Consider the following 56,687-nt stretch of genomic DNA (forward strand, 5'->3'; position numbering starts at 1 on the left):
CGCCCAGGTGGGTCGTGCCGGCCACCGGGCCGCACTCGGGATCAACCCAGTTGGCGCCCGGGCCCGGGTGCGGGATCTGTCCGGTCTCCAGCATGCCCACCCGCTTGCGGGTCTCGGTGTCGACGAACACCATCTTGTTGCTGTAGTTGGCGGCGATCTGGAAGTAGCGCCCGGTCGGGTCGAAGAAGCCGTCGTGCAGGTACTCGGCGGTCTCCATCTGCTCGATGCGCAGGTTCTCGATGTCGCTGTAATCGACCTGCCAGACCTGGCCGGTCTCCTTGACGTTGACCAGGAAGCTCGGCGCGTTGGGGGTGTTGTAGAGCGCCGCGACGCGAGCCTCATGGACGTAGTTGCCCTCGGTGTCGTAGCCGCGGGTGGAGACGACCTTCAGCGGCTCCATGGTCTCGGCGTCGGCGATCACGAAGTGGGGCGGCCAGTAGGCGCCGCCGATGACGTACTTGTCCTTCCACTCGCCGTAGTGGGAGACGGCCACGTCGCGGGCGTCGATGCCGATGAACACCTCGGCGGTCACCTGGGGCGGGTCCATCCACAGGTCGATCTTGGAGAGTCGGCCGTCGCGGCCCTGGACGTACCAGAAACGGCCGTCGGAGCTCTCCTTGGCCACGTGCACGGCATAGCCGGTCTCGGCCTCGGTGACCAGCTCCTTGGTGTCGCCGTCGATGATCCCCATGGCGCCCCGGTCACGCAGGATGGTGACCATGAAGTTTTCCCAGTTGCGGTCATGCTGGGGCTCGGTGGGCCACTCTTCCTGGGGGACGACGATCTTCCAGGTCTCGCGGATGTCGGCCAGGGACATCTCCGGCGGCTCTTCCGGGGTCTGCTGGATGTACTTGGCAATCAGCTCGATCTCGTCCTCGTCGAGGATGCCGTCGAAGTTGTTCATGCCACCTTCGGTGCCGAAGGTGATGATGCTCTCCAGGCGGCGCTGGCCCATGTCGACGGTGGTCTCGGGCAGCAGGTTGGGCCCGGTGGCCCCCTTGCGCAGGGTGCCGTGGCAGCCGGCGCAGCGGGAGAAGTAGATGTCCCCGGCGCGATCCAGCTCCTCGGCCGACATCTCCGGTGCCGCCGCCTGCACGCCGCCCGCCATCATGGCGGCCAGCGGGAAGCTGAAGGCGAAGATCCCCTTGCTCAATGCTCTCTTGTACATAACGTGCCTCGCTTGATTTCCCCTTGGGGTGTGCCTGGCGGGTGCCCGGCATGACCTTTCCAACCCCGGTCGGTCATCACCAGCCGTCACCCTCCACCTGCCGGTAAGTAGTAGCAGCTTTACCTCTTTACTCACTTGACCGCTGTCAATTGATGCACCGGGGAGTTGACTTATGTCATGGGTGGCGCCGAGAAAGTCGCGGCGGCACTCCCGAGGGGCTCCGGCGCGGCCTCGCTCAGCGGGCCATGGGCCGGGACGGCAGGTCGACAGGCAGGTCGCTGCCGTTGAGGCGAGGACAGGCCGGCATCGGCTGCAGCGGGTCGCCGGCGCCGGCCAGGCGCCTCAGGGCCGCGAGGTCGTCGATGCACACGGCGTTGCGCTCGCAGCTGACCCCGAGCCCCTTGAGTCGCGCCATGGCCCGGGAGAAGCTCTCCGGCTTCATGCCCAGGCGGCCGGCGATCAGCATCTTGTCGCAGGGCAGGCAGACCGTGGCGCGGGCGGCGTCGTCCGGGCAGAGCGAGACCAGGAAGGCCGCCAGCCGCTGATGGGTAGACTGGTTGGTGAGCTGGTCGAGCTGCAGCACCATCCCCCTGAGCATCGCGGTGAGGTTGGCCAGCAGGTTGAGCGTCAGACCGTGGTGCTGGCGCAGGGTCTCCAGGAAGTGCTCCGCCGGGAAGACCAGCAGTCGGGCCTCCTCGGCGGTGGCGGCGTTCACCGGGAAGCCCAGCCGGTCGAACATCGCCGCCTCGGCGAAGGACTCGCCGCGGGTGAAGAGCCCCACCAGGCACTCGCTGCCCTGGGGATTGTCGCGGTAGAGCTTCACCCAGCCGTCCAGCACCACGTAGAAGCGATCCGCGGGCTCCCCCTCGCTGAACAGCCGGGTGCCGCGCGGACAGCGGCGCTCGTGGGCGCCGCCGGTGAGCAGCGCCAGGGTGTCATCGCCGAGACCGGCGAACAGCGGCACCTGGCGCACCGTGCGCAGCGTCTCGCGACTCAAGCGAACCGTCATCTTGACCTCCTTGACCCTTGACGCCAGGGCAGCAGCGGAAGCACCGGGCTGGACCGGCGGCACTCACTCCTGGCGAAGCGCCAGCTGTGCCAGGTTGCCGCGGATCACCTCGGCCTCGGCCGAATCCGCGGGCAGCACCCCCAGCAGGCGCTCCCAGTAGCCGCGCGCCTCGTCGAAGGCCTCGGCGCGATAGGCCCGGGTGCCGGCCAGCCACAGCCCCTGGGCATGCTCGGGGTCGATGGCCAGGGCCTGCTCGATCAGCGCCGCCGGTTCGCCCGCCAGTCCCCCCTCGAGTTCCGCCAGCACGTCGGCGTAGCGCACCAGCACGTTCGGGTCACGATCGCCGCCGTGGCGAAGCGCCTCGCCGAAGGCGCGGCCCGCCGCCTCGAACTCGTCGAGGAACACCAGGGTGCGGCCCAGCAGCACCCAGCTCTCCAGATCCTCGGGATCCTGGGCCAGGCGGGCCTGGAGCCCCTCCACCAGCCGCGTGAACTCGCGGGTCATCTCCGCCTCGCTGGGCGCCTCTTGCGAAGGCGGCGGGGCCAGCTGGCCGGCCGGCGCACGGGCGGCGAAGACCTCATCGGCGTGGCCCACCGACAGGTAGATCCCCGCGGCAGCGAAGGGCAGCAGCGCCAGGCTCGCCGCGGCCAGGCCGGTGACCAGCCGACGCTGACCGCGGCGCTCGCCGCCGGTGCCCGCATCGGCCTCCAGAACGCCGCTGTCGAGCAGCTCGCGCTCCAGGTCGGCCAGGGCGCGGGCATGGCGCGCCGCGGTCAGGGTGCCGCTGGCCAGGTCCTGATCGAGCTCGACCACGCGGTCGCGGTGCACCGCCAGCAGTACCTCGCGGCGCCCCGGGGCCTCGACGCCCCGGGGCTCGCGCAGCAGCGGTATCAGCACGAAGGCCAGGGCCAGCACGCACAGGCCCAGGGCCAGCAGCAGGAAGACGCCGTTCATCGCATACCTCCGGGGTCAGTCGCCACGGCGCAGGCGCTCCAGCGCCGCACGCTCCTGGTCGGTGAATTGGGGTTCGTCATCGGGCCGGGCACGCCGGCGCATCACCTGCCACCACACCAGCAGGCCGCCCGCCAGCAGCAGGAAGGGGCTGGCCCAGAGCAGTGCGGTGTTGGCCTGCAGCGGCGGCCGGTAGCGCACGTAGTCGCCGTAGCGGGCCACCATGAAGTCGACGATGGCGTCGGCCTCCTGGCCGTTCAGCGTCATGCGGTAGACCCGCCGGCGCATGTCGGCGGCCAGCTCGGCGTTGGACTCGTGGATCGTCTCGCTCTGGCACACGGTGCAGCGCAGCTCCCGGGTCAGCGTCTCGTACTGCTGGCGCTGGGCCTCGCTGTCGAACGCCAGCGGCTCGCCGATGGCCGTGGCCAGGGCGATGCCGGGAGAAAGCGCCAGCGCCAGCAGCATCAGCAGCCGGGCCGTCCAGCGGTTCATGACGCCCTCCCCGCCGGCTCGGCTCTCAGCTTTTCGATCAGGGGCAGCACCTCGTCGAGCAGCAGCTGGCGGGAGAGCGGGCCGATGCGCTTGTAGCGAATCACCCCCTCGGCGTCGAGCACGTAGGTCTCGGGCGTGGCGTAGACGCCCCAGTCGATGCCGGCATCCCCTGCGGGGTCATAGGCGATGGTGCGGTAGGGGCTCTCGGTCATCGCCAGGTAGCGCAGCGCGGCCTCGCGCTCGTCCCGGTAGTTGAAGGCGTGGATGGGGATGCCGGCCCGGGCCAGCTCCATCAGCAGCGGCTTCTCGGCGCGACAGGTGCTGCACCAGGTGGCCCAGACGTTGACCAGCGCCACCTCGCCGATAAAGTCCTGTTCCGTCAGGATCGTCTGCGGATCCTCCAGGGCCTCCAGGGCGAAGGCCGGGGCGGGCTTGCCCACCAGCGGCGAGGGCAGGTCTCGGGAGTTGAGCCCAAGCCCCAGCAGCAGCAGGCCGAGCAGGGCGGTGACCGCCACCAGCGGAATCAGCAGCTTGAGCTTCATGAGGCGGTCACCTCGCGGTTCAGGCCCGTCGCGGTCGCCGGCTCGCGGTGCCGGGCCAGCCGATAGCGCCGGTCACCGGCCGCCAGCAGACCGCCCAGGGCGAGAAGAATGGCACCGCTCCACATCCAGGCCATGTAGGGCTTGTAGTAGAGCCGGAAACTCCAGGCGTCCCCCACCAGCCGCTCGCCCAGGGAGACGTAGACGTCGCGGGTCGCCGCGCGGTGCAGCGAGGCCTGGTGCATGGGGTTCTGGGGCTGGGTGTCGTAGTAGCGGCGCTGGGGCAGCAGGGTGGCCACCGGGCGGCCCTCGCGAGTCACCGCGACCACCGCCTGGTCGGCGTCGTAGTTGGGGCCGCGCACCTCCTCCATGCGCAGCAGGGTGAACGCGAAGCCCGCCGCCGCGGTGGTCTGGCCGGGCTCCATGCGCACGTCACGCTCCACCTCGTAGGTGTTGACCATGGCGATGGCGACCACCACCGTCGCCAGGCCCACGTGGGCCAGGTGCATGCCCAGGAAGCTCGGGCGCAGCACCCGGCGGACGCGCGTGGCCAGGGGCTGGCGGCCGGCCAGCCGCCGGCGGATATCGAGCGCGGCGGTGAGGACGATCCAGGTCGCCAGCATCAGCGACAGGGCGGTGAGGGGTTGCCAGGCGCCCAGGGTCAGCGGCCAGAGGCCGCCGGCCACGACGCTGGCCAGCAGCACCCAGCGCAGCTGGCGCACCACCTCGGCGGGGTCGGCCTGCTTCCACATCACCGTGGGGCCGAGGCCCATCAGCAGCAACAGCGGCAGCATCAGCGGCGCGAAGACGGTATCGAAGTAGGGGGGGCCCACCGAGATCTTGCCGAGCCCGAAGGCGTCGAGCACCAGCGGGTAGAGGGTGCCGATGAAGACCGCCGCGAAGGCCACGGTGAGCAGCACGTTGTTGGCCAGCAGCAGCGACTCCCGGGAGAGCCAGTGGAAGCCGCCGCCCAGGCCGACCCGCGGCGCCCGCCAGGCGTAGAGGGTCAGCGAGCCCAGCAGGGTCGCCGCCAGCATGGCGAGCAGGAAGACGCCGCGGTCCGGGTCGGTGGCGAAGGCGTGCACCGAGGTGATCACCCCGGAGCGTACGATGAAGGCCCCGAGCACGGTCAGCGCGAAGGTGATGATCGCCAGCATCAGGGTCCATACCTTGAACCCGCCGCGCTTCTCGGTCACCGCCAGGGAGTGCAGCAGGGCGGTGGCGGTGAGCCAGGGCAGGAAGGAGGCGTTCTCCACCGGGTCCCAGAACCACCAGCCGCCCCAGCCCAGCTCGTAGTAGGCCCACCAGGAGCCCATGGCGATCCCCAGCGTCAGGAAGACCCAGGCCACCGTGGTCCAAGGCCGCGACCAGCGCGCCCAGGCGGCGTCCAGCCGACCGCCCATCAGCGCCGCCATGGCCAGGGCGAAGACCACCGCGGTGCCCACATAGCCCATGTAGAGCAGCGGCGGATGCAGGATCATCCCCGGGTCCTGGAGCAGCGGGTTCATGCCGCGGCCGTCGGCGGGGCCGGGCACGATGCGTTCGAAGGGGTTGGAGGTGAAGACCGTGAAGGCGATGAAGGCCACCGAGATCATGCCCATCACCGCCAGCACCCGGGCCAGCATCTCCCGGGGCAGCGCACGGCTGAAGCGCGCCACCGCCACGCCCCAGGCGCCGAGCAGCAGCACCCACAGCAGCAGCGACCCCTCGTGGCCGCCCCACACCGCGGTGACCTTGTACATCGTCGGCTGGGCCAGGCTGGAGTGGCTGGCCACGTAGCGCACGCTGAAGTCGCTGGCCAGGAAGGCCCAGGTGAGCACCCCGTAGGCGATCGCCAGGAAGACGAACTGGCCGCTGGCCAGGAAGCGCCCCGTCCGCATCAGCCTCAGGCTGCCGGTCTTGGCGCCCACCAGCGGCAGCACGCTCTGGAAGAGCGCCAGGCAGAGCGCCAGGATCAGCGCGAAGTTACCGAGTTCCGCCACCATCTGCTGCACCCTCCCGCCGCAGGTGATGCCCGGCCACCCGGCCGGGCCTGGATTCACCGGGTCGACGCGTCGCGGCGACCCTCTGCAGCGAATGGTCGGGGAATCCCCCCATAAGATCCATACTCGATACCTCTTTTCCGCCCTCCCCCGTGACCCATGTCAAACAATGCCGAGCCCGTGGCCGACGGCGGAGCGAAGCGAACGCTGACAGGGAAGCGTCCGGCGCTTATGCTGGGGGCCCATCCTTCGGCCACAAGGTGAAACGCCCCGTGAAACGCCCGCTGATACCCGCCCTGCTGCTCGCCGCCGCCCTGCCCCTGGGCCTCGCCGCCACCACGGCCCAGGCCGAGGAGGCGACGCCCGACGTGATCCTGCACACCAGCCATGGCGCCATCGGCATCGAGCTGTTCCAGGCCGAGGCCCCGGAGAGCGTCAACAACTTCCTCACCTATGTGCAGGAGGGCCACTACGACGGGACGATCTTCCACCGGGTGATCGACGGCTTCATGATCCAGGGCGGCGGCTTCGATGCCGAGATGCGCCAGAAGCCGACCCGCGACCCGATCACCAACGAGGCGGACAACGGCCTGAAGAACCGCCGCGGCACCCTGGCCATGGCCCGCACCGGGGCCCCCCACTCCGCCACCGCCCAGTTCTTTATCAACGTCGACGACAACGGCTTCCTCGACCACGTCAGCCCGCAGTCCGGCCAGACCTGGGGCTATGCGGTGTTCGGCCAGGTGGTGGACGGCATGGAGGTGGTCGACGCCATCAAACGGGTTCCCACCACGCGCCGCGGCCCCTTCCAGGACGTGCCGCAGGAGCCGGTGGTGATCGAACGCGCCGAGCTGCCCTAAGCCGACGCCATGCACAACCGCTACCTGCTGATGCGCCATGGCCACAGCCAGGCTAACGCCCGCGGGCTGATCATCAGCTCGCCCGAACGGGGCCTGGACGACTTCGGCCTCTCCCCCCGGGGCGAGGCCCAGCTCGAGGGGCTGCTGGCCGACTGGACCTGGCCGACGCCGACCCGGCTGCTGCACTCGGACTTCCTGCGCACCACCCAGACCGCCGCCCGGGTGGCGGCACGCTTCGGCCTCGCCCTGGAGGCCGAGACACGGCTGCGCGAGCGCCACTTCGGCGACCTCGAGGGCGGAACGGATGACGGCTATGGCCGGGTCTGGGCTCATGACGCCCACGACCCGGCACATGGCGAGTACGGGGTGGAACCGGTGGCGGCGGTGGCCCGGCGCATGCGCGAGGTGATCGACGCCCTGGAGCACCGCCACGCCGGCGAGACGATCCTGCTGGTCAGCCACGGCGACCCGCTGCAGATCCTGCTGACCGCCCTGGAGGGGCGCGCGCTGACCGGCCACCGGGAGCGCGAACCGCTGGCCCCGGCCAGCATCACCCTGTGGGGTCAGGCGTGACAGACAACTCAGGGAGGTAGACGATGGCAAGGCTGCTGTTCCGGCTGGGCAACGTGCCCGACGCGGAGGCCGAGGAGGTGCGCGAACTGCTCGAGGCCCACGGCTTCGACACCTTCGAGACTCGGGCCGGCTTCTGGGGACTCGGCGTGGCCGCCATCTGGCTCCACGACGAGGCCCGGTTTGATGCGGCCCGGGAGGTCCTGGACGCCTACCAGCAGGGGCTGGCCGAGCGCATGCGCCGGGAACGCGACGACCTGGCCGAGCGCGGCGAGGCCCCGACCCTGTGGACGCGGCTGCGGCACCACCCCGTGCGGATGCTGCTGGTGGCCGCCGCGGTGCTGGCGATCCTCGCCGTCACCCTGCTTCCCTTCGTGGGGCTGGTGGAGTAGCTGAGGAAGGCGCGCGGCACATACAACGACGCCCCCGCAGGCCAGGCCTGCGGGGGCGTCGTTGCGATGGCAGGGGCCCTGGACGCTGAGCCCGGGCCCCGCCGATCAGCTGCGGATCAGGTGGTCGAAGGCGCCGAGTGCCGCCTTGGACCCCTCGCCCATGGCGATGATGATCTGCTTGTAGGGCACGGTGGTCACGTCGCCGGCGGCGAAGATGCCGGGCACGCTGGTGGTGCCGTGGGCGTCGGTGATGATCTCGCCGCGCTCGGACATCTCCACCGGGGAGCCCTTGAGCCACTCGGTGTTGGGCACCAGGCCGATCTGCACGAAGATGCCTTCCAGGTCGAGCTTCCTGGTCTCGCCGCTGGCGCGCTCCTCGAAGGTAAGGCCGTTGACGCGGGTGCCGTCGCCGTTCACCTCGGTGGTGCGGGCGCCGAGGATGATGTCGACGTTGGGCAGGCTCTTCAGCTTCTTCTGCAGCACGGCGTCGGCGCGCATCTCGTCCATGAACTCGATCAGGGTCACATGGCCGACGATGCCGGCCAGGTCGATGGCCGCCTCGACGCCGGAGTTGCCGCCGCCGATCACCGCCACGCGCTTGCCCTTGAACAGCGGGCCGTCGCAGTGGGGGCAGTAGGCCACGCCCTTGTTGCGGTACTCGGCCTCGCCCGGCACGTTCATCTCGCGCCAGCGGGCGCCGGTGGCCAGCACCAGCGTCTTGCTCTTGAGGGTCGCCCCGGACTCGAACTGCACTTCGTGCTCGCCGCCCGGCTGGGCCGCCGGCACCAGCTTGACCGCACGCTGCAGGTTCATGATGTCGACCTCATACTCCTTGACGTGCTCTTCCAGCGCCGCGGCCAGCTTGGGGCCCTCGGTGTGGGAGACGGAGATGAAGTTCTCGATGGCCATGGTGTCGAGCACCTGGCCGCCGAAGCGCTCGGCGGCCACGCCGGTGCGAATGCCCTTGCGGGCGGCGTAGACCGCCGCGGCGGCGCCGGCCGGGCCACCGCCCACCACCAGCACGTCGAAGGGGTCCTTCTCGTTGAGCTTGGCGGCCTCGCGCCTGGCGGCGCCGGTGTCCACCTTGGCGAGGATCTGCTCCAGGCTCATGCGGCCCTGGTCGAAGGGCTCGCCGTTGAGATAGATGCTGGGCACCGACATCACCTGGCGCTCCTCGACCTCGTCCTGGAACAGGGCGCCGTCGATGGCCACGTGGCTGACGCCAGGGTTGAGCAGCGCCATCAGGTTGAGCGCCTGGACCACGTCGGGGCAGTTCTGGCAGGAGAGCGAGTAGTAGGTCTCGAAGTGCAGCTCACCCTCGAGGCCCTTGATCTGCTCGATCACCTCGTCGGAGGCCTTGGGCGGGTGGCCGCCCACCTGCAGCAGCGCCAGGACCAGGGAGGTGAACTCGTGGCCCATGGGGATGCCGGCGAAGACGATGCCGGTCTCCTGGTCGGGGCGGTTCAGCGCGAACGACGGCCGGCGCGCATCCTGGCCGTCGGTGCGCAGGGAAATCTTGTCGCTGAGGGCGGCGATCTCGGTCAGCAGACCGTGCAGCTCCTGCGACTTGGCGCCATCATCGAGGGACGCGACGATCTCGAACGGCTGGGTGACCTTGTCCAGATAGGCTTTAAGCTGGCTTTTCAGAGTGTCGTCCAACATGACAGCGGTTTCCTTCATGTTCGCGAAACGGGGTCACAAGGGGGCCGTGCGAACGCCGACGGCGCCGCTCGAGGCGTGCTTGTGACGGGTTGAAGACACCCGGGCGGAACGCCCGGGTGAGGCGGCGAGGCCCCGGGAGAGGCCTCGCGGCGGGAGCGGGTCGCTTAGATCTTGCCGACCAGGTCCAGGGACGGGGCGAGGGTTTCTTCGCCTTCCTTCCACTTGGCCGGGCACACTTCGTTCGGGTTGGCGCGAACGTACTGGGCCGCCTTGACCTTGCGCAGCAGCTCCTCGGCGTTACGGCCGATGTTGCCGGCGTTCAGCTCGATGATCTGGATCTTGCCATCCGGGTCGACCACGAAGGTGCCACGGTCGGCCAGGCCGGCTTCCTCGATCAGCACCTCGAAGTTGCGGGAGATCTGCAGGGTCGGGTCGGCGATCATCGGGTACTGCAGCTTGCCGATGGTCTCGGAGCTGTCGTGCCAGGCCTTGTGGGTGAAGTGGGTGTCGGTGGAGACGCTGTAGATCTCGACGCCCATCTTCTTGAACTCTTCGTACTTGTCCTGCAGGTCGCCCAGCTCGGTGGGGCAGACGAAGGTGAAGTCGGCCGGGTAGAAGAAGAAGATGCTCCACTGGCCCTTGAGGCTCTCTTCGGTGACGTCAACGAACTCACCGTTGTGGTAGGCGGTGGCCTTGAACGGCTTGACTTCGGTGTTCAGCAGGGACATTCGACAATGCTCCTTTCGACTTTGGTATGAGGGGTGACCGAGATACGGAGCGCATGGTAGCCCGCATCTCCCAATAGCGTAAATTGAATGGTGCCATCGAACTGATAATTCAACCCTATCGAGATGACGATCGGAGGTCAGCCGATGCGCACCGCCTCGCCCTGGCGGTCCAGCGCCAGGAACTGATCGACGTTGCCCATCTTGAGCGACTCCACCATGCGCTCGAGCTGGGCCTCGGCCTGCTCCGCGCTCGGCGCCTCGCCGCCGCGGCCGGAGAGGGCGCCGACGAAGACGATATCCCACTCGATGCCCGTCTCCCTCGACTCCGCCACCAGGGCGGCCATGTCGCTGAGCTCCCCCGGGGCCTTGTCGACGCAGAGTGCCGGGGTCAGCACGCCGCCGACGCCCTGCTCGAAGTGCCGGCGCTGCTCGGCGGTGGGGTTGTCCGGCAGCTCGGCGCGGGTGAAGACGAAGAGCAGGCGCTGGGCGTCAGGCTGCAGGCGAGCCTCGCTGATCAGGTCGGCAAAGTTGGTGATGGACACGGAAGCCTCCAGGGCAAGGGTGGGGAGTGAGCGCCAGCCTGCCCCCTTTCGCGCGGGGGCTCAAGGGGCAGGCGGGCATACCGGCCGAGTCTAGGTGGCGGGGTCAAGGATTGCTCGGGGCTGTTCCGGCGACAAGCCTTCCTTCCCCTCAGCCGTGGCGGGCGCTGAGGATATGGTGCAGGCCGGCGCACTCCACCAGGGGATCGTCGCAGTTGACGACGATGTCCGAGTGGGCCAGCACGAAGGCCTTCCCGGTGATGGTGTTCTCCACCACGGTGTGCGCCCCCTCTTGGCGGGTGCCGGTGAAGGTGCCGATGAAGCCGGTTTCGCGCAGCGAGACGGTCTCCAGCCGATCCCCGGGGCGGATGCGCCCCTCGTGGTTCATCAGTGCCAGACGCGCCGAGGTGCCGGTGCCGGTGGTGCTGCGGCAGATCACCCCCGGGTGCACGTAGGTGGTGGAGCGGGAGCGGTAGAAGTCGTCGGCCACCTGCTCCACCGGCCCCATGAAATGCAGGAAGGGCAGCGGCCCCACGTCGCCCAGGGTGTAGTGGGAGAAGCCCCGTTCCGCCTGGATCGCCTCGACGATGCGATGGGCGCAGTCGGCCAGCGCCCGCTCCTCCTCACGCACCAGCGAGAAGCCCAGCTCGGTGGCGTCCACCAGGGCGTAGAAGCCGCCGCTGTAGGCCACCGAGTAGGTGACCTCGCCGAGGGTGGGCACATGGATCGTCGCCCGGTAGGTGTCGATGTAGCTGGGCAGCCCCTCGCAGGTGATCGCCTCCACCACTCCGTTCTCCACCCGGGCCTCGATCTTCACCCGCCCCGCCGGGGCCTCCAGGGTGAAGTGCTGCACCCCTTCCCGCTTGGGCACGATGCCGGCCTCGAGCACCGCGGTGGCAGTGCAGATGGTGTTGGAGCCGGAGTAGATGGGGTAGCCCATCACCTCCATGATGATGTAGCCCGCGGCGGCTTCCGGGTCGGTGGCCGGTACGATCAGGTCCACCGACATCTCGGGGATGCCGTGGGGTTCGAAGAGCAGCAGCTTGCGCAGGCCGTCGGCGTCGTCACGCAGGTAGTGCATCTGCTCGCGCACCGTGTCGCCGGGCAGCGGGTCGATGCCGCCGAGCACGATGCGGCTGACGTCGCCGCCGGCGTGGGTGTCCATCAGGCGCAGGGTGAGGGCCCCGGGGGCCGGTGACTGGTTCATGACGGGCGCTCCGCTTGGGGAGTGGCAAGGGCGAACGGGGCACCGTGCTCGTCCCACTGGGCATCGGGGACGATGACGATCTTGCCCAGGAAGTTGCTGCCGCGGCTGACGAAGTAGCGCTCGGCGGCGCGCAGCTCGGAAAGCTTGAAGGCGGCGTGGAGCACCGGCTTGAGCTGGCCCCCGCGGATCCACTCGACCAGCTGCTCGGCCTCCTCGCGGGTGCCGTGGGAGACGCCGAAGAGCTGCACCTGGTAGAGGTAGATGCGCGTCCAGAGGATCTCCGAGATATTGCCGCCGCTGGCGCCGGCGATGGAGAGCCGCGGGTAGGTGGTACGGGCCTTCATGTCGTGGATCATGGTGTCGATGAACAGATCGGTCATCTCGCCGCCGACCAGATCCATCACCGCGTCGATGGGCGCGCCGCCGGTGGCCTCCAGCACCCGCTCGACGAAGCTCCCGAGGTCGCCGCGGTCGATCACCGCCTCGGCCCCCAGCGCCTTCAGCGCCGCGGCCTTCTCCGGCTGGCTCACCGCGTAGGGAATGGCCCCGACGATCCGACAGAGCTGGATCAGCGCGGTGCCCACCCCGCCGCTGGCGCCGGAGACCAGCACCCGCTCGCCGGCGCTGACCCGCGCCGAGGTCATCATGTGGTAGGCGGTCTGGTAGGAGCACATGCCCAGGGCGGCCAGCTCGGCATCGGCAAGCTCAGGGTTGGACACCTGGTGGAACTGCTCCGACGGCACGGCAACGTACTCGGCGAAGCCACCGTCGGCGCCATGGCCGTAGTAGTCCGGGGTCAGGTTGATGTCGCGGCGCGCATCGGCATAGAGGTTGAAGTCGAGCAGGCCGCGCTCGCCGATCCGCGCCGGATCGACGCCCTCGCCCACCGCCGCCACGCGACCGGCGATATCGGCGCCCTGGATACGCGGGAAGGTCAGGGTCGGCTCGCCGCCCATGGCAAAGGAGGTCACCTGGCCCTTCTTGACCGGGTAGAGCCCCTCGCGGGCCTTGCGGTCGGTATTGTTCTTGGCGGTAGCGGTGACCCGCACCAGCACCTCGCCCGGCCCGGGCCGGGGAACGGGCACATCGTCACGGTAGACCAGCTGGTCGATGTCGCCATGGCCGGTCAGCAGCATGGCCGACATGGTGGCGGGTAGGGTCGCATCGCGGGGTTCGCTTGCCATCTGCTGCCTCCTCTGTGGAGCCCCGGCACAGGGGCACGGGGCGTGGATTCAGTGAGAGACGATAGCAGACCCTGGGGGCGCGACCCGAGAGCCCCCGGGGCCGATCGGGGCGATTTTATTTTCCGTTTTCGGGCCCTGAGGTTGGGGTTTTTGCTGCCCGGTGACGCGGCGTCATCCAGGGCCGTTGAGACGCCGGACGCATCGCGGCTTGGCATCCCTGTCGGTATCGACGAAGCTGCACCAGATCCCCACCCGACAGGAAGCGCGCTCGATGCCAGGCCGACCTGCCCGTACCGTCACGCCGGTCGCCCCGGCCCCGATCGACCCCGCGGACTGCCTGGCGGCACTGAGCCTTGGAGGCAGCGCCCTGATGGGGGCCGAGCACTGGGCCGACGGGGTCGACCGGCTGCTGGCGGAGATCGGCCCCGCCACCGGGGCGAGCCGCGTCTGGATCTTCCAGCTGCTCGAGGTACAGCCCGACGCGGTGGTCCAGGACTATGTCTTCGAGTGGGCCGCGTCGGCGCGCTATCGACAGCTGGACCAGCGCCGCTTCCGCTTCTTCTCCTCGCCCCTCGAGGATCCGGTCTATCGCCGGCTGGTCGAGGAGCGCCAGGCGGGGAAACGTCACGACCTCTGCGTTCCCGCCATGCCCCCGGGGCCGCTGCGCACCAACCTCGAGAGCCAGGCGATCCGGTCCATGGCCACGGTGCCCATCTTCGTCAACGGCCAGTGGTGGGGCACCCTGGGCATCGACGACTGCGAGCGCGCCGTCGGCTGGCAGGGGCCCGGGCTCGACCTGCTCGAGTCCGCCGGCCAGCTGATTGCGGCCGCCCTCTACCGCTACCAGCTGAACCATCGCTCCCGCCAGATCGAGCTGTTCCACAAGGTGGCCGACTGCGGGGTCTGGGAGGTCAGCCTGCGCAATGGCCGGGTATGGTGCTCGCAGGCACTCAAGGCGACGCTGGGCTACCCGGAGACCTATCCGCGCGTTCCCCTGCGTCGCCTGCTCGCCCGGCTCCATCCGATGGATCGCGCTACCCTCTGGACAGCATTGAGGCGCGTGCGTGGCGGCGCCGGGAGCGCCCAGTTCCGGCTGGATGCCCGGCTGCGGCTCGCCGGCCACGCCTGGGTCTGGCACGAGATCATCGCCGAGTTCCAGCATGACGAGCAGGGACGGCCGGTCGCCATCGCCGGCCTGCTGCTCGACATCAGCCGGCGCAAGCAGCACGAGGAGCAGGCGCTGGCCGCCTCCCAGCTCGACGCCCTGACCGGCGCCCTCAACCGCCGCGGCATGGTGCGGCACCTCGAGGCGGAGGATCAGGCCACGATGGACCGCCACCTCATCCTGCTAGATATCGACCATTTCAAGCAGATCAACGATACCCACGGCCATCCGGTCGGCGACGCCCTGCTGCGCCTGATGGTAAAGCGGCTTCGCCACGAGCTTCGCCCGGATGACTGCCTGGTGCGCCTCGGCGGCGAGGAGTTCGCGGTGCTGATCAGCGGCATGCAGGACGATCAGGCCCTGGCGCTGGCCGAACGACTGCGGCGGCGCGTCGCAGAGGCGCCCTTCCACGTGGACGTGCCAGGGGGCGGAGAGGCCCGCGTCGCGATGTCGATCAGCCTGGGGATCGCCCGCCAGTCCGGCGATGCCCGTGACCCGCTGGGCCAGATGATGGCGCAAGCCGACCGAGCGCTGTACGCCGCCAAGCATGCCGGTCGCAACCGGGTCCTCACGCATGCCGCCGGGCCACTCCCACATGAGCAGCAGCGGGCCTGATCCATGCCACGGCATGACCACGCAAGCCGGTGTCGCTCCGATCACTGCGCGTCTGCCCCGTGCCCCGCACCGACATGCACCCACCGCCTGTCCCGATCCGGCTCCATGACGGGACGCCGGCTACCGGCCGGGGTCCTTGCCACCCTCTTCACCACGCTGCCCACCACGACCAAGCAGGGCGAGGGCAGCGGTTCGGCGGCGAGCCTGGCCGGCATGTCGGCCAGGCTCCCGATCAGCGCGCGCTGGTCGGCCAGGCTGGCATTGGCCACCAGCATCACCGGCCAGTCATCGGGCAGCCCCGCCCCGCGCAACCCCGCGCAGATTGCCGCCACTTTGCCAAGTCCCATGTAGAACACCAGGGTCTCGTCCCGGCGGGCCAGCGAGGCCCAGTCGGGCTCGCCGTCCTCCCGGCAGCGCTGGGCCGTGACGAAACGCAGCTGCTGGGCATGGGCGCGATCGGTGAGGGGAATGCCCATGGCGGCACAGGCCGCCGAGGCGGCGGTGATGCCGGGCACGATCTCGGCCGGCACGCCGGCCTCCTCGAGGGCGGCGAGCTCCTCCCCCAGGCGCCCGAACACGCCGGGATCCCCGCCCTTGAGGCGCACCACCGCCTTGCCCTGGCCGGCCAGCCTGACCATCAGCGCACCGATCTCGGCCTGGGACACGCTGTGGTGCCCGCGGCCCTTGCCCACATCAAAGCGCTCCCGCCCGGCGGGAATCAGCGCCAGCACCTCGTCCCCCACCAGGCGGTCGTAGACCACGGCATCGGCCTGCTGCAGCAGCCGGGCGGCGCGCAGCGTCAACAGGTCGGCCGAGCCGCTGCCGGCGCCCACCAGGTAGACGGTTCCGCCACGACAGTCGCCGTCCAACGGCCCCTCCGCGGGACGCGCAGCGCTGCCGAAGCGCTCAGCGAGCCAGCGGCCTGTCCCCTGGGCGAGACGCGCCAGCGGCATGCAGGCCCTGGTGGCGGACTCAAGCGACATCGATGGCGTCGGATTGCGGCGTGACGCGCGCATGGCTCCCCTCCTCTTCGGCATGTTCCTCGATCAGCGACTTGAGTTCGGGGAGGCAGCTGCCGCACTGGGTGCCGCAGGCGAGCCGCGCGCCCAGCGCCTCGACGCTGGCCTCCCCCTCGCGGATGGCAGCGACGATGCTCCCCTGCCCCACCTGATGGCAGCTGCAGACCACCGGGCCACTGTCGCCGACCCCGTCGTCGCAGCCGGCCAGCAGCCGACGCCGCTGCCCCCTGGACAGCGCCTCGCCGCTCGCCGCCTCGGAAAAGCGCGCCTCGAGCCAGGCCAGGCCGGGCAGTTCGGCGGGCGGCCCCACCATAAGCCACCAGCGCAGACGCCCCGCCTGGAGACCCGCCGCCCGCAGGCGGCCCCGAGCCGGGTCGTCACACCACAGCGACGCCGCCACCCCCAGCCGCCGGGCGGCCCAGTCCAGCCAGTCCGGCGCCTCGCCGCCGGCCAGCTGCCAGCGCTGCGCCCAGGCCAGGGGGATGCGCGCCCAGTAGTCGACCTCGCCGCACCAGGCCGGCTCGACGCCCAGGTCGTCGGCGACCACCAGGGTCGCCTCCCAGGCGCTGGCCAGGGGCGCGAGGGCGACGGCGCCGTGCTTGGACTCCGGCTGCCCCGACAGCGGGTCGGCGTGCCCCGCGAGCAGGGCGCCCATGCGGGCCCGGCCGCTGAACTGGTCGGTCCAGTGGATGGGTACGAAGAGCTCGCCGCGGCGCTGGGCCCGGGAGAGGCGGGCCCGGCCGACGTAGTCGCCGCCGGCGCCAGCGAGCCGCGCCAGCCGCTGGTCCTCGATGCCGTGGGCGGCGGCATCGTCCGGGTGCAGCTCGATGAAGGGCTCGGCGCGATGGTTCATCAGCCGCGGCGCGCGGCCGGTGCGCGTCATGGTGTGCCACTGGTCGCGCACCCGGCCGGTATTGAGGCGCAGCGGGCGCGCCTCGCTGAGCGCCTGCACGGGGCCACGGGGCCGCACCGGCACCAGCCTGGCGCGGCCATCCGGCGTGGCGAAGCGGCCATCCTCGAACAGCCGGGGGGTGCCCTGGGGGGCCTCGGCCGTGACCGGCCACTGGATGGGGGCCAGGGCGTCATAGTCGGCCCGCGCGAGGCCGGCCAGGGCGGAGATATCGAAGAGCCGGCTCCCGTCGTTCTCGAAGCCCGAGAGCCGGGCGTGCTCGTCGAAGATCTCGGCAGGATGGCTATAGAGAAAGGCCGCGCCGAACCCCAGCCGGCGGGCCACCTCGACAAGCATCCACCAGTCGGGGCGGGCCTCCCCCGGCGGGGGCAACAGGCCGCGCTGGCGCGAGATCCGGCGCTCGGAGTTGGTCACGGTGCCATCCTTCTCGGACCAGCCGGCGGCCGGCAGCACGATATCGGCATAGGGCAGCAGGTCGGTGGCGGCCGCACACTCGGAGACGATCACCAGCGGGCAGCGTGCGAGGGCGCGACGCACGCGATTGGCCTCGGGCAGGCTCACCGCCGGGTTGGTGCCCATGATCCACACCGCCTGCACCTCGCCACGCTCGATGGCCTCGAAGAGCGCCAGCGCCTTGTGGCCGGGCCCCGCGGGCAGGCTCGGTACCAGGCCCGGCGTGCTCCAGAAGCGCGTGACCCGCTCGATGGCGCCGGGCGTGTCGTAGTCCATGTGGGCGGCGAGCTGGTTGGCCAGCCCGCCCACCTCGCGGCCCCCCATGGCGTTGGGCTGGCCGGTGATCGAGAAGGGCCCGGCGCCGGGCAGGCCGATCTTGCCGCCCGCCAGGTGGCAGTTGATGATGGCGTTGCCCTTGTCGGTGCCGCTGGAAGACTGGTTGATGCCCTGGGAGAAGAGCGTCACCACATGCAGCTGGGTGCTGAACCAGTAGTAGAAGGTCTCCAGCCGCTCCGGGTCGAGGTCGCAGTCGGCGGCGATCGCCTCCAGCGAGGTGTCTTCCTCCCGGGCCGCGGCCAGCGCCTCCTCGAGGCCGGCGGTATGGCGGTCGAGATAGACCCGGTCGAGCCTGCCGGCGTCGGCCATGTGGGCCAGCAGGCCGGTGAACAGCCGGCCATCGCTGCCCGGCGCCAGGCCCAGGTAGAGGTCGGCGATCTCGCAGCTGTCGGTGACGCGAGGGTCGATCACCACCACCCGCAGCAGCGGGTTGCGGCTCTTGGCGGCCTTGAGGCGCTGGTAGAGCACCGGGTGGTTCCAGGCCAGGTTGGAACCCACCAGCACCACCAGCTCGGCCTCTTCCAGGTCCTCGTAGCAGCACGGCACGGCGTCGGCGCCGAAGGCGCGCTTGTGGGCGGCCACCGCCGAGGCCATGCACAGCCGGGAGTTGGTATCGAGGTGCGGCGTGCCGATGAAGCCCTTGAACAGCTTGTTGGCGACATAGTAGTCCTCGGTGAGCAGCTGCCCGGAGAGGTAGGCGCCGATCGCCGCCGCCCCCTGCGCCTCGCGGATGGCCGCCAGGCGGGTGGCCACGCTGTCCAGCGCGGCGTCCCAGTCGACCTCGGCGCCGTCGACCCGAGGCCGGGTCAGGCGGCCGTGATCCCCCAGCGTCTCGTGCAGTGCCGCGCCCTTGACGCACAGGCGGCCGTAGTTGGCGGGGTGCCGGGCATCGCCCGCCACGCCGATCATCGTCTCGTGGTCCAGCTGGGCCAGAACGCCACAGCCGACGCCACAGTAGGGGCAGGTGGTGCGGGCCTGTTGCATGTCGACCTCCTCGAGGCTAGCCGGGAATGGGCGCGCAAACGACGACGCCCACCGCGTCGTCCCGGGAGGGAAGGCGCAGGTGGGCGTCGTTGCCGTCTGCCGCGGGGATGACCGCCTGGCCATCCCCGGATGTTGTCTATTGAGTAAGCAAACCATGTGCCAGGCGTTGAAAACCGACGTCATCCTGACCGGTTGCCCTGCCCGGCGGGGCGCTCGAGGGGCCTCATGGGGTGTCGCCTGCACCAGTCACGAGGCAGCCGACCCGGCGCCCGCACCACTGCAGTGCAGCATGAGGCGCCCCGGGGATGTCGCTGCACCGCCAGGGCCGCTCACCGCCGACAAAAGGCGAACCTGGAATGCATCTTGCTTGGAGGTGGGGCAGACGCCAAACGATGAGCGATGTCACCATGCCCCCACCCCTGAAGATCCTGCTGGTCGACGACGAACTCGTGCGCGCCGCCATGGTCGAGGAGGCCCTGGCCCAGGAAGGCCACGAAGTGGCCTGTCGGCTGCAAGGCCCGGCCAGCCTCAACGAGATGGTCGCCCGCCACCAGCCCGACGTGGTGATCATCGACATGGAATCCCCCGACCGCGATACCCTCGACAGCATGGCGCTGCTCAACCGCGAGAATCCCCGCCCGGTGGTGTTCTTCGCCGACCAGCACGACCCCGATACCATGCAGGCGGCGCTCCGGTCCGGGGTCAGCGCCTACGTGGTCGACGGCCTGGTGCCCGGCCGGGTCAAGGCGATCATCGAGGTTGCCATCGCCCGCTTCGACGCCTTCCAGTCGATGCGCCAGGAGCTCGACAAGGTGCGCAACCAGCTCACCGACCGCAAGCGCATCGAGCGCGCCAAGGGGCTCCTGATGAAGCACCAGGGCTGCGACGAGGAGCAGGCCTACCGCATGCTGCGCAAGATCGCCATGGACCGCGGCCAGCGCATCGCCAAGGTGGCCGAGAGCGTCATCGATATCCTGGAGCGCCTGGACAAGGGGTCACTGTCATGAGAGACACCATCACGCCGTCTGCCACAACACCGGAACTCGAGCAACTCACGCTCGGCTTCATCCCCCTGGTCGATGCGGTGCTGCTGATCGTGGCCCGGGAACAGGGCTTCTTCGGCGCGCAGGGGCTCGATGTCACGCTGTCACGGGAGAACGCCTGGTCGACGCTGCGCGACAAGGTCGCGGCCGGCCTGCTCGACGGCGCTCATATGCTCGCGCCCCTGCCGCTGGCCATGAGCCTGGGCATGGAGCGAGCCCCCTGCGACACCCTGGCCCCCGCCACCCTCAGCCATGGCGGCAACACCCTGGTGCTCTCCTCGCGGCTGTGTGAACAGAGCGGTGCGACGCTGGGCGACGACCCGGCATGCAGCGCCCGCGCCCTCGCCGAGTGGCGGGTCCGTCATGCCGATGCGGCGCGCCCCCGCCTGGCCATGGTCTACCCCTTCTCCTGCCAGCATTTCCTGCTGCGAGAGTGGCTGGCCCTGGGCGGGCTCGCCGCCGGTCGCGACGTCGAGCTGGTCGCCCTGCCGCCGCCGCGCATGGTTGCCGCCCTGCGCGAGGGGCAGATCGACGGCTTCTGCGTCGGCGAACCCTGGGGCAGCCTCGCCGAGCATGAGGGGGTCGGTCGGCTGGTGGCCAGCGGCGCCCAGCTGTGGCCCGACCACCCCGAGAAGGTGCTGGGCGTGACCCGCTCCTGGGCCAGGCGCTACCCGGCAACGCTCGCCGGCCTGCTGCGCGCGTTGCAGCATGCCAGCGACTGGCTCGCCGAGAGCCCGGCGCACCGTCACCAGGCCCACGACTGGCTGGCGCTGCCGCCCTACCTGGATCGCTCGGTCAGCCATCTCGACAGCCTGCCCGAGGGGCAGGGGCCCATTCGCCAGCGCCTCTACGGTGGCGACCTGCTGCGGCCCGACGTCGAGGCCATGGGTCGCATCGCCGAGGCGCTGCAGGGTCCGCTGCGCGACAGGGGCCGCACCCTCGATATCCGCACCCTGCACGAGTGCCACACCCCCGTGCATTTCGACGCCGCCCTGCACCACTAAGAGGCAGCCAGGGCCCGCGCGAGGCGCTCCCACGCCTCACCAGGCACCTTTCAACAGGTTGAAATAAAAGGAAAAACATCATCAACCCGGCCTCCTGGCCGGGTTCTTGTTTGTGCATGGCAACAACGGCGATCAACGGTGATTGCCCCTCCTGACGAAGACGTCTCAGCGCGCCCCGATGCCGGGGCAGCGCCGAGGCGTCTTCTTTTTTTGTCACACCGGAGGTGCCCGATCATGCACCCAGCCCCGCACGAGACCGAACACCTGGTGATCATCGGCAACGGCATGGCCGGCCACCGATTGGTCGAGGCCCTGCTCGAGCGACCGGACCGCCCGAGGCGAATCACCGTGATCGGTGACGAGCGACACGCCGCCTACAACCGCATCCTGCTCTCGCCCTGGCTGGCCGGCGAGATGGAGCGCGAGGCCCTCACCCTGCGCAAGGCCGAGTGGTACGCCGAGCAGGGCATCGAGCTGCTGCTCGGCGAACGGGTCACGTCCATCGATCGCACGGCGCGCCGGCTGACCACCGATGCCGGCCGAGCCCTCGACTACCACCGCCTGGTGCTGGCCACCGGCTCGCGCCCGGCCCTGCCGGCGGTACCCGGCATCGCGCTGTCGGGCGTCCACGGCTTCCGCGACCTCGACGATGCCGAGGCCCTGGCAGGGGTCGCCGAGCGCGGCGGCCAGGTCGTGGTGGTCGGCGGGGGGCTGCTCGGCCTGGAGGCCGCGGAGGGCCTGCGCAAGCGCGGAGAAGGCTCTCACCCCCAGGGCTCACGCGGCCTGGCGGTCAGCGTGCTGCAGCGCGCCGAGCGCCTCATGAATCGCCAGCTCGATGCCACCGCCGCCACCCTGCTGGAGGCCGAGCTCGGTCGCCGCGGCCTGGCCATCCACACCGGCGTGCAGCTGGCAGCGATCGAGGGCGACCACCATGGCCGGGTAACCGGAGTGCGTCTCACCGACGGCCGGCGCCTGGCCGCCGACGGCGTGGTGGTCGCCGCCGGGATCGCCCCCAACGCCGAGCTGGGCCAGCGCGCCGGACTCGCCGTCGACCGGGCCATCGTCGTCGACGCCACCCTGACCACCTCCGACCCGGCGATCCACGCCCTGGGCGAGTGCTGCCAGTTCGAGGGCATCACCTACGGGCTGGTGGAGCCGATCTGGCGCCAGGTGGCGGTACTTGCCGCGCGCCTGTGCGGCGAGGCCACGCCCCGCTACCGGGAGGCCGCGACCGCCACCAGGCTCAAGATCAGCGGCATCTCGCTGTTTGCCTTCGGCCCCATCGAACCCGACGCCGGCCATGAGGTGCTCGCCTACCACGACCCCGGGCAGGGCGACTACCGCCGCCTGCTGCTGCGCCACGGCCGGCTCGAGGGCGCCATCCTCTATGGCGACACCGCCATGGGTCCCTGGCTGTTCCGCCAGGCCCAGGCGGGCCTCGATCTGGGCCCCTGCCGCCGCGCCCTGCTGCTCGGCACGGCCGAGGCCGATGCCCTGCTCGCTGCCCACCACTTCGACACCGATTCCACCACCGATCTCGACGCCCGGGACCGCCCCGTCAAGGAGGCCGCATGAACACACCCAAGCAACGCCTGATCATCATCGGCAACGGCATGGTCGGCCACCACCTGGTCGAGCAGCTCATCGAGCGCAGTGCCACCTCACACTACGCCATCACCGTCTTCGGCGAAGAGCGTCACCGCGCCTACGACCGGGTCCATCTCTCGGAGTACTTCAGCGGCCGCGATGCCGACGACCTGGCCCTGTGCGATGTCGACTGGTATGCCGCCAACGGCATCGAGCTGCGCCTCTCGGAGAGCGTGACCGCCATCGACCGCAACAAAGGGGAAGTCGTAACCGCTCAGGGCCGCATTCCCTACGATCGCCTGGTGCTGGCCACCGGCTCCTATCCCTTCGTGCCGCCGATTCCCGGCAGCGACCGCCCGGGCTGTCTGGTCTATCGCACCCTGGACGACCTGGATGCCATTCGCGCCGCCGCCAAGCATGCCGCTACCGGCGTGGTGGTGGGCGGTGGCCTGCTGGGGCTGGAGGCGGCCAATGCCCTGCGCGGCCTTAGCCTGGAGACCGCCGTGGTGGAGTTCGCGCCGCGCCTGATGCCCATGCAGGTCGACGGGGAAGGGGGCGAGCTGCTGCGCGAGAAGATCGAGGCCCTCGGCGTGCAGGTCCACACCGACCGTGCCACCCAGCGCATCGAGGACGGCATGGACGCCAGCCACCGCATGGTCTTCCAGGACGGCAAGGTGCTGGAGGCCGACCTGATCGTCTTCTCCGCCGGCATCCGCCCACGGGACGAGCTGGCCCGCGACTGCGCCCTGGAGAGAGGCGAGCGCGGCGGCGTAGTGATCGACGACCGCTGCCTGACCAGCGACCCGGCGATCCTCGCCATCGGCGAGGTGGCGCTCTGGCACAACAGCATCTTCGGCCTGGTCGCCCCCGGCTACCAGATGGCCAAGGTGGCCGCCGACACCCTGCTCGGCGGCGAGGGAGAGGGCTTCCGCGGTGCCGACATGAGCACCAAGCTCAAGCTGCTGGGTGTCGACGTGGGGGCCATCGGCGATGCCCATGGCGACCGGACGCCCGGCGCCCGGGTATTCCGTTACCTCGACCAGCTCAAGCAGCAGTACCGCAAGCTGGTGGTCTCCGGCGACGGCAGGCGCCTGGTCGGCGCCATGCTGGTCGGCGACAACAGCGTCTATGACACCCTGCTGCAGGTCTACAGCAACGGCCTCGACCTCCCCGAGGACCCGGCCTCGCTGATCCTGCCCAGCAGTGAAGGCGCTCCGACGCTGGGGCCGGATGCCCTGCCCGAGACGGCGACCCTCTGTTCGTGCCACAACGTCACCAAGGGCGACATCTGCGCCAGCATCGATGGCGGGGCCGGAGACCTGGGGGCGATCAAGGGCGAGACGAAGGCCAGCACCGGCTGCGGTGGCTGCGCGGCCCTGCTCAAGAGCGTCGTCGAGCACGAACTGGAGAGCCGGGGCGTGGAGGTCGACAAGTCGATCTGCGAGCACTTCGCCCATACCCGCCAGGCGCTCTACGACATCGTGCGGGTGGAGGGCATCAAGACCTTCAGCGAGCTGATGCAGAAGCACGGCAACCCCGAGACCCACAAACTCGGCTGCGATATCTGCAAGCCGGCGGTGGCCTCGATACTCGCCTCCTGCTTCAACGAGCCGATCACCGATGCCGCCCACATCCCGCTGCAGGACACCAACGACACCTTCATGGCCAACATGCAGAAGAACGGCACCTACTCGGTGGTGCCCCGGGTGCCCGGCGGCGAGATCACGCCCGACAAGCTGGTGGTGCTGGGCCAGGTGGCGCAGAAGTACGACCTCTACACCAAGGTCACCGGCGGACAGCGCATCGACCTGTTCGGCGCCCGCCTGGAGGACCTCCCGGAGATCTGGAGCGAACTGCTCGACGCCGGCTTCGAGACCGGCCACGCCTACGCCAAGTCACTGCGTACGGTGAAGTCCTGCGTGGGCAGCACCTGGTGCCGCTATGGCGTGCAGGACAGCGTGGGCATGGCGATCCGCCTGGAGCATCGCTACAAGGGGCTTCGCTCGCCCCACAAGCTCAAGTTCGGCGTCTCCGGCTGCACCCGCGAGTGCGCCGAGGCCCAGGGCAAGGACATCGGCGTGATCGCCACCGAGCACGGCTGGAACCTCTATGTCTGCGGCAACGGCGGCATGCGGCCCCGCCATGGCGAGCTCTTCGCCACCGACCTCGACGACGAGCGACTGATCCAGCTCATCGACCGTTTCCTGATGTTCTACGTGCGCACCGCCGACCGCCTGCAGCGCACCTCGGTGTGGCGCGAGAGCCTCGAGGGCGGCCTGGACTACCTCAAGGAGGTGGTCATCGACGACCGCCTGGGAATCGGCGAGGCGCTGGAGCGCCAGATGCAGCACGTCATCGACACCTACCAGTGCGAGTGGGCCAATGCCCTCGACGACCCGGAGAAGCTCAAGCGCTTCCGCAGCTTCGTCAACGACCACCGGCCGGACCCCGACATCATCATGACCAGCGAGCGCGGCCAGCTTCGCCCTGCTTAAGGAAATACTCATGAAAACCGCTACCGCAGCCAACACCATGACACAGACCTGGCAACGTCTCTGCACCCGCGCCGACCTGGTGCCCTACTCCGGCGTTGCCGCCTGGGTGGAAACCGCCGAGGGCCCCGCCCAGGTGGCGCTCTTCTACGTTCCCGGCGGCCCCAACACGCCGCGGCCAGGCCTCGACCAGGAGCTCTATGCCCTCGACCACCACGACCCCATGGCGGGCGCCAACGTCATCGCCCGGGGGATCGTCGGCGACCTGAAGGGCGAGCCGGTGGTGGCCTCACCGCTCTACAAGCACCACTACCGGCTGGCGGACGGCCAGTGCCTGGAGAATCCCGGCATCCGCCTGCGCACCTGGGCGGTGAGCTTCAGGGGTGGCGAGGTATGGATCCAGGCATGAAGGCAGGGCAGGGCCGCCCCATCCAGACACTGAGCAACGACCCGCTGACCGACAGATAGCGTGTGTCAGTCATCAACGGCAAGGCAGGCGTGGACCAGGCTCCCCGGAGTACGAGTGCGTCAGACCCGACCTTCAACGGTGAAGGCCCAGCATTGCGTGTTCGATCATCACTCGACGAGGTACTCCCATGGAGATCCGCAACAAGGCCAACAGGATTCGCCTGTTCACCCTCAAGACGCCGCAGATGCGAGCCTTCCACTTCTCGTGGCTGGCCTTCCACCTCTGCTTCTTCGGCTGGTTCGGCATCGCCCCGCTCATGGCGGTGGTTCGTGACGACCTCGGCCTGACCAAGACCCAGATCGGCAATACCATCATCGCCTCGGTGGCCATCACCGTGATCGTGCGGCTGCTGATCGGGGTGCTCTGCGACCGCATCGGGCCGCGCAGGGCCTATACCTGGCTGCTCTGTCTCGGCTCCCTGCCGGTGATGGCCATCGGTTTCGCCAACAGCTTCGAGACCTTCCTGCTCGCCCGCCTGGCGATCGGCGCCATCGGCGCCTCCTTCGTGATCACCCAGTACCACACCTCGATCATGTTCGCGCCCAACGTGGTGGGCACCGCCAACGCCACCTCGGCAGGCTGGGGCAACCTCGGCGGCGGAACCACCCAGATCCTGATGCCCTTGATCTTTTCCGGCCTGCTGATGCTGGGCGTCAACGAGGCCTTCGGCTGGCGGCTGGCCATGGTGGTCCCGGGCGTGGTGCTGTTCCTCACCGGCATCGCCTACTATCGCTTCACCCAGGATGCCCCCGACGGCAACTTCGATGAGCTGCGTGCTCGCGGCGAGCTGCCGGCGGCCAGCGGCGAGAGCAGTGCCGGCCAGACCTTCCTGGCCGCTGCCAAGGACATCCGGGTCTGGGCCCTGTTCGTGGTCTATGCCGCCTGCTTCGGCGTCGAGCTGACCATCCACAACATCGCCGCCATCTATTTCTTCGACCACTTCGACCTGACCCTGGCCACCGCCGGCATGATCGCCGGCCTCTTCGGCCTGATGAACCTCTTCGCCCGCACCCTGGGCGGCATCTTCTCGGACCTCTTCGCCCGGCAGGCCGGCCTGAAGGGGCGCGTGCGCTGGCTGTTCATCGCCATGCTCTGCGAGGGCATCGCTCTGCTGTTCTTCTCGCAGATGCATGTGCTGGCACTCGCCATCGGCATCATGCTGGTGTTCAGTCTCTTCGTGCAGATGGCGGAGGGGGCCACCTTCGGCGTGGTGCCCTTCATCAACAAGCGGGCGCTCGGCGCCGTGGCCGGGATCGTCGGTGCCGGGGGCAACGCCGGTGCGGTGGCCGCCGGCTTCCTGTTCCGCTCCGAGTCGCTCAGTTACCAGCAGGGGCTCTTCTACCTGGGCGTGGCGGTGATCATCGCCGCCCTCTGCACCCTGCTGGTGCGCTTCTCGCCGGAGGTCGAGGCTCAGGAAGCCGACGCCTACCGCGAGGCCGAGGACAACCTGGGAGGTAGTGCCCTGTCACTGCGTTGACCCTTGCAGGAGTTGGCCTGCACGAGACCACCGCCCCGCCGGGCGGTGGTCTTCGCTGGTCATTGAAAACACCACCCCCCAGAGAATGAACGAGGCGACACCTGGTTAGGCAAAATTCCAGTGGCCACTGCGCCTGGCAGGATGACGCGGATGGAAACCTGATCAGAGCCTGGATGGCCTGTCAGGCGGGGTGAGGATGGAGTGGACCTACTGTCAGTCGACGTAGGTCAGGTTGGTCTCCCAGCTCTCGCTGCTGACCTCGATGGCCGCCTTTACCCCCTCCTCGTCACCCGCCTGGAAGGCCGCGTAGATCGCCCGGTGGTCTTTCAGGGCGACCTCCGGAAGCGTCTGCATGGAGGTTTCCAGCGCAGCCTCGATCAGCTGGATCAGGGTCTCGCCTACCCGGATGGTCATCGGGTTGTGGGTCGCCTGCAGGATCGCCCGGTGGAAGGCGACATCGTGACGCGCCGTCTGCTCCCCGTTGGCGATCGCCGAGGCCATGGCCTCGATGCTCTGCCGGATGCGGACATGATCCTCCGGCCGGGCATTGTGCATGGCCTGCAGGGTATAGGCCGGCTCGAACATCCTGCGGAACTCGAGCACGTCTCGCGTCATGCCCCGGGCCAGGATCATGCCGAAGGCCATCGGGTCCACCAGGGGGTCGCCCGGCTCGCGGCAGATCATGGTGCCCTGCCCCCGCTTGACCTCCACGATGCCGATGGCCTGGAGCATCTTGATGGCCTCGCGAACGCTCGACTTGCCGATCCCCAGGGTCTGGGTCAGTTCGGTCTCCGACGGCAGGTAATCGCCCGGCTGGAGTTCACCGCGAATCAGCGCCCCCTTGATGCGTTCCAGCAGCTGCAGGGCGACGGAGCTGCGGTCGATGGAGCTGCCGAAACTCTCCATGGAAGTGGGCGGCAGTGTGGGCTGGCGTTTCAGGCTCATGCTGGCGTCTCGTGTTGGCGTGGCGTGCCGCATCGAAGCGAATTTTGATTTGTCGATGCCGAAATGGTTGGACGTTCTGTCATTTCCCGCTTGCAGACGACTCGAGATCGAGTCTAGCATGGGTTCAGACAACAGACATCTGATGTCTGAACACTGAAACGGCATCACGGGCCCAGGCCCCCATGCCTGACACGGTGACAACAATGACAAGAGCCAGGACAAGCACCCGAGTGGTGGTCCTCACCACCGGCGGCACCATCGCCAGTAGCCCGGATGATTCCGGTCGGAATCGGTCAGGTGCGCTGCAGGGTGACGTGCTGATGAGCCGCGTTTCGCTGCCGGAAGGCGCGGCCATCGACGTCGAGGTTCGCTCCCTGCTGCAGAAGCCCAGCAATGCCATCACCCGCGATGACCTGATGCGCCTGCGCCAGGAGTGCCAGGCCCTGGCCGAGTCCTCCGACGTGGCGGGTATCGTCATCACCCATGGCACCGACACCCTCGAGGAGACCGCCTACTTCCTCGATATCACCCTGCCGGCTTCCCCCACCATCGTGCTGACGGGCTCGCAGCGCGCCCCCCACGAGCCCGGCACGGATGCCTTTCGCAACATCGCCGACGCCGTGATGGTTGCGGCCAGTGAAGAGGCCCGTGGCCTCGGCACCCTGGTGGTGTTCAACCAGTCGATCTTCTCTGCCCGGCAGGTGCGCAAGGTCAGCAGCTTTCAGGTGAACGGCTTCGCCGCGCCGGAGGCCGGCCCGCTCGGCTATATCGACGGCGCGCGGATCAAGATATCGGTCCATCCCGCTCGCCCCGAGAGGCTGGGGCTCCCCGCCGACGCCGCCCTGCCGAGGGTCGACATCCTGCCCGCCTATCTGGACGCCTCGCCCGCCCTGCTGGAGGCCGCCGTGGCGGGCGGGGCCGCCGGCCTGGTGATCGACGGCCTGGGGCGCGGCCATGTCCCTCCGGACTGGCTGGATGTCATCCCGCGCATTACCGCACGCGGCATCCCGGTGGCGATCGTCAGCAGCTGCCCTACCGGGCCGGTCCACGCCAGCTACGAATTCATGGGCAGCCTCGCTAGCCTGGAGTCGGCCGGCGTCATCGCCGTCCCCGACCTGAGTGCCCGCAAGGCCCGGCTTGCCCTGTCGGCCCTCCTCGCCTCCACGAAGGGCGAGGTCGCCGCACCACTGCGAACCCTGACGGCCTGAGCATGGCCGGCAACATGCTCCGCCTGTCCGCGTCAGGCTGAAAGGGCCCGTACCGAGTGCGGGTGACGCCGGGTCACGCCGGTGTCGAACGTCACGTGAAGATGCACACCAACAACCCAACAAGGTGCTGACAATGAAGAGCAAACTGACCAAGGTGTCACTGGTGGCGGCGATTGCCGCCGCGTCCTTCGGCATGAGCCAGGCACAGGCCGCCGAGTACACCTTCAGCTTCGCCCACGTCCTGATCGAGGATACGCCCAACGGGCAGGCAGCACTTCGCTTCAAGGAGGAAGTCGAGGAGAAGTCCGAGGGACGCATCGAGATCAACGTGCTGCCCGCGGCCCAGGTCGGCGGCGACGTGGAGATCATCGAGCAGATCCAGATGGGCCTGGTCGATATCGGCATCCCGCCCACCGCCACGCTCGGCAACTTCGAGCCGCGCATGCAGATCCTCGACCTGCCGTTCCTGATCGCCGACTACGACACCATGGTGTCGACCCTGGATGGCGACGTGGGCCGCGAGATCCTGGACACCCTGAGCGGCCACAACATGTATGGCGTGAACTTCTGGGGCGCCGGCTTCCGCCACATGACCAACAACGTGCGGCCCATCCATGGCCCCGAGGACCTCGACGCCATCCGCATGCGCACCATGCAGGCGCCGATCATCATCTCCACCTACGAGAACTATGGCGCCAACGCCACCGCCATGGCCTTCACCGAGGTCTACAACGGCCTGCAGCAGGGGGTCGTCGCCGGCCAGGAGAACCCGCTGGCCAACATCTACACCATGCGCTTCCACGAGGTACAGGACTACCTGTCGCTGACCAACCACGCCTATCACGCCTACGCGGCGGTGATTAACCAGGACTCCTGGGACTCCCTGCCCGAAGACCTCCAGGCCGTGATGCTCGAGGCCTTCGACAACGGACGTACCGCCTCACGCGAGCTGACCCTGCAGGACGAGGAAACCATCCTCGAGGCCATCAAGGACGAGATCGCGATCAACGAGATCACTCCCGAGGCGCGCGAGGCCTTCATCGAGGCCAGCATGCCGGTGCATCAGGAGTACGAGAGCGTGGTCACCACCGAGCTCCTGCACAAGGTCTATGACGCGGTGGGTATCGAGTACTGATCCCGCCTTCCCCTTCGATGTCACTCTAACCCGGTGCACTCACCATGTTTGAAGCACTCAACAAGGTGATTGATTTCCTGGAGAGTGTGGCGATGGTCGCGTTCATGTCGATCGCGACCATCATTACCACCATTCAGGTCGTCTATCGCTACGGCTTCAATGGCTCGCTGTTCTGGGCCGAGGAAGTCGTCATCTACTCCATCATCTGCATGAGCTTCGTGGGGGCCAGCATGGGAGTCAGGCACGGCGTGCATATCTCCGTCGACGTGCTCAACGCCTTCGTGTCGCCGGCCATCAACCGCTGGCTGCATATCATCGCCGCCGTGCTGGGCATCGCCTTTGCCGGCTTCCTGGTCTATTACGGCTTCCACCTCTACTTCAACACGCTGGGACGCGGACAGCTGACGGCCGCCCTGCGCCTGCCCATGGCCTGGTTCTACCTGCCCATCGGCATATCCGGCATCCTGCTGATCCTGCGCTACCTGTGGGTCATCCATGAGGCCTGGACCAAGCCGCCGGTCACTCTCGCCGAAGAGCTTGCCGCCGAGAAAGACAAGCTCGTCTAACGACTGGAGACCCTCATGATCACGGCACTTCTTCCCATCTTCTTCGCGGTGCTGCTGCTAGGGCTGCCGATCTTCGCTGCGCTGGCGTTCTCCGTCTTCCTGGCCATCGAGTTCTTTGGCACCACCAACCCGGTCATCGTGCCGATGCGCATGTTCACCGGGATGAACAACTTCTCGCTGATGGCCATCCCGTTCTTCATCCTGGCCGCCGAACTGATGCGCATCGGCGGCCTCTCGGACCGGCTCATCAACCTGGCCAAGGCGCTGGTCGGCTGGGTCCCGGGGGGCCTGGCGGCGGCCACCGTGCTCTCCTGCCTGTTCTTCGGGGCGATCTCGGGCTCCAGCCCCGCCACGGTGGTGGCCATCGGCTCGATCATGTTCCCTGCCCTGGTGGCCGCGGGCTACGACAAGCGCTTCGCCATCGGCCTGATCGCCACCGCGGGCACCCTGGGGCCCATCGTGCCGCCGAGCATCGCGCTGATCATCTATGGCTCGGTGACCGGCACATCGGTCGGCCGGCTGTTCGCGGCGGGCCTGCTACCGGCCATCCTGATCGGCTCGCTGCTGATCGCCTACTGCATCGTCTACTCGTCGTTCAAGGGCTACGAGCGCTCGCCGTTTCCGACCCTGCGCCAGGTCGGGTCCGCGTTCAAGTCGGCCGCCTGGGGCCTGGGCCTGCCGTTCATCCTGCTAGGCGGCATCTACAGCGGCGTCTTCACCCCCACCGAGTCCGCCGCGGTGGCCTGCATGTACGGGCTGTTCGTGGGCATGGTGGTCTACCGCACCATCGATTTCCGGGACCTGATCGGCACCCTGCGCAGCTCCGGCCTGATCTCGGCCACCCTGCTGCTGATCACCGCCGGCGCCTCGGCCTTCTCGTGGCTGCTGGCGATCACCGGCACCCCGACCCAGCTGGCGAGCCAGGTGCTCTCCCTCACCGATGACCCCTTCCAGGTGATGGCGCTGTTCAACGTGGTGATGATCATTGCCGGCTTCTTCCTCGACAGTGCCTCGGCGATCATCGTGCTCTCCCCGCTGCTGCAGCCGATCGCCGCCCAGGTCGGCGTGGATCCGGTCCACTTCGGTGTCATCACCCTGGTCAACTTCTCCGTCGGCATGATCACCCCGCCGGTCGGGCTGAACCTGTTCGTGGCCATGGCGATCTCGAAGATGTCGCTGCAGGAGGTCTTCAAGGCGTGTCTGCCGCTGATCCTGATCATGCTGGTCGCCCTGATGGTCATCACCTACGTGCCCTGGATCAGCACCTGGCTGCCATCACTGCTCTACTGAGGAGGCCGACCATGCACACGATGAGTTCATCCCTGGCCGGCGCGGTCGACGGCGCGCGCTTCTGGGCCGATCTCGAGGCCCAGGCCCGGATCGGCGCCCTCTCCCCTCGCGGCATTCGCCGCCTGGCCCTGGACGACCAGGACAATCGCGCCCGGCTGTGGCTGATGGCGCAGGGCGAGGCGCTCGGCTGCAGCGCCCACTACGACGCCCTGGGCAACGTCTTCCTGCGCCGGGAGGGGCAGGACCCGACGCTGGCCCCGCTGCTGATCGGCAGCCACCTCGACAGCCAGCCCAGCGCCGGCGCCTACGACGGCACCCTGGGCGTGGTGGCCGGCCTGGCGGTCCTGCGCACCCTGTCGGAGCAGGGCATTGCCCACCGGCGACCGGTCGAGGTGGTCTCCTGGACCAACGAGGAGGGGGCGCGCTTCGCCCCCGGGGCCTCAGGCTCCTCCTGGTTCGCCGGCCGGCGCGACGCCGAGACGATCCTCGCCGCGCAGGACGACGAGGGGATCACCTTCCAGGCGGCGCTGTCCGACTGCCTGGCGCTGCTGGAGGCCCACGGCGCCCGCTTCCGCTCCGCACCCGTCGTGCCCCACGCCTTCCTGGAGCTGCATATCGAGCAGGGGCCCGTGCTGGAAGAGCGAGGGGCGCCGGTGTGTGTCGTCACCGGCATCCAAGGCGTCCACTGGTACGAGGTCGAGGTCGACGGCCAGGCCAACCATGCGGGCACCACGCCGGAGGCGTCGCGTCGCGATGCCTTCATGGGCGCCCACGCCCTGGTCGGCGCCCTGAAGGCGGCCGTGGCGGCCCACGACGACCAGGTGCGCTTCACCATCGGCAAGTTCGCGCTGTCGCCCAACTCGGTGAACACCATCCCCCAGCGGGCCCGCTTCACCATCGACCTTCGCCACCCCGACCCGACGGTGCTGGAGGCGCTGGATGCGGCCTTTCGGCAGCTGGCACAGCGGGAGTGGTCCGGCTGCACGGCCCGCCTGGAAGCGACCTCGCGGGTGGCCCCGGTGGCCTTCGATGAGGCCCTGGTCGCCGTGCTCGACGAGGCCGTCAAGGCCCACTGGCCAGAGGCTCCGCGGCTGGTATCCGGGGCCTTCCACGACGCCATCCACCTCGCCCACCTCTGCCCCACGGCGATGCTCTTCACCCCCTGCCGCGCGGGCATCAGCCACCACCCCGATGAACACATCGAGCGCGCCGACGCCGAGGTTGCCGTCCGCACCCTGATGCACGCCGTCGAGACGCTGCTCATGACAAGGAATGACTGAAATGACCCAGACCATTGACGCGGCCGTGGCCGCCCAGGGCCTCACCCTGCCCGCCATCCCCCGCCCCCGCGGCGCCTTCCTGCCCTGGTCGCGGCTGGGCAACCAGCTGTTCCTGGCCGGCCAGATCTGCGAACGGGGCGGCGAGGTCCTCTACCCCGGCAAGGTGGGTGCCGAGTTCGACCTCGAGACCGGCAAGCTGGCCGCCCAGGCCTGTGCCCTCAACCTGCTGGCCTCGCTCAGCGATGCGGTGGAGGGCGACATGAGCCGGGTCGTGCGCTGCGTGCGCATGAACGGCTTCGTCAACGTGGCGCCCGGGTTCCACGACGTGCCGCTGGTGATCAACGGCGCCTCGGAGCTGTTCATCGCGCTGTTCGGTGAGAATGGACGCCATGCCCGCACCGCCATCGGCGTCGCCACCCTGCCCGGCAACGCCGCCGTTGAAGTCGAATCGATCTTCGAGATCCGCGACTGACCCCAAGGAGGCACGCCATGACCGACTCACCCCTGAAGCGCCCGCTCCGCGAGCAGTATGCCGGGCTGCGCAGCGGCACGCTGACCGCCACCCAACTGGCCGAGGCCTCCCTGGCGGCCCATCAGGCCCGCGGCGAACATGACCATGCCTACCTGACCTGGAACGGCGAGGCCGCGCTGGCCTTCGCCCAGGCCACCGATGCGGTGATCCGCCAGGGCGGGGATGCCGGGGCCCTGATGGGGATTCCCATCTCCATCAAGGACATCTATGCGGTACCGGGCCTGCCGACCTACGCCGGCTCGTCGCAGCGGCTGCCCCAGGCGTGGGAACAGCCCGGCCCCATGATCGCCGCCCTGCTCGCCCAGCTGCCCAGCGTCATGGGCAAGACCCACACGGTGGAGTTTGCCTTCGGTGGCCTCGGCACCAACGCCCACTGGGGCGCGCCCCGCAACCCCTGGGATCTCAAGGATCACCGCACGCCCGGCGGCTCCAGCGCCGGTGCCGGTGTGTCACTGGTGGGCGGCACCGCGAGCCTGGCTCTGGGCACCGATACCGCCGGCTCGGTGCGCATCCCCGCCTCCATGACCGGGGTGGCAGGGCTCAAGACCACCGCCGGCCGCTGGCCGACGAACCAGATCGTGCCGCTCTCCACCACCCTGGACACCCCGGGCCTGCTGGCCCACCGCGTGGACGACCTGGCCTTTGCCTTCGATGCCCTCGACGGCGCCCTGACCCGTCGCGCCGCCCGCGTCCCGGCGCCGCCGGTGCTGGCCGATCTCACCTTCGGCGTGCCCAGCGCCTTCTTCTGGGACGACTGCAGTCCCGGGGTCGCCGAGGCCGTCGAGGCGGCCATCCGCCGGCTCGAGGCCGCCGGGGCGCGAATGGTCACCCTGGACCTGCCCCATACCGATGAGGCCTACACGCTGTTCCAGCAGGGGGGGCTGGCCGCAGCCGAACTGGCGGCCTTCCTCAAGACCGAGCTGCCCGAGATGATCGAGGCCCTGGACCCCAATGTCGCTGCCCGGGTCAAGGCCGCGGACGACATGCCGGCCTGGGAGTACGTCCGCCGCCGCGCCGTCATCGACAAGCTGACTGCCGCGGCCGCGACGCGCCTGGCCGACGTGGACGCCATGCTCACCCCCACCGTGGCAATCACGCCCCCCACCCTGGAGAGCCTGCTCCCCGAAGGCGCCTATGCCCGGGCCAACATGCAGGCGCTGCGCAACACGGTGATCGCCAACTTCATGGGGCTCTGCGGATTGACCCTGCCGGTCGGCAAGGACAGTGCCGGCATGCCGGTCGGGCTGCAGGTGCTGGCAGGCCCCTGGCAGGACGCCCGGCTGCTGGCCATCGGCCAGGCCATCGAGGAGCAGCTGGGCACCGGCCCCGACCTGCTCGGGGAGCCGCCGGCCCCCTGATCCTCCGCTTGGCCGGAGCGCTCACGCCACCCTTCACGCAGCAGGTCAGTCAGGAGTGGAAGACAGATGACCGATTGGACCCGGATGACCCTGGCAGGCTTTCAGCGCGGACTCGCCCGCGGCGAGTTCTCGCCTCTCGACTGGTGGCGGGCCTGCCGGGAGCGCATCGATGTCCGGGACCCCACCGTCCAGGCCTGGGAGTGCCTGGCCCCCGAGCCCGCCATCGCCGCACATGATGGCGGGCCCCCTCACGCGCCCCTTGGCGGCGTCCCGGTGGGCATCAAGGACATCATCGACACGACCCGACTGCCCACCACCTGGGGGACCCGAGGCTATCACCGGGTCGACCGCGCCGACATGGACGCGGCCATCGTCACCCAGCTGACGCGCCTCGGCGCCCTGCCCATGGGCAAGACGGTGTCGACCGAGTATGCCTACTTCCAGCCCAGCAAGACCCGCAACCCCCACGATCCGACACGCACCCCGGGCGGCTCCTCGAGCGGCTCGGCGGCCGCCGTCGCCGCCGGCATGGTGCCCGTGGCGCTGGGCACCCAGACCGTCGGCAGCATCATCCGTCCGGCCAGCTACTGCGGCGTCGTGGGGTTCAAGCCCACCCACGGCACGCTGAGCGTCGCCGGCCTGAAGCCACTCGCCCCGTCACTGGACACCCTGGGCTGGTTCACGCGGCACCTGGAGGACACGCGCACGCTGTTCACCGCGCTCACCGGCGATGCGCCGATCCTCGCCCTGACGCGGCTCGACGGCGTGCGCGTCGGCCTCTGCCGAGTGCCCAGCACGCATTCGCCGTCGCCGGAGACCTCCGCCGCCCTGGAAGGCGCCGCCGCCAGGATGACCGACCTTGGCGCCAATCTCGGCACCGTCAAGCTGGGCGCGTCATTCGATGAGCTCGTGGCACACCAGCAGGTCATCCTGGCCTACGAGGCCGCACGCGCCCTGGCCAGCGAGCGCGAGCGCTTCGAGGCATCGATGAGCCCGGCCCTGCTCGCGCTGCTGGACGAGGGGCAGCGCCTCTCCCTGGCGGATTACTGGGCGTCTCGGCAGGCCGCCGACCGGGCCAGGCTCACGCTCTCGCAACAGCTTGCCGAGCGCTTCGACGTACTGCTTGCCCCCAGCGCCCCGGGCGTGGCCCCGGAAGGCCTCGCCAGCACCGGCGACCCGATCTACTCGCGAGTCTGGACCCTGCTGGGGGTGCCCTGCGTGAACCTGCCACTGCACTGGACGCCCCAGGGGCTGCCCGTCGGCGTGCAGCTGATCGCCGACCGCTATCAGGATCAGCGGCTGCTGAGTATCGCCAGCGCCCTGATGCCCTGAGTCGTTTCCACAGCAAGGAGATGCCGCCATGGCCCATCCGACGCCCATCAAGACGATCCACGGCCAGCACTGCCATCATGGCTGGAACCGCACCAACGCCCCCGTCGAGACGGTGGCCCCCGGGGCCACGCTCTCCTTCGAGTGCCAGGACGCCGCCGGCGGCTACTTCACCCGCGACTCGACGGCCGCCGATGTCACGAGCATGCCCTTCGAGCGGCTCAATCCCGTCACCGGCCCCATCTTCATCGATGGCGCCCAGCCGGGCGACATCCTCAAGGTCACGGTCAACGAGTTCCGTCCTTCCGGCTTCGGCTGGACCGCCATCATTCCCGGGTTCGGGCTGCTGGCCGACCGGTTCACCATGCCGGACCTGTTCCTGTGGGACTACGACACCACCGCCCGAACGCCCGCCGCCTACGGCAGCCAGGCGCGCATTCCCCTGAAGCCGTTCGCCGGCACCATCGGCCTGGCTCCCGCCGCGGAGGGCACCCACTCCATCGTGCCGCCGAGGCGCGTCGGCGGGAATCTCGATATCCGCGACCTGAGCGCCGGCAGCACCCTCTACCTGCCGGTGGAGGTCGCCGGGGCGCTATTCTCGATCGGCGATACCCATGCGGCCCAGGGCGACGGCGAGGTGTGCGGCACGGCCATCGAGAGCGCCATGCGGGTCAGCGTCACCCTGGACCTGATCAAGGACACGCCCCTGGCCATGCCCCGCTTCAGCACGCCGGGGCCGGTGACGCGTCACCTGGACGGCGCCGGCTATGAGGTGTTCACGGGCATCGGGCCCGACCTGATGACCGGGGCTCGCCAGGCGGTGGAAGGCGCCATCGACTGGCTGGGCAAGACGCGCAACCTGCCGGCCGAGCAGGCCTACATGCTCTGCTCGGTGTGCGGCGACCTGCGCATCAGCGAGATCGTCGATGCGCCCAACTGGGTGGTGTCCTTCTATCTCCCCAGGATCGTCTTCGAGTAGAGCAGGAAGTCTCGTGACTCCCGCTGGCTTCAACCGATCAAGGGCTGGAGGTTGAGGAAATCCCGGGGCGGGCCTTGGTAACGATATGCAAGAAAAAAGGCCCACGACATCGTCGTAGGCCCTTGAATTCGTGGCGCGCCCGGCAGGACTTGAACCTGCGACCCTCGGCTTCGGAGGCCGATACTCTATCCAGCTGAGCTACGGGCGCACATGGCCCGGCGCAGGCGCCAGGCGGACGACATCCTAACCGCCAGGCGGGCGCCTGTCCAGCGCCCGTCGGCCTGGCCCGGGTGTCTTCTCATGCCAATGGCGGGGGGCACAGCATTTTCCAGCCGTACGGGATGCCGGTATACTGTTCGGCACTGTGCGCGTCATGGCGTCTCGGCCGTGGTGATGGCCCACTCGCGACGTCGCCACACGCCGTTTTCATTACAGGACCGTCAAGAGGTGGTGAGAGTGAAATCCAGCAAGCTGATCATGGGGTGCCTGGCCACCCTGGGCATGACCGCCGGCATGGCCTCCGCCCAGGCCGAGGTCGACCGTGACGCCATCGCCGAGCGTCTCAAGCCGGTGGGCCAGGTATGCCTGCAGGACGAGGACTGCGGCACCGCTTCCGCGGCCGAGGCAGCCCCCGCCGACGCCAACGGCGGCGGCATCGACGGTGGCGATATCTACAACCGCGTCTGCATGGCCTGCCACGAGACCGGTGCCGCCGGCGCCCCGGTGCGCGGCGATGCCGACGCCTGGTCGGCCCGTGTCGACCAGGGCTTCGACACCCTGCTGGATCACTCCATCAACGGCTTCAATGCCATGCCGGCCCGGGGCGGCAACCCCAACCTCTCCGACGAGGAAGTGGAGGCGGCTACCGCCTATCTGGTCGAGCCGGTGATGGACGTGCCGGAACTCGGTGGCGGTGCCGATGAGGCCCCGGCCGAGGAAGCTGCTGCCGATGAGGCCGCTTCCGACGACGCAGCCGCCGACGATGAGGCAGTCGCCGAGGCAGCAGATGATGCCGCGGCCGCCGACGAGCCTGCCCAGGCCAGCATCGATGGCGAGGCGATCTATAACCAGGCCTGCATGGCCTGCCACATGACCGGTGCCGCCGGCGCCCCGATCAAGGGCGACGCCGACGCCTGGGGCGCCCGCCTGGAGCAGGGCATGGAGACCCTCTACGATCACTCCATCAACGGCTTCAATGCCATGCCGGCCAAGGGTGGCAACATGAGCCTCTCCGATGACGAGGTGAAGGCCGCGGTGGACTTCATGGTCGAGGCGGTGCAGTAGGCAAGCCTGTTACCGGCCATTGGAACCGTCAGCGGGGCGCCTCAGGGCGCCCCGCTTGCGTAGGCGTACAGGGCGACTGATATCAGGCAGGGGCTCCCCCCCCTCGCGCAGCAGGCAGTGCTCCCGCGGAATCCAATCCTCAGCCCAAGAGAGAGCGCAGCCCGGCGATGGCGTCCTGCCCCCGCGCCTGCTTCTTCTCCGGGTCCTCCTTGTCCGCGCGCCCCTCCCACTCCAGGCTCTCCGCCGGCAGCTCGTCCAGGAAGCGGCTCGGCGCGCAGTCCATCAGTTCGCCATAGGCCTTGCGCTGGCGGGCCAGGGTCAGGGTCAGGGTGCGCCGGGCCCGGGTGATGCCCACGTAGGCCAGGCGGCGCTCCTCCTCCACGGTGCCGGCCTCGATGGCGTTGCGGTGGGGCAGCAGCTCCTCCTCCAGCCCCAGCAGGTAGACATGGGGAAACTCCAGCCCCTTGGAGGCGTGCATGGTCAGCAGCTGGACCCGGTCGGAGTCGTCCTCCTCGGCCTGCTGCTCGAGGATGTCGCGCAGCACCAGCCGGGAGATGGCGGCCTCCACATCGTCGGTCTCGGTCTCCTCGGAGGCCGTGCTCTCCTCGGGACTCCTGTCTTCCGGGGCCACCTGCATCGACTTCTCGAGCTGGTCGATCAGGATCCAGACGTTGGCCATGCGCCGCTCGGCGATGGTGGGCGCACTGGCGTTCTGATAGAGCCACGCCTCGTAGTCCATCTCCCGCAGCATGTCGCGGATCGCCGCGACGGCATCGCCCTGGTCCATGCGCCGGCGCACCCCGTCGATGAAGTGGGTGAAGCGACCCAGGCGCTCCACGGCCCGCTCGGGCAGCTGCTCGGCCAGGCCCAGCTCGTGGCAGGCGGCGAACAGCGAAACCCCGCGGTCGGTGGCGTAGTTGGCCAGCTTCTCCAGGGTGCTCGGGCCGATCTCGCGACGCGGCACGTTGACGATGCGCAGGAAGGCGTTGTCATCGGCCGGGTTGATCAGCAGCCGCAGGTAGGCCATGGCATCCTTGATCTCGTTGCGCGAGAAGAAGGAGGTGCCGCCGGAGAGCTTGTAGGGGATCTGGTAGTGCTGCAGCTTGAGCTCGAGCAGCCGGGCCTGGAAGTTGCCCCGGTAGAGCACCGCGAAGTCGCGCCACTCGGCGCGCTCCTTGATCCGCCGCGTCAGGATCTCGCCGGCCACCCGCTCCGCCTCGGCCTCCTCGTGGCGGCTGACCACCACGCGGATCGGCGCCCCCTCGCCCATCTCCGACCACAGGGTCTTCTCGTAGACGTGGGGGTTGTTGGCGATCAGGGTGTTGGCGGCGCGCAGGATGGTGCCGGTGGAGCGGTAGTTCTGCTCCAGCTTGACCACCTGCAGGCGCGGGAAGTCCTCGCCCAGGGTCACCAGGTTCTCGGGACGCGCGCCGCGCCAGGCGTAGATCGACTGGTCGTCGTCACCGACCACGGTGAAGGTCTGCCGCTCTCCCATCAGCAGCTTCACCAGCTGGTACTGGCTGACGTTGGTGTCCTGGTACTCGTCCACCAGCATGTAGTGGATGCGCTTGCGCCAGCGGGCGAGGGCCTCCGGGTCGTCGCGCAGCAGCACCACCGGCAGCAGGATCAGGTCGTCGAAGTCCACCGCGTTGTAGGCCTTGAGGTGGCGGCCGTAGGCTTCAAAGACCCGGGCGGCGAACAGCTCCTCCTCGTCGGCGGCGTGGGAGAGCGCCTGCCCGGGCAGCACCAGGTCGTTCTTCCAGGCCGAGATCCGCTGCTGCACCGCGTTGATCTGGTCGGCGTCGACCTGGGCATCCTTGTGCATCAGGTCGCGCAGCAGCGCCTTGGCGTCCTCCGGGTCGAACAGCGAGAAGCCGGGCTTGTAGCCCAGCGCCTTGAGCTCGCGGCGGATGATGTTGAGCCCCAGGGTATGGAAGGTGGAGACGGTCAGCCCGTGCCCCTCCTTGCCCTTGAGCATGCTGCCCACCCGCTCCTTCATCTCCCGGGCGGCCTTGTTGGTGAAGGTCACCGCGGCGATGCGACGGGCGCTCATGCCGCAGGCCTGCACCAGGTAGGCGATCTTGGTGGTGATCACGCTGGTCTTGCCGGAGCCGGCCCCGGCCAGCACCAGGCAGGGCCCGTCGATGTAGCGAACCGCCTCCTGCTGGCGGGGGTTGAGGCCGGCGAGGCGCTGCTGGATGGTGACGGGGGGGGTCATGGGGCAGGCCTCGCGACATCCAGCCCGGCGGCGCCGACGAAGCCCAGCTGGCGCCAGGCTTCATAGACCAGCACCGCACAGGCGTTGGAGAGGTTGAGGCTGCGGCTGTCCTCGCGCATGGGAATGCGCAGGCGCTGGGCCTCGGGCAGGGCATCGAGCAGCGCCTGCGGCAGGCCGCGGGTCTCGGGGCCGAACACCAGGGCGTCGCCCTCGCGGTAGGCGGGCTCGTGGTAGCCGGTCCGCCCCCGGGTCGAGACCGCGAAAACCCGGGGCGGCGCCACCTCGGCCAGGAAACACGCCCAGTCGCGGTGCACCCGCACCGCCGCCCACTCGTGGTAGTCGAGACCCGCGCGTCTCAGCCGCCTGTCATCCAGGGCAAAGCCCAGCGGCTCGATCAGGTGGAGCCGGAAGCCGGTATTGGCGCACAGCCGGATCAGGTTGCCGGTATTGGGCGGGATCTCGGGCTGGTAGAGAACGACATCGAGCATGGCGGCTCCGCTGAAGGGCCCGGTGGAACGCAGGCGGGCCCCGTCCGGGGCCCGCCTCAGGGTGCGATGGCGAGGGGCGTCAGAAGCGCAGGCGCACGCCGACCTGGGCGCCGCGGTCCAGGGTACGGGTGCCGCTGCCGTCGCTGTCGAAGTCGGCGCCCAGCTGGCGCAGGCCGACGTAACCGTCCACGTTGGGGGCGAAGGCGTAGCGGGCGCGCACGCCGATCTCGTAGCCGTCATCCAGGTCGCGGCTGGTCACCGCGCCGGGGGTGTAGTAGCCGTAGCCGCCCAGGGAGACCTCGGGCAGGTTGGGCAGGTAGACATAGCCGTAGCCGCCCAGCCCCAGGCCGCCCCCCTTGCCGACATCGGTATCGTACTGGGTCCAGCGGGCCCCCACGCCGACCTCGCGCTCGCGGGTGTGCTGGGTGCCCATCAGCTGGGCGTGGAAGACGGTGGCATCCTCGCGATACTCGCTGTCGACCACGCCGCCCCCCAGGCGGATGCCGTCGGTCACTTCACCGGCCGCCTCGAACTGCACGGCGTCCGGGCCCAGGTTCAGGTCCAGGCTGCCGGCCTGGGCCAGGCCCGCCAGGCCCGCCAGGGTCAGCAGGGCAGTGCCGGCAAGGGCGGTGAGGATCGATTTCATCAAAGCTCTCCATGTCATGATCGTCTCCGGTGCGATACTCCTGCGGAGGCGTGAAACGTCGGCCGGGCTCAGTGCCTCTGGACGCCGTAGCGGTCGCGGTAGTCGCGGATCGCCGCGGCATGGTGACGCAGTTCCTCGCCGTCCTGCCCTTCAAGATAGGCCAGGACCATGTCCAGCGTCACGATGCTGAGCACCGGCATGCCGGAGCGGGCCTCGACCTCCTGAATGGCGCTCAGGCCCTTGCCTTCAACTTCAGCGCTGCCGCGCTCCTGGCGATCCAGGGCGATCACCACCCCGGCGGCCCGGGCGCCGGCCTCATCGATCAGCCCCATCACCTCGCGAATGGCGGTGCCGGCGGTGATCACGTCGTCGATGATCAGGATATCACCTTCCAGCGCGGCACCGACGATGTTGCCGCCCTCGCCGTGGGCCTTGGCCTCCTTGCGGTTGAACGCATAGGGCAGGTCGCGGTCATGGTGGTCGGCCAGCGCCACAGCGGTGGTAGCGGCCAGGGGGATGCCCTTGTAGGCGGGACCGAAGAGCACGTCAAAGGCGGGGGCGCGATCGACGATGGCGCGGGCGTAGAAGCGCCCCAGGCGGGCCAAGGCGGCGCCGGTGCGGAACAGCCCGGCATTGAAGAAGTAGGGGCTGACGCGACCCGATTTCAGGGTGAACTCGCCGAAGCGCAGCACCCCCTGTTGAATGGCGAACTCGATGAACTCACGCTGGTAGGCCTTGAGCTGGCCGTCGGGACTCTCGCGCGTGCCGGAATTCTCCACCTCGGGGCTCCTATCATCTTTATTGGCCGTGGCCATTTACCCAAACGTCGAAACGTCGGGTATCATACACGCGCGACGCAAAAGGGACCATGTATGAAAATCGCCACCATCAATGTCAACGGCATCCGGGAGGCGGTCGGGCGGGGCTTTCTCGACTGGCTGGCCAACCAGGATGCCGATGTCGTCTGCGTGCAGAACCTCAAGGCCAAGAGCTTCGAGCTGGACGACAGCATCCTCTATCCGGAGGGCTACGAGGGCTACTTCCTCGACGCCGAGCAGGACGGCTTCTCCGGAGTGGGCCTCTACTGCCGGAAGATCCCCAAGGCGATCATGTATGGCCTGGGCTTCCCCGAGTGCGACCACGAGGCGCGCTTCCTGCAGGCCGACTACGACCGCTTCAGCATCGCCAGCTTCCTGATGCCCGACGGCAGCGACCCGGCCGCCAAGCAGGCCTTCATGGCCCAGTACCAGGAGTACCTCAGCAAGATGGCCCGCAAGCGCCGCGAGTACATCATCTGCGGCACCTGGCACATCGCCCACAAGACCATCGACCTGGAGAACTGGGCCGACAACCAGACCACCCCGGGCTTCAAGCCCGAGGAGCGCGCCTGGATGGACCAGGTGTTCGGCCCCACCGGCTTCATCGACTGCTTCCGCGAGATCAACCGCGACGCCGGCGAGTACACCTGGTGGCCGAAGCTGGACCAGGAGGTGCCGCGGGCGCGCCAGGAAGGCTGGCGCATCGACTACCAGATCGTGGGTCCCAACTTCCGACGGCATATCGTCGACGCCTGGATCGACTACGAAGCGACCTTCTCCGAGTTCGCCCCGCTGATCGTGGAGTATGACCTGACGCTCTGAGTCAGTGCCCTTCGTCGCCGTTCCGGCCCGCCGGAACGCATCACGCCGGCCATCATGGCCGGCGTGATGCGTTGGAGGGCTTGCCTCAGCGGGGTATGCCCAGCGACTCCCGCTGGTGGTCGAAGAGCTGGGCACCGGCGTTCTCGGCCAGCTCCAGCATGGCGTTCAGCTCGGCGCGGCTGAAGCTGCCCTTCTCTGCGGTGCCCTGCACCTCGATCAGGCTGCCGTCCTCGGCCATCACCACGTTCATGTCGGTGTCGGCGCCGCTGTCCTCCGGGTAGTCCAGGTCCACCACCGGCACGCCCCGGAACAGGCCCACCGATACCGAGCTCACCAGCTGCTTGAAGGGATCGCCCTTGATCAGCTTGTTACGCTGCAAATAGCGGATGGCATCCACCAGCGCCACGCAGCCGCCGGTGATCGAGGCGGTGCGGGTGCCGCCGTCGGCCTGGATGACATCGCAGTCCACGGTGATGGTGAACTCGCCGAGCTTCTTGAGGTTCACCGACGCCCGCAGCGAGCGGCCGATCAGGCGCTGGATCTCCAGGGTCCGTCCGCCCTGCTTGCCGCGGGCCGCCTCGCGGCCGCCGCGGGTGTGGGTGGCACGGGGCAGCATGCCGTACTCCGCGGTCACCCAGCCCTGGCCCTTGCCGCGCAGCCAGCGCGGCACCCCCGGCTCGACGCTGGCGTTGCACAGCACCTTGGTGTCGCCGAACTCCACCAGTACCGACCCCTCGGCGTGGCGGGTGTAGTCGCGGGTGAGCCGGATCTCGCGGGGCTGGTCGGGGGCGCGTCCACTGGGACGCCGGAACTCCGAAGTCATGACACCTCTCTTGAACATCGATTGACGGTGGCGGGAACGCCTGGCCGCCCATTCTACACCCCTGGCCGTCCGCGCGACGGGGGGAATCGGTTACACTGCCCCGACGCGCTTTCCCCATGACCCTCGACCACGCCAGGAGTCCCTCATGGTCCACAGCATGACCGCCTTCGCACGCCAGGCCCATGACGACGACTGGGGCAGCCTGCAGATCGAGCTGCGCTCGGTGAACCAGCGCTACCTGGAGCCCCACTTCCGCCTGCCCGAGAGCCTCCGCGACCTGGAGCCGCTGTTCCGCGAGGCGATGCGCACCCGCCTGGCCCGGGGCAAGGTCGAGTGCAGCCTGCGCTTCGACCCCGCACGAGACGACGGCGGCCTGGCGGTCAGCCGCGAGCGGCTGGCCGAGCTGGCCCGCGCCCTCGCCGAGGTGCGCGACGCGGTACCCGACGCCCCCATGCCCGATGCCCTGGCCCTGCTCGACCACCCGGGCGTGCTCGAGAGCCAGGGGCCCGACCTCGACACCATCAAGGCCGCCGCCATGGCCCTCTTCCAGGCCACCCTGGACGACCTGATCGCCGGCCGCGCCCGGGAAGGCGACAAGCTCGCCGCCCTGATCCGCGAGCGGCTGGCCGCCGTGAACGGCCAGGTGGCCGAGGTGCGCCGGCTGATGCCGCAGATCCTCGCGCGCCAGCGCAGCCTGCTGCTGGAGCGCCTCGATTCGGTGAAGGCCGAACTCGACCCCCAGCGACTCGAGGCCGAGCTGACGCTGATCGCCCAGAAGGCCGACGTGGACGAGGAGCTCGACCGCCTCGCCACCCATGTCACCGAGGTGGAGCGCCAGCTGACCCAGAAGGGCCCGGTGGGCCGGCGCCTGGACTTCCTGATGCAGGAGCTCAACCGCGAGGCCAACACCCTATCCTCCAAGTCGGTGGTCGCCAGCACCACCCGCTGCGCCGTGGAGCTCAAGGTGCTGATCGAGCAGATGAGGGAGCAGATCCAGAACATCGAGTGAGGTTCCATCGCGTCCGCGATGCCTCCAGGGCGCTGCGTTCATCGCCAGGAAAAGGCCCCGTCAAGGGGCCCTCACCTGCTCGATCGACACAATGACATAATCGGTCTCGCCGGTCTGGCGCAGCACGAAGCGAACACGTTCCTCGGCGTCAATACCCTCTGCCAAGGCTGGATCGGCCAAAGCCAACTCCATGGTCATGGCCGGCCAGCGAAGTTCGGCGATTGGTTCATGGGCCAGCACGACACTATTGCCATCCTGCGTGATCGACTGCACGGTACCGATGCCTTCGGCTGTGCGCATTTCCTGATGCTCATGTCCTGCCATGGCGCCATGACCGGCACGCTTGCCGTGTCCATGATCGCTGGTCGCCATCGCAGGTAGCGCCACCATAACGCCCATCACGACTGCCAACTGAAGTACGATCTTTTTCATATCACAGGTTTCCTTGGGTTTTGGTGTTGCTGAGCGCAGCCTCTGATGAGACAGACTCGGGAAAGTGTCGCCGCTGCCACAGCCAGTAGAGGACGGGAATCAGCAGTAGTGAAACCAGGGGGGCGGAGATCATGCCGCCCACCATGGGCGTGGCGATGCGCTGCATGGCCTCGGACCCGGGGCCGGAATCCAGCAATAGCGGACTCAGCCCCAGCACCACCGTCAGCGAGGTCATCGCCTTGGGCCTAACCCGCATCACAGCGCCCTCAATAATTGCCTCGCGCAGCTCGCCACGGCTGCGGGGCTGGCGTTGCTCGACCGCCCCTTTAACATACATCAGCATGACCACAGCGAACTCTGCCGACAGCCCGATCAGCAGGATGAAACCTGCCGCCACGGCAACCGATACGTCATAGGCGAGCCAGTAGAGCAGCCACACCCCGCCGACGGCAGCGAACGGCAGCGACCCCATCAGCATGAAAGTCTCGGCGGCGTTGCGAAAGCACAGGTAGAGCAGCAGGAAGATCAGCACGATGGTCACCGGGACGACCCACTGCAGGCGCTCCTTGGCCCGCTCCATGTACTCGTACTGACCCGACCAGGTCACCGAATACCCGGCCGGCAGGGCGACCTGTTCCATCACCCGCTCGCGCGCCTCGGCCACGAAGGAACCGATATCGCGCCCGCGGATATCGACCACGACCCAGCCGTTGAGTCGTGCATTCTCGGTGCGGATCATCGCCGGCCCGTCGACGATGCCCACGTCAGCCAGCGCCTGCAGCGGAAGGTAAGCGCCGGACGATGTGATGATCGGCAGGTCCCGCAGGCTCTCTAGGGAGTCACGCCAATCCTGGGGATAGCGCAGGTTGATGGGATAGCGCTCCAGCCCCTCGACGGTTTCGCTGACATTCATCCCCCCTACCGCCGTCTGAATAACGGCCTGCAGGTCACTGACGTTGACACCATGGCGCGCGGCGGCCCGTCGATCGATGTCCACTTCAACGTAGCGCCCGGCAGCTGTGCGGTCGGCATAGGCCGATGCCGTGCCCGGCACATCCTGGAGTACGCGTTCGATCTCACGCCCGATCCGTTCGATCTCTCCCAAGTCGTCGCCGGCTACCTTGATGCCCACGGGGGAGCGAATGCCGGTCGAGAGCATGTCGATACGCGTCTTGATTGGCGGCACCCAGACATTCGCCACCCCGGGAAAGCTCACTGTCTCATCGAGCTCACGGATGATATCGGCCTTGGTCATGCCCTCGCGCCACTGATCGCGGGGCTTGAAGCGAATGACGGTCTCCAGCATGCCGATTGGTGCGGGGTCCGTGGCCGTATCGGCACGCCCCGCCTTGCCGAAGACGCGCTCCACCTCCGGTACCGACATGATCAGGCGATTGGTCTGCTGCATGAATTCACGCACCTTGCCGATGGAGACACTGGGCTCCAGCGAGGGCATGTACATGAGATCGCCTTCATCCAGTTGGGGCATGAATTCGCTGCCCAGCTTGCTCGCCGGGTAGGCCACGCTGGCGGCAATCAGCACTGCCGCGGCAATGGTTGCCCAAGGGTAGCGCAGCAGGGCATTCAGCCCGGGGCGGTATATGGCAATCAGCATGCGGCTCAGCGGATGGGCAGACTCAGGGCGTATGCGTCCACGCACCAGGTAGCCCATGAGAACCGGCACCAGGGTGATGCCGAGACCTGCCGCCGCTGCCATGGCGTAGGTGCCGGTAAAGGCGAGCGGTGAAAACATGCGCCCCTCCTGGCCCTGGAGAGTGAACAGGGGCAGGAAGCTGACCACGATAATCAGCAGCGCAAAGAAGATCGGTCGGCCGGTCTCCTTGGCCGCCTCGGCCACGGTATGCCAGCGATCCTCGCCCGGGGGCGCTTTCTCGAGCCGCTTGTGCAGGTTTTCCACCATGACGATGGCGGCGTCCACCATGGCACCGATGGTCACGGCAATGCCGCCCAGCGACATGATATTGGCGTTGATGCCCTTGGCCTGCATGATCATCAGTGCCGCCAGTATGCCGATCGGCAGTGCCACGATCGCAACCAGCGCCGAGCGGAAGTGGAGCAGGAAGACGACGCATACCAGTGCGATGATGAGGAATTCCTGCAGCAGCTTGCCCGTCAGGTTGTCGACCGATTCCTGGATCAGTACCGAGCGATCGTAGGTTTCCACGATCTCGACGCCTTCGGGCAGGCTCGGTCGCAGCTCATCGAGGCGCGCCTTGACCCGCTCGATGGTGGCCAGCGCGTTCTCGCCATGGCGCATGACCACCAGGGCACCTACCGCTTCACCCTCGCCATCCAGCTCCGCGATACCGCGGCGGGCGGCGGGCCCGATGCGGATTTCGGCCACGTCCTCAAGCAAGACGGGCGTACCGTCGCCGCCGAGGCCAACGGGCACCAGGCGCAGCTCCTCGATACCGGTCAGATAGCCACGCGAGCGCACCATGTATTCCGCTTCGCCCATCTCGATGACCGAACCGCCCGCCTCACGGTTGGCGCCTTCGATGGCCGAGCGGATGCCGGCAAGGGTCAGGCCATAGGCCCGCGCACGATTCGGGTCAAGCACCACCTGATACTGTTTGACCATGCCGCCCACCGTGGCGACCTCGGAAACCCCTGTCACGGACTGCAACTCGAACTTCAGGAACCAGTCCTGCAGTGAGCGCAAGCCGGCCAGGTCGAGCTCACCGCTGCGGTCCACCAGGGCATACTGGTAGACCCAGCCCACACCGGTCGCGTCCGGTCCTAACGCCGGTGTGGCGCCATCCGGCAGGCGGGGCGCCACCTGGCTCAGGTACTCCAGCACGCGGGAGCGTGCCCAGTAGGGATCGGTGCCATCCTCGAACAGCACGTAGACGTAGGAGTCGCCGAACATGGAAAAACCGCGCACGTCTCTCGCCTGAGGCACGGCCAGCATGGCCGTCGACAGAGGATAGGTAACCTGATCCTCCACCACCTGGGGCGCCTGACCGGGATAGCTGGTATGAACGATCACCTGAACGTCGGAGAGATCAGGAATGGCATCCAGCGGCATCTGCCGGCCGGTGAAGAGCCCCCAGACGACGAAGATGGCCGTTGCCAGGAGCACAAGCAGGCGATTGTGCAGCGACCACGTGATGATCCTTTCGATCATGAAACGACTCCTCAGTGGTCGTGAGCCTGCGGCTCGATGGCGGTGATTTCGTAGAGAAACGCCTCGCGCTCACGCATACGAAAGCGAATCGGCATCTCTTCGTGCAATCCGTCGAGCTCGAGGTCGTCGGCCACGGTGAAGTCCATGACCATCGCCGGCCAGCCCAACAGGGGAATCGGCGCATGGTCGACGTTCAGCACACGAGCATCGCGGTCGATGGAAATCAGGCGTCCATCGGCCCAGACATCGTCATCCGCACTCTCCTGCTCGGCTTCGGTCATGCGCGCCAGCTCGGCACCAGCTGCCGCTTCGGAGTCGAGCAGGAAGTGGCCGGAGAGAACCACACGCTCCCCTTCCCTGAGGCCTTCGATGATCTCCAGGTCGCCGTTGGCACGACGCCCCACCTGGACCTCGCGCGCCTGGAAACGCCCTTCGCCCAGCGCCAGGATGACGCGGTCCTGCCGGCCGGTACGGATCACAGCCTCAGCCGGCAGGTACAGGACGCCCTGCAGCGGGCGGGTGGTTAGCTGGACATCGGCATACATTCCCGGCTTGAGTCGCTCCCTGGGATTGTCGAAGGCCAGGCGCACCTGAACGGTTCGGGTCGGGCTGTTCAGGCTGGGATAGATGTAATCGATCTTGCCCTCGAGACGTTCGCCTGGGCGGAAGGGCAACTTCACATGGGCGGCGTCACCTCGCGCCACGGCATCCACCTGATGCTCGAACAGGTCGGCAATCACCCATACCTGCGAGAGGTCGGCAATGGTCATCACCTCGGTGCCCGGTGTGACATACATGCCTTCACGCACATTGAGCGACTCCACCACGCCGCCTTGGTCCGCCCGCACCGAGATGAGCCGGCGCGGCTGACCGGCCCGCTCGATCTCGGCAATCTCGGCGGCGCTCACCCCCAGCGCCCTGAGGCGCTCGCGCGCGGGAGCAGGACTGCCGCCACGACGCAAGACATGCAACAGTTCCTCCTGGGCATTGACCAGTTCAGGCGCATAGAGGCGGAACAGCAGCTGCCCCTCCTCGACTCGCTCGCCGGTGGTTCTGACGCTGAGTTCCTCGATCCAGCCCTGAGTACGCAGGTGAACGTGGCTGAGTCTCGATTCGTCGTAGTCGACGAAGCCGACCGTCTCGACCAGGCGCGCAAGGTCTCCACGAGCCACCGAGCCGATTCGCACGTTCATATTCTGCTGCACGACAGGGCTGATACTCACGGTACCGGGCGTCGCGTCGCCGCCACCCGCATAGATCGGAATGAATTCCATGCCCATCTCATCCTTGCGCGGCTCGGGAGAGGTCACGGAGGGGTTATGTGGGTGGCGGTAATAGAGGATCTCTCTCTCACCGTTGGCCGTGTCCGCCGCGGCAGCAACGTGCGCATGGGAATCCGGCCAGTAGGTCACGGCAGCGGCGCCTGCGGCAGCCCCCGCACCCAGCAGGACGATGACAGCGAACGCCTTCATGCGTTTTCTCCCAGTAGATAGAGCAGGTCCACCTGCTCAAGGCGACGCTGCGACCCGATACGCACGGCCTCGATATGCGTTTCCAGCTCGGTCAGGCGTGCACGCACAAGTGAGTTGAAGTCCGTGGTGCGATTGCGATACCCATGCTCGGCGGCTTCGGCGTTCTCCCTGGCCTGCGGAAGGAGGCGCTCTGCATACTGACGCTCACGCTCGCTCAACTGATGCCACCTGGCCTGGGTCTCCCCCACCTGGCGCTGCAACTCGAGGGCCTGTGCATCCCAGGCATACTGGGCGGCCTCACGACGGTGCACGCTGGCCGATAGATCGCGGTCCTGGCGCTGGCGTGTAAAGAGCGGAAGGTCGACCATGACCATCGCCGACATGCGATCCGGCATGTCCATGCCCCGTTCCGTTGGCGTGCCATAGGTCAGCTCGACCGACCACTGAGGCCTGTAGCCTTGACGCGCCAGCTCGACACCGTGGTTGCCGGCATCGACGAGAGCCTGTTCTGCGGCGAGCAGCGGATGCGACAGCAACGCATCCGCCGGCTCGGTCATGTCGGGCAGGCCGGGGGCTAAGGGGCGTGAAATGGCATCTTGACCGACCCAACGCGCAAGCTGGGCCCGTGCTGCCGCTTCCTGTGCCTGAACGGAAAGCAGGCGATCATGCAACCGGCTCAGCTCCAGTTCGGCACGTAACAGATCCTGTTGATCGGCAAAGCCGGAAGCAAACTCGCGTTCGGTGATATCGCGCAGGTCCTCGAACAAGGGCTGGCTCTTCTCCAGCACTTCCCGGATGGCGCGCTGCTCGTAGAGCGACAGGTAGGCACGCCGCACGGCGCGAACGGCAGTGATTTCTGCGTTGCTGCCACGAGCTGCGTCAGCCATGGCCAACGCGCCTTCCCGCTCGCTTGCCAATCGACGGCTGCCGCCTCTCGGGAAGGTCTGGCGCACTCCCACACGCAGTTGGGTCATGGTGTCGTCATCGATGGAAAGACCATCTCGTGCGACGTCCATTACCTCCATGATCAGCATGGGATCGGGAAGCTGTCTGGCCGAGATGGCGGCCTCACGTCGAGCCTCAGCCAGCTCCTGGTAGCGCAGTGTGGCAGGGTCGTCGATGCGAGCGAGCCGCTCAGCTTCCATCAGAGAAAGCACCGGCTCTGACAATACCGGAAAAGGCAACATAAAAGCCGTGCTTAACGCCACAGCCAACATTTTGGGTAACCGAGAGCCCATTCACCACCCTCCATACTCACCTGTGCACTGCGGCAAGAACAGCGCCATGGCACATGCACCATGGCCAAAATTCATAAAGATTCTTGGTTATATCTATCAAACTGGCCGACGGGTGCCGGCCAGCCATGCTTCTTCAAAGCTTGAGTACCGGGTTATTTGAAAGCAACGTGAAGGCTATAACGATGGGCGTCCCAACTATCCCCACCCGGCGCGGAATTTCCTGATACCACCAAGCTATACTGGCCGGCCGGCAACGCTTCTCGAATTTCAAAGTCGCCACCAGAAGACCTCACCTGACTCAAGGTATTGCCCTGAGCATCGATCAACTCGGCTTTCATTGGCAGTATGGAGTGCATCCCGGGGAAGTGACTGCTAGCAATCTTGACCGCTGCGGCTTCATTCAGGTTGAGTTGGTAAGTATGCGGCTGGCCAGAATTAATGATCACGCTAGGCGTGCTACCTTCCTGCAGAGCGCTTTCGCTTGATGCCGTGGTGCCAAAATTGGCAAAAGCCGGGACAGAGAACAAGCTAACAACGGCAGCGGTAAGAGCAACCTTCTTGATCATGATACACCTCACTTTTTACGATGAATATTACGCCAAATTATCTTACAACCGTCAGGACTATTACTTTCAACTTCGGGCGTGATAGAGTAACCATTTTGCCTACTCATCCCCCGTGTTGTTTGTTCATGTAGGCATAGTACGTTTCAGTAGCGGACAGGATGCTGACTCGAAAATGACATTTTTGTCATGTTGAGCCAGACCCGCCAGCGGAGGCTTCATGAAGTTATTGATTGTTGAGGACGAGCCAAAGACCGGCGACTATCTGGCGCAAGGCCTTAGAGAAGCCGGCTTCGTCGTTGACCTGGCGCGCGATGGCCTGGATGGCCTGCACTTGGCGCAGACCGGGGAGTATGACCTGCTGCTGCTTGACGTCATGCTGCCTGGGATGGATGGCTGGACCATCCTGCAAATGGTGCGCCGCGCAGGGCAGGACGTACCCGTACTCTTTTTGACCGCACGAGACGAGGTCGACGACAGAGTACGGGGGCTCGAGCTCGGGGCGGATGACTACCTGGTCAAGCCGTTCGCCTTCTCCGAACTGCTTGCCAGGGTCCGCTCACTGCTGCGGCGCGGGAAGGCACGTGAGCCAGAAGTGTTCCGGGCCGCCGACCTGGAGCTCGACCTGCTACGGCGACGAGTCACTCGAGCTGGCGAGCGGGTCGACCTCACCGCCAAGGAGTTTGCATTGCTCGAGCTCTTGATTCGACGCCAGGGAGAAGTCCTCCCCCGTTCACTGATCGCCTCCCAGGTGTGGGACATGAACTTCGACAGCGATACCAACGTCATCGATGTCGCCGTCAGACGGCTACGTGCCAAGGTGGATGGCCCCTTCACTGTCAAGCTGATCCGGACCGTAAGAGGCATGGGGTACGTGCTGGAGTCAGGGGAGGCTCAATGACCTTTTATCCACTCTCCTTGACGGCGCGCTTGGCCACGCTCTTCTCCTTGCTGGTCGCAGGCCTGCTGTTGCTGCTTGGACTGTGGCTCGAGCATCTGATTCGGGGCCACTTCGATGAAATCGATCACATGGAATTGACAGCAAAGCTGAACATGATCGAGAACCTGCTTGACCGAGTCGACAGCCCCGCCGCACTCAATACACTGTCCCGATATCTTGACGAGCTATTGACGAGCCATGCGACGCTGTCCGTCTCCATCCGCGATGAGGAGCAGCGAATACTCTACGCCTACCAACCGGAGTTTCTCGAGCCAGTAAAGAATGGAGACGTTGCCTCACCCAGTACCCGCTGGAGCGTGGCGGGCTACGAATTCATTGGTCATGAGGTTCACAAGCGCCTTCCTCTACCGCAGTCCATACCGGTACATGTCCTGCTTGGCCTAGATATCACGCACCATGCTCACTTTCTCGAGGACACCCGCCGCTACCTTTGGACGGGCATTGCGATAGCCGCCCTGCTGACAGCATTGCTCGGCTGGCTGGTCGCACGTCAAGGCCTCGCTCCACTCAAACGGATCACGGCTGCTGCCAGGCGGCTATCGGCCGAACGCTTGGGAGAAAGGCTGGACCTTCAAGCCACGCCACCGGAAATGGTCGAGCTAGCCAATGCGTTCAATGGCATGCTGAACAGGCTCGAAGCCGACTTTCAACGCCTCAGCGAGTTTTCGGCGGATATCGCCCATGAGCTGCGCACCCCGGTGTCCAATCTGCTTACCGAAACCCAGGTCGCCCTGTCACGACCACGCAGCACAGAGGAATACCAGGACGCACTGCACTCCAACCTGGAGGAGCTGGAACGACTGGCGCGAATGATCGCCGACATGCTGTTCCTGGCCAAAACCGATCATGGGCTACTGCCAAACCCTGCCGAACCGGTTCACCTAGAGGAGGAAGTGACCGCTTTGCTGGAGTTCTATGATGCCCTTGCCGAGGAGAAACAGGTCAGGATGCAGCTCAGTGGTACCGCCACAGTCACCGGCGACCACCTGATGCTTCGCCGAGCGATTGCCAACCTGGTGTCGAACGCCGTGCGGCACACACCCCCTGACGGCAGGATCGCGATCACCATTACCCATGACCAGGATATGGCGAAACTGTGTGTCAGCAATCCTGGAGAGACGATCCCCGCCGATCAGTTACCGAAACTGTTCGATCGCTTCCACCGGGCCGACAGCATCCGCAACCACCATGGCGAAGGCGCAGGTCTGGGACTCCCCATCACCCGATCAATCGTCAAGGCCCATGGTGGAGACGTCGCGGTCCGTTCTCAGAATGGCATCACGACCTTCTGCCTCACCCTGCCGCTCTCCGGCACGCAACGTACATAATCGGAGGAGTGATTCGATGGCTCTCATTTCCAGTCAACCCAATCGCTCTGCCCGCCTTGTCGCGCTCGCCGTGGGGATCCCCTGCTTCCTGGTGCTGGCCGTGCTCATGGCCATGCCCTTCATGGCGGGGGATGAAACGACCCTCCGGGTCGACGGCCCGGTACCGACTCAGCCGGGGGCAGAACGCGGCGGGGTCCGCTTCTCCGGCACGGTGCACCAGTGGAGCGTGGCGGGCAGTCTCGTGATCGATGCCGAGCAACAGGCGCAACTCTTCTTCCAGCTGCGCGGGCCCGACGGTAACCCGCCTCGACAGGCCATGCGCGTCCCGATCACCTTCGTCATGCCCGGCCATGACATTTCACTCAGCCAGACGGCCGAACCGACCGACCGCGACAGCTACGCGCTCGCGGCACCGCTCCCCATGTCGGGTGCCTGGCAGATGCGTATGACGTTCTCGGACGTGACCGGCGTGCTGGCGTTCGACGTCAGGGACTGACGATGCCAGGGATGCACCACGGCGGCGACATCCAGCCTCAGAGCACGGGCGCGAGCAGATAGGCCGCCCGCGCCGCCACCCGGTGCCAGAGCGACTGAGCCTCGATCTCTGCTGGGTGCATCTGCCGGGACCGCGCGAAATCCGCCTCGAACATCGACTCGACCTCAGCGGCGAACGACGGGTCCATCACCAGCGCCGTGACCTCGAAATTGAGGCGGAAGGAGCGGTTGTCGAGATTCACGGTACCTACCGCCGCACCGATGTCGTCCATCAGGAAGGCCTTGCCGTGCAGGAAGCCCTCCTCGTAGCGATAGACCTTGACCCCCGCCTCGAGCAGCGAATCGAGGAAGGCGTAGGCGGCGAAGTAGGTCAGCGGATTGTCCGGGCGCTCCGGGATCAGCACCCGCACGTCCACGCCGCTCAGGGCGGCCAGCTTGAGCATCGCGAGCACCCCCTCGTCGGGCACGAAGTAGGGGCTGGAGATCCAGATCCGTTCATGGACGGCATGGATCGCCTGCTGGATCATCAGGCTGGCGGTCTCGAACCGATCCGCGGGCCCGGTCGGCAGGATCAGCACCGGGGTGCCGTGGTGGCTCGGCACCCGTGGCGTCCAGGGCAGCTCGGGCAGTTCCTCCGTGGCCCAGTGCCAGTCCTCGAGGAACACCAGCTGCAGTGCCAGGGCCGCCGGCCCCTCGATCAGCAGGTGGGTGTCGCGCCAGGGACCGATGTCCGTGTGGCCCTGAAGGTACTCGTCGCCGACGTTGAAGCCCCCCACCCAGGCCCGCTCGCCGTCGGCCACCACGATCTTGCGATGGTTGCGGAAGTTGAGTTGGAAGCGATTGCCCGGCCCACGGGTAGAGTGGAAACGATGCACCTGGACCCCGGCCTCCTCCATCTCCTGAAGATAGCGGCCCGGCAGCGCATAGCTGCCGATCTCGTCATAGAGGAAGAAGACCTCGACGCCTTCCCGTGCCTTCTCGATCAGCCGGGCCTGCAGCGCCAACCCCACCTCGTCGGCGCGCACGATATAGAACTGCACCAGCAGATAGCGCTCGGCGGCCTCGATACCGGCAAACAGGCTCTCGAAGGTCTGCTCGCCATCGATCAGCAGCTCCACCCGGTTGCCACCCAGAAACGGCAATTTGGCCAGCTGCTCGACGCCCACCAGGTGCTTGTCGGCGTGAGCGGCCGAGACCCCGTGAGCGCGCAGCTCCGCCAGCTTGTCGGCCAGCGCCAGCCCCAGCGCCGAGTCCTCGTCACGTCGGGAAGACACATAGCCCTGGAACTTCGTTCGGCCGAACACCCAGTAGGCGGGCACGGCCACATAGGGCACCGTATTCAGCGAGACGATCCACGCCACCGCCCCCTGGGAGGTCCGGCTCGACATCATCGCATCCAGCGACGAGGCCAGGCCCACCAGGTGAGCGATGCCCATCACCAGCAGGAACCGGCACCAGGGTCGACGTCGTCTGGCCGGCATCT

General features: G+C 67.9%; 50 protein-coding genes and 1 tRNA gene (1 of these 51 cut by a window edge). 25 read left to right on the forward strand and 26 right to left on the reverse strand.

The annotated features are described in order from the left end of the window. The 6 genes from NFC98_RS17350 to NFC98_RS17375 form a co-directional block, all read right to left on the reverse strand. Window positions 1-1,168, reverse strand: the 5' portion of a protein-coding gene (locus tag NFC98_RS17350; RefSeq protein ID WP_254276141.1) for a cytochrome D1 domain-containing protein. It extends 446 nt beyond the left edge of the window; the window shows 1,168 of its 1,614 coding nt (coding positions 1-1,168); the start codon lies at window positions 1,166-1,168; its stop codon lies off the left edge, out of view. Between the two features lie 235 nt (window positions 1,169-1,403). Further along, complete coding sequence (locus NFC98_RS17355; RefSeq protein WP_254276142.1) at window positions 1,404-2,177, reverse strand: Crp/Fnr family transcriptional regulator; 774 nt, start codon at window positions 2,175-2,177, stop codon at window positions 1,404-1,406. A 63-nt stretch (window positions 2,178-2,240) separates the two neighbouring features. Next, a complete protein-coding gene (gene ccmI / locus NFC98_RS17360; RefSeq protein WP_254276143.1) occupies window positions 2,241-3,131 on the reverse strand; it encodes a c-type cytochrome biogenesis protein CcmI in 891 nt (296 codons plus the stop codon). A 15-nt stretch (window positions 3,132-3,146) separates the two neighbouring features. Next, window positions 3,147-3,620 (reverse strand): cytochrome c-type biogenesis protein, encoded by a 474-nt coding sequence (locus NFC98_RS17365; protein WP_254276144.1) that lies wholly within the window; start codon window positions 3,618-3,620, stop codon window positions 3,147-3,149. Further along, window positions 3,617-4,162, reverse strand: a complete 546-nt coding sequence (locus NFC98_RS17370) for a DsbE family thiol:disulfide interchange protein (protein WP_254276145.1) — start codon at window positions 4,160-4,162, stop codon at window positions 3,617-3,619. Before NFC98_RS17370 ends, NFC98_RS17365 begins: the two co-directional genes overlap by 4 nt. Beyond that, window positions 4,159-6,144: a heme lyase CcmF/NrfE family subunit gene (locus NFC98_RS17375; protein ID WP_254276146.1), complete on the reverse strand. Its 1,986-nt coding sequence runs from the start codon at window positions 6,142-6,144 to the stop codon at window positions 4,159-4,161. Before NFC98_RS17375 ends, NFC98_RS17370 begins: the two co-directional genes overlap by 4 nt. 311 nt (window positions 6,145-6,455) lie before the next feature. On the opposite strand from NFC98_RS17375, the gene NFC98_RS17380 reads away from it, so the two are divergent. Genes NFC98_RS17380 through NFC98_RS17390 form a run of 3 tightly spaced genes read left to right on the forward strand, consistent with a single transcriptional unit; the run spans window position 6,456 to window position 7,963 of the window. Continuing rightward, window positions 6,456-7,001 carry a peptidylprolyl isomerase gene (locus NFC98_RS17380; RefSeq protein WP_254277873.1) on the forward strand — a complete coding sequence of 182 codons (546 nt, stop codon included), beginning with the start codon at window positions 6,456-6,458 and terminating at the stop codon, window positions 6,999-7,001. Window positions 7,002-7,010: 9 nt separating this feature from the next. Beyond that, entirely contained in the window at window positions 7,011-7,574 is a 564-nt protein-coding gene (locus NFC98_RS17385) for a histidine phosphatase family protein (RefSeq protein ID WP_254276147.1), read from the forward strand. A gap of 23 nt (window positions 7,575-7,597) precedes the next feature. Further along, a complete protein-coding gene (locus tag NFC98_RS17390) occupies window positions 7,598-7,963 on the forward strand; it encodes a DUF6164 family protein (RefSeq protein WP_254276148.1) in 366 nt (121 codons plus the stop codon). Window positions 7,964-8,068: 105 nt separating this feature from the next. Here NFC98_RS17390 and ahpF read toward each other — a convergent pair whose 3' ends face one another. The 5 genes from ahpF to NFC98_RS17415 all read right to left on the reverse strand — a co-directional run bounded on the left by ahpF (window position 8,069) and on the right by NFC98_RS17415 (window position 13,283). Further along, window positions 8,069-9,625, reverse strand: coding sequence for an alkyl hydroperoxide reductase subunit F (gene ahpF, locus NFC98_RS17395; protein WP_254276149.1), 1,557 nt, complete (start codon window positions 9,623-9,625; stop codon window positions 8,069-8,071). Window positions 9,626-9,789: 164 nt separating this feature from the next. Beyond that, window positions 9,790-10,353 carry an alkyl hydroperoxide reductase subunit C gene (gene ahpC, locus NFC98_RS17400; RefSeq protein WP_183329975.1) on the reverse strand — a complete coding sequence of 188 codons (564 nt, stop codon included), beginning with the start codon at window positions 10,351-10,353 and terminating at the stop codon, window positions 9,790-9,792. A 137-nt stretch (window positions 10,354-10,490) separates the two neighbouring features. Continuing rightward, window positions 10,491-10,895 (reverse strand): ribonucleotide reductase subunit alpha, encoded by a 405-nt coding sequence (locus NFC98_RS17405; RefSeq protein WP_254276150.1) that lies wholly within the window; start codon window positions 10,893-10,895, stop codon window positions 10,491-10,493. A 148-nt stretch (window positions 10,896-11,043) separates the two neighbouring features. Continuing rightward, complete coding sequence (locus NFC98_RS17410; RefSeq protein ID WP_254276151.1) at window positions 11,044-12,099, reverse strand: proline racemase family protein; 1,056 nt, start codon at window positions 12,097-12,099, stop codon at window positions 11,044-11,046. Further along, the gene (locus NFC98_RS17415) at window positions 12,096-13,283 is read right to left on the reverse strand and encodes a zinc-binding dehydrogenase (protein ID WP_254276152.1); all 1,188 of its coding nucleotides are present in this window, start codon (window positions 13,281-13,283) and stop codon (window positions 12,096-12,098) included. The genes NFC98_RS17410 and NFC98_RS17415 overlap by 4 nt, the downstream gene beginning before the upstream one ends. Before the next feature lie 271 nt (window positions 13,284-13,554). Here NFC98_RS17415 and NFC98_RS17420 point away from each other — a divergent pair, with 271 nt between their 5' ends. Continuing rightward, complete coding sequence (locus tag NFC98_RS17420; protein WP_254276153.1) at window positions 13,555-15,063, forward strand: diguanylate cyclase; 1,509 nt, start codon at window positions 13,555-13,557, stop codon at window positions 15,061-15,063. A 41-nt stretch (window positions 15,064-15,104) separates the two neighbouring features. On the opposite strand, the gene cobA is transcribed toward NFC98_RS17420, so the two are convergent. Both cobA and NFC98_RS17430 read right to left on the reverse strand, forming a co-directional pair. Then, window positions 15,105-16,079: a uroporphyrinogen-III C-methyltransferase gene (gene cobA, locus NFC98_RS17425; RefSeq protein ID WP_254276154.1), complete on the reverse strand. Its 975-nt coding sequence runs from the start codon at window positions 16,077-16,079 to the stop codon at window positions 15,105-15,107. Further along, window positions 16,036-18,765 carry a nitrate reductase gene (locus NFC98_RS17430; RefSeq protein WP_254276155.1) on the reverse strand — a complete coding sequence of 910 codons (2,730 nt, stop codon included), beginning with the start codon at window positions 18,763-18,765 and terminating at the stop codon, window positions 16,036-16,038. The genes cobA and NFC98_RS17430 overlap by 44 nt, the downstream gene beginning before the upstream one ends. 407 nt (window positions 18,766-19,172) lie before the next feature. On the opposite strand from NFC98_RS17430, the gene NFC98_RS17435 reads away from it, so the two are divergent. The 6 genes from NFC98_RS17435 (at window position 19,173) to NFC98_RS17460 (ending at window position 26,837) form a co-directional block, all read left to right on the forward strand. Then, entirely contained in the window at window positions 19,173-19,772 is a 600-nt protein-coding gene (locus tag NFC98_RS17435; protein WP_254276156.1) for an ANTAR domain-containing response regulator, read from the forward strand. After that, window positions 19,769-20,812: a CmpA/NrtA family ABC transporter substrate-binding protein gene (locus NFC98_RS17440; RefSeq protein WP_254276157.1), complete on the forward strand. Its 1,044-nt coding sequence runs from the start codon at window positions 19,769-19,771 to the stop codon at window positions 20,810-20,812. The genes NFC98_RS17435 and NFC98_RS17440 overlap by 4 nt, the downstream gene beginning before the upstream one ends. Before the next feature lie 234 nt (window positions 20,813-21,046). Further along, window positions 21,047-22,387, forward strand: coding sequence for an NAD(P)/FAD-dependent oxidoreductase (locus tag NFC98_RS17445; RefSeq protein ID WP_254276158.1), 1,341 nt, complete (start codon window positions 21,047-21,049; stop codon window positions 22,385-22,387). Beyond that, window positions 22,384-24,894, forward strand: a complete 2,511-nt coding sequence (nirB, locus tag NFC98_RS17450) for a nitrite reductase large subunit NirB (RefSeq protein ID WP_254276159.1) — start codon at window positions 22,384-22,386, stop codon at window positions 24,892-24,894. Before NFC98_RS17445 ends, nirB begins: the two co-directional genes overlap by 4 nt. Window positions 24,895-24,904: 10 nt before the next feature. Next, entirely contained in the window at window positions 24,905-25,300 is a 396-nt protein-coding gene (gene nirD / locus NFC98_RS17455) for a nitrite reductase small subunit NirD (protein WP_254276160.1), read from the forward strand. 187 nt (window positions 25,301-25,487) lie between these two features. Continuing rightward, on the forward strand, window positions 25,488-26,837 hold the full coding sequence (locus NFC98_RS17460) for a NarK family nitrate/nitrite MFS transporter (protein ID WP_254276161.1): 1,350 nt from the start codon (window positions 25,488-25,490) through the stop codon (window positions 26,835-26,837). A 213-nt stretch (window positions 26,838-27,050) separates the two neighbouring features. Here the strand turns inward: NFC98_RS17460 and NFC98_RS17465 are convergent, their stop codons facing one another. Continuing rightward, a complete protein-coding gene (locus tag NFC98_RS17465) occupies window positions 27,051-27,782 on the reverse strand; it encodes a FadR/GntR family transcriptional regulator (protein WP_254276162.1) in 732 nt (243 codons plus the stop codon). A 203-nt stretch (window positions 27,783-27,985) separates the two neighbouring features. Between NFC98_RS17465 and NFC98_RS17470 the strand changes: the two genes are divergently transcribed. From NFC98_RS17470 to NFC98_RS17510, 9 genes are all read left to right on the forward strand, one after another. Then, on the forward strand, window positions 27,986-28,990 hold the full coding sequence (locus NFC98_RS17470) for an asparaginase (protein WP_254276163.1): 1,005 nt from the start codon (window positions 27,986-27,988) through the stop codon (window positions 28,988-28,990). 133 nt (window positions 28,991-29,123) lie between these two features. Beyond that, window positions 29,124-30,125, forward strand: coding sequence for a TRAP transporter substrate-binding protein (locus tag NFC98_RS17475; protein ID WP_254276164.1), 1,002 nt, complete (start codon window positions 29,124-29,126; stop codon window positions 30,123-30,125). A gap of 44 nt (window positions 30,126-30,169) precedes the next feature. After that, window positions 30,170-30,691 carry a TRAP transporter small permease gene (locus tag NFC98_RS17480; protein ID WP_183329967.1) on the forward strand — a complete coding sequence of 174 codons (522 nt, stop codon included), beginning with the start codon at window positions 30,170-30,172 and terminating at the stop codon, window positions 30,689-30,691. Between the two features lie 15 nt (window positions 30,692-30,706). Then, the gene (locus tag NFC98_RS17485; protein WP_254276165.1) at window positions 30,707-31,981 is read left to right on the forward strand and encodes a TRAP transporter large permease; all 1,275 of its coding nucleotides are present in this window, start codon (window positions 30,707-30,709) and stop codon (window positions 31,979-31,981) included. 11 nt (window positions 31,982-31,992) lie between these two features. Continuing rightward, complete coding sequence (locus NFC98_RS17490) at window positions 31,993-33,261, forward strand: M20 family metallo-hydrolase (protein WP_254276166.1); 1,269 nt, start codon at window positions 31,993-31,995, stop codon at window positions 33,259-33,261. A 1-nt stretch (window position 33,262) separates the two neighbouring features. After that, window positions 33,263-33,733, forward strand: a complete 471-nt coding sequence (locus NFC98_RS17495; protein ID WP_254276167.1) for a RidA family protein — start codon at window positions 33,263-33,265, stop codon at window positions 33,731-33,733. 17 nt (window positions 33,734-33,750) lie between these two features. Further along, window positions 33,751-35,151: an amidase gene (locus NFC98_RS17500; RefSeq protein WP_254276168.1), complete on the forward strand. Its 1,401-nt coding sequence runs from the start codon at window positions 33,751-33,753 to the stop codon at window positions 35,149-35,151. A gap of 66 nt (window positions 35,152-35,217) precedes the next feature. Continuing rightward, the gene (locus tag NFC98_RS17505; protein ID WP_254276169.1) at window positions 35,218-36,483 is read left to right on the forward strand and encodes an amidase; all 1,266 of its coding nucleotides are present in this window, start codon (window positions 35,218-35,220) and stop codon (window positions 36,481-36,483) included. A 28-nt stretch (window positions 36,484-36,511) separates the two neighbouring features. Next, complete coding sequence (locus NFC98_RS17510) at window positions 36,512-37,459, forward strand: acetamidase/formamidase family protein (RefSeq protein WP_254276170.1); 948 nt, start codon at window positions 36,512-36,514, stop codon at window positions 37,457-37,459. Between the two features lie 131 nt (window positions 37,460-37,590). On the opposite strand, the gene NFC98_RS17515 is transcribed toward NFC98_RS17510, so the two are convergent. After that, window positions 37,591-37,667, reverse strand: a tRNA-Arg gene (locus NFC98_RS17515). 248 nt (window positions 37,668-37,915) lie between these two features. Between NFC98_RS17515 and NFC98_RS17520 the strand changes: the two genes are divergently transcribed. Then, window positions 37,916-38,743 carry a cytochrome c5 family protein gene (locus tag NFC98_RS17520; protein ID WP_254276171.1) on the forward strand — a complete coding sequence of 276 codons (828 nt, stop codon included), beginning with the start codon at window positions 37,916-37,918 and terminating at the stop codon, window positions 38,741-38,743. Window positions 38,744-38,882: 139 nt separating this feature from the next. On the opposite strand, the gene rep is transcribed toward NFC98_RS17520, so the two are convergent. From rep to pyrE, 4 genes are all read right to left on the reverse strand, one after another. Continuing rightward, the gene (rep, locus tag NFC98_RS17525) at window positions 38,883-40,961 is read right to left on the reverse strand and encodes a DNA helicase Rep (protein WP_254276172.1); all 2,079 of its coding nucleotides are present in this window, start codon (window positions 40,959-40,961) and stop codon (window positions 38,883-38,885) included. Further along, complete coding sequence (gene trmL / locus NFC98_RS17530) at window positions 40,958-41,449, reverse strand: tRNA (uridine(34)/cytosine(34)/5-carboxymethylaminomethyluridine(34)-2'-O)-methyltransferase TrmL (RefSeq protein WP_254276173.1); 492 nt, start codon at window positions 41,447-41,449, stop codon at window positions 40,958-40,960. Before trmL ends, rep begins: the two co-directional genes overlap by 4 nt. Before the next feature lie 79 nt (window positions 41,450-41,528). Next, a complete protein-coding gene (locus NFC98_RS17535) occupies window positions 41,529-42,095 on the reverse strand; it encodes a YfaZ family outer membrane protein (protein WP_254276174.1) in 567 nt (188 codons plus the stop codon). A 68-nt stretch (window positions 42,096-42,163) separates the two neighbouring features. Then, a complete protein-coding gene (pyrE, locus tag NFC98_RS17540; RefSeq protein ID WP_254276175.1) occupies window positions 42,164-42,874 on the reverse strand; it encodes an orotate phosphoribosyltransferase in 711 nt (236 codons plus the stop codon). Window positions 42,875-42,967: 93 nt separating this feature from the next. On the opposite strand from pyrE, the gene NFC98_RS17545 reads away from it, so the two are divergent. Beyond that, complete coding sequence (locus NFC98_RS17545; protein ID WP_254276176.1) at window positions 42,968-43,735, forward strand: exodeoxyribonuclease III; 768 nt, start codon at window positions 42,968-42,970, stop codon at window positions 43,733-43,735. Window positions 43,736-43,820: 85 nt separating this feature from the next. Here NFC98_RS17545 and rph read toward each other — a convergent pair whose 3' ends face one another. Further along, window positions 43,821-44,558, reverse strand: coding sequence for a ribonuclease PH (gene rph / locus NFC98_RS17550; protein ID WP_183329954.1), 738 nt, complete (start codon window positions 44,556-44,558; stop codon window positions 43,821-43,823). A gap of 145 nt (window positions 44,559-44,703) precedes the next feature. Here rph and NFC98_RS17555 point away from each other — a divergent pair, with 145 nt between their 5' ends. Then, window positions 44,704-45,567, forward strand: coding sequence for a YicC/YloC family endoribonuclease (locus tag NFC98_RS17555; RefSeq protein ID WP_254276177.1), 864 nt, complete (start codon window positions 44,704-44,706; stop codon window positions 45,565-45,567). Between the two features lie 60 nt (window positions 45,568-45,627). On the opposite strand, the gene NFC98_RS17560 is transcribed toward NFC98_RS17555, so the two are convergent. From NFC98_RS17560 to NFC98_RS17580, 5 genes are all read right to left on the reverse strand, one after another. Next, window positions 45,628-45,999, reverse strand: coding sequence for a copper-binding protein (locus tag NFC98_RS17560; protein WP_254276178.1), 372 nt, complete (start codon window positions 45,997-45,999; stop codon window positions 45,628-45,630). 1 nt (window position 46,000) lies between these two features. Then, entirely contained in the window at window positions 46,001-49,147 is a 3,147-nt protein-coding gene (locus NFC98_RS17565; RefSeq protein WP_254276179.1) for an efflux RND transporter permease subunit, read from the reverse strand. Between the two features lie 11 nt (window positions 49,148-49,158). Then, the gene (locus NFC98_RS17570) at window positions 49,159-50,619 is read right to left on the reverse strand and encodes an efflux RND transporter periplasmic adaptor subunit (protein ID WP_254276180.1); all 1,461 of its coding nucleotides are present in this window, start codon (window positions 50,617-50,619) and stop codon (window positions 49,159-49,161) included. Further along, a complete protein-coding gene (locus tag NFC98_RS17575) occupies window positions 50,616-51,836 on the reverse strand; it encodes a TolC family protein (protein ID WP_254276181.1) in 1,221 nt (406 codons plus the stop codon). The genes NFC98_RS17570 and NFC98_RS17575 overlap by 4 nt, the downstream gene beginning before the upstream one ends. A 173-nt stretch (window positions 51,837-52,009) precedes the next feature. Further along, window positions 52,010-52,423, reverse strand: a complete 414-nt coding sequence (locus NFC98_RS17580) for a hypothetical protein (RefSeq protein WP_254276182.1) — start codon at window positions 52,421-52,423, stop codon at window positions 52,010-52,012. A gap of 217 nt (window positions 52,424-52,640) precedes the next feature. On the opposite strand from NFC98_RS17580, the gene NFC98_RS17585 reads away from it, so the two are divergent. The 3 genes from NFC98_RS17585 to NFC98_RS17595 are packed head-to-tail and all read left to right on the forward strand — an operon-like array spanning window position 52,641 to window position 55,205. Beyond that, window positions 52,641-53,321 carry a heavy metal response regulator transcription factor gene (locus tag NFC98_RS17585; protein ID WP_254276183.1) on the forward strand — a complete coding sequence of 227 codons (681 nt, stop codon included), beginning with the start codon at window positions 52,641-52,643 and terminating at the stop codon, window positions 53,319-53,321. Then, window positions 53,318-54,709 (forward strand): heavy metal sensor histidine kinase, encoded by a 1,392-nt coding sequence (locus NFC98_RS17590; protein ID WP_254276184.1) that lies wholly within the window; start codon window positions 53,318-53,320, stop codon window positions 54,707-54,709. The genes NFC98_RS17585 and NFC98_RS17590 overlap by 4 nt, the downstream gene beginning before the upstream one ends. Window positions 54,710-54,725: 16 nt before the next feature. Further along, on the forward strand, window positions 54,726-55,205 hold the full coding sequence (locus NFC98_RS17595; RefSeq protein ID WP_254276185.1) for a hypothetical protein: 480 nt from the start codon (window positions 54,726-54,728) through the stop codon (window positions 55,203-55,205). A 37-nt stretch (window positions 55,206-55,242) separates the two neighbouring features. Here the strand turns inward: NFC98_RS17595 and cls are convergent, their stop codons facing one another. After that, complete coding sequence (gene cls, locus NFC98_RS17600) at window positions 55,243-56,685, reverse strand: cardiolipin synthase (protein WP_254276186.1); 1,443 nt, start codon at window positions 56,683-56,685, stop codon at window positions 55,243-55,245. Between the last annotated feature and the right edge of the window lie 2 nt (window positions 56,686-56,687).

The sequence above is a fragment of the Halomonas sp. 3H genome, from assembly GCF_024206005.1.
GTDB classification, from domain to species: Bacteria; Pseudomonadota; Gammaproteobacteria; order Pseudomonadales; family Halomonadaceae; genus Halomonas; species Halomonas campaniensis.

Bases quoted from the DNA above. Each gene is read 5' to 3' on its own strand.
- NFC98_RS17370 (WP_254276145.1), bottom strand. From the start codon at position 4,162: ATGAAGCTCAAGCTGCTGATTCCGCTGGTGGCGGTCACCGCCCTGCTC.
- NFC98_RS17375 (WP_254276146.1), bottom strand. From the start codon at position 6,144: ATGGTGGCGGAACTCGGTAACTTCGCGCTGATCCTGGCGCTCTGCCTG.
- NFC98_RS17500 (WP_254276168.1), top strand. From the start codon at position 33,751: ATGACCGACTCACCCCTGAAGCGCCCGCTCCGCGAGCAGTATGCCGGG.
- NFC98_RS17355 (WP_254276142.1), bottom strand. From the start codon at position 2,177: ATGACGGTTCGCTTGAGTCGCGAGACGCTGCGCACGGTGCGCCAGGTG.
- NFC98_RS17385 (WP_254276147.1), top strand. From the start codon at position 7,011: ATGCACAACCGCTACCTGCTGATGCGCCATGGCCACAGCCAGGCTAAC.
- NFC98_RS17415 (WP_254276152.1), bottom strand. From the start codon at position 13,283: ATGGCAAGCGAACCCCGCGATGCGACCCTACCCGCCACCATGTCGGCC.
- rep (WP_254276172.1), bottom strand. From the start codon at position 40,961: ATGACCCCCCCCGTCACCATCCAGCAGCGCCTCGCCGGCCTCAACCCC.
- NFC98_RS17420 (WP_254276153.1), top strand. From the start codon at position 13,555: ATGCCAGGCCGACCTGCCCGTACCGTCACGCCGGTCGCCCCGGCCCCG.
- ccmI (WP_254276143.1), bottom strand. From the start codon at position 3,131: ATGAACGGCGTCTTCCTGCTGCTGGCCCTGGGCCTGTGCGTGCTGGCC.
- NFC98_RS17565 (WP_254276179.1), bottom strand. From the start codon at position 49,147: ATGATCGAAAGGATCATCACGTGGTCGCTGCACAATCGCCTGCTTGTG.
- NFC98_RS17430 (WP_254276155.1), bottom strand. From the start codon at position 18,765: ATGCAACAGGCCCGCACCACCTGCCCCTACTGTGGCGTCGGCTGTGGC.
- rph (WP_183329954.1), bottom strand. From the start codon at position 44,558: ATGACTTCGGAGTTCCGGCGTCCCAGTGGACGCGCCCCCGACCAGCCC.
- NFC98_RS17545 (WP_254276176.1), top strand. From the start codon at position 42,968: ATGAAAATCGCCACCATCAATGTCAACGGCATCCGGGAGGCGGTCGGG.
- ahpC (WP_183329975.1), bottom strand. From the start codon at position 10,353: ATGTCCCTGCTGAACACCGAAGTCAAGCCGTTCAAGGCCACCGCCTAC.
- NFC98_RS17475 (WP_254276164.1), top strand. From the start codon at position 29,124: ATGAAGAGCAAACTGACCAAGGTGTCACTGGTGGCGGCGATTGCCGCC.
- NFC98_RS17470 (WP_254276163.1), top strand. From the start codon at position 27,986: ATGACAAGAGCCAGGACAAGCACCCGAGTGGTGGTCCTCACCACCGGC.
- ahpF (WP_254276149.1), bottom strand. From the start codon at position 9,625: ATGTTGGACGACACTCTGAAAAGCCAGCTTAAAGCCTATCTGGACAAG.
- NFC98_RS17490 (WP_254276166.1), top strand. From the start codon at position 31,993: ATGCACACGATGAGTTCATCCCTGGCCGGCGCGGTCGACGGCGCGCGC.
- NFC98_RS17580 (WP_254276182.1), bottom strand. From the start codon at position 52,423: ATGATCAAGAAGGTTGCTCTTACCGCTGCCGTTGTTAGCTTGTTCTCT.
- trmL (WP_254276173.1), bottom strand. From the start codon at position 41,449: ATGCTCGATGTCGTTCTCTACCAGCCCGAGATCCCGCCCAATACCGGC.
- NFC98_RS17440 (WP_254276157.1), top strand. From the start codon at position 19,769: ATGAGAGACACCATCACGCCGTCTGCCACAACACCGGAACTCGAGCAA.
- cobA (WP_254276154.1), bottom strand. From the start codon at position 16,079: ATGCGCGCGTCACGCCGCAATCCGACGCCATCGATGTCGCTTGAGTCC.
- NFC98_RS17585 (WP_254276183.1), top strand. From the start codon at position 52,641: ATGAAGTTATTGATTGTTGAGGACGAGCCAAAGACCGGCGACTATCTG.
- cls (WP_254276186.1), bottom strand. From the start codon at position 56,685: ATGCCGGCCAGACGACGTCGACCCTGGTGCCGGTTCCTGCTGGTGATG.
- NFC98_RS17480 (WP_183329967.1), top strand. From the start codon at position 30,170: ATGTTTGAAGCACTCAACAAGGTGATTGATTTCCTGGAGAGTGTGGCG.
- NFC98_RS17595 (WP_254276185.1), top strand. From the start codon at position 54,726: ATGGCTCTCATTTCCAGTCAACCCAATCGCTCTGCCCGCCTTGTCGCG.
- NFC98_RS17435 (WP_254276156.1), top strand. From the start codon at position 19,173: ATGCCCCCACCCCTGAAGATCCTGCTGGTCGACGACGAACTCGTGCGC.
- nirD (WP_254276160.1), top strand. From the start codon at position 24,905: ATGAAAACCGCTACCGCAGCCAACACCATGACACAGACCTGGCAACGT.
- NFC98_RS17460 (WP_254276161.1), top strand. From the start codon at position 25,488: ATGGAGATCCGCAACAAGGCCAACAGGATTCGCCTGTTCACCCTCAAG.
- NFC98_RS17590 (WP_254276184.1), top strand. From the start codon at position 53,318: ATGACCTTTTATCCACTCTCCTTGACGGCGCGCTTGGCCACGCTCTTC.
- NFC98_RS17445 (WP_254276158.1), top strand. From the start codon at position 21,047: ATGCACCCAGCCCCGCACGAGACCGAACACCTGGTGATCATCGGCAAC.
- NFC98_RS17560 (WP_254276178.1), bottom strand. From the start codon at position 45,999: ATGAAAAAGATCGTACTTCAGTTGGCAGTCGTGATGGGCGTTATGGTG.
- NFC98_RS17390 (WP_254276148.1), top strand. From the start codon at position 7,598: ATGGCAAGGCTGCTGTTCCGGCTGGGCAACGTGCCCGACGCGGAGGCC.
- NFC98_RS17410 (WP_254276151.1), bottom strand. From the start codon at position 12,099: ATGAACCAGTCACCGGCCCCCGGGGCCCTCACCCTGCGCCTGATGGAC.
- nirB (WP_254276159.1), top strand. From the start codon at position 22,384: ATGAACACACCCAAGCAACGCCTGATCATCATCGGCAACGGCATGGTC.
- NFC98_RS17510 (WP_254276170.1), top strand. From the start codon at position 36,512: ATGGCCCATCCGACGCCCATCAAGACGATCCACGGCCAGCACTGCCAT.
- NFC98_RS17505 (WP_254276169.1), top strand. From the start codon at position 35,218: ATGACCGATTGGACCCGGATGACCCTGGCAGGCTTTCAGCGCGGACTC.
- NFC98_RS17575 (WP_254276181.1), bottom strand. From the start codon at position 51,836: ATGTTGGCTGTGGCGTTAAGCACGGCTTTTATGTTGCCTTTTCCGGTA.
- NFC98_RS17535 (WP_254276174.1), bottom strand. From the start codon at position 42,095: ATGAAATCGATCCTCACCGCCCTTGCCGGCACTGCCCTGCTGACCCTG.
- NFC98_RS17365 (WP_254276144.1), bottom strand. From the start codon at position 3,620: ATGAACCGCTGGACGGCCCGGCTGCTGATGCTGCTGGCGCTGGCGCTT.
- NFC98_RS17465 (WP_254276162.1), bottom strand. From the start codon at position 27,782: ATGAGCCTGAAACGCCAGCCCACACTGCCGCCCACTTCCATGGAGAGT.
- NFC98_RS17570 (WP_254276180.1), bottom strand. From the start codon at position 50,619: ATGAAGGCGTTCGCTGTCATCGTCCTGCTGGGTGCGGGGGCTGCCGCA.
- NFC98_RS17555 (WP_254276177.1), top strand. From the start codon at position 44,704: ATGGTCCACAGCATGACCGCCTTCGCACGCCAGGCCCATGACGACGAC.
- NFC98_RS17485 (WP_254276165.1), top strand. From the start codon at position 30,707: ATGATCACGGCACTTCTTCCCATCTTCTTCGCGGTGCTGCTGCTAGGG.
- NFC98_RS17495 (WP_254276167.1), top strand. From the start codon at position 33,263: ATGACCCAGACCATTGACGCGGCCGTGGCCGCCCAGGGCCTCACCCTG.